This window comes from Novosphingobium sp. ERW19 (genome assembly GCF_012641315.1).
Lineage (GTDB): Bacteria > Pseudomonadota > Alphaproteobacteria > Sphingomonadales > Sphingomonadaceae > Novosphingobium.
Genome location: NZ_JABAIC010000004.1, coordinates 446417 through 488896 on the forward strand (window position 1 = coordinate 446417; position 42480 = coordinate 488896).

The 42480-nt window shown below is 66.1% G+C and carries 44 protein-coding genes (1 of these 44 running past the window's edge); 14 read left to right on the plus strand and 30 right to left on the minus strand.

All coding sequences use genetic code 11. The features are described from left to right. The 3 genes in view from HGI46_RS10800 to HGI46_RS10810 are tightly spaced (at most 23 nt apart) and all read right to left on the minus strand, a layout consistent with a single transcriptional unit that may run on beyond the window. Positions 1-1399, minus strand: partial view of a ligase-associated DNA damage response DEXH box helicase gene (locus HGI46_RS10800; RefSeq protein WP_168904139.1) — the 5' portion only. The gene continues 1016 nt to the left of window position 1, outside the view; only the first 1399 of its 2415 coding nucleotides appear in the window; it begins with the start codon at positions 1397-1399; its stop codon lies off the left edge, out of view. A 23-nt stretch (positions 1400-1422) separates the two neighbouring features. Continuing rightward, positions 1423-3201 carry a hypothetical protein gene (locus HGI46_RS10805; RefSeq protein ID WP_168904140.1) on the minus strand — a complete coding sequence of 593 codons (1779 nt, stop codon included), beginning with the start codon at positions 3199-3201 and terminating at the stop codon, positions 1423-1425. 10 nt (positions 3202-3211) lie between these two features. Next, positions 3212-4930: a molecular chaperone HscC gene (locus tag HGI46_RS10810; RefSeq protein ID WP_168904141.1), complete on the minus strand. Its 1719-nt coding sequence runs from the start codon at positions 4928-4930 to the stop codon at positions 3212-3214. A gap of 176 nt (positions 4931-5106) precedes the next feature. Here HGI46_RS10810 and HGI46_RS10815 point away from each other — a divergent pair, with 176 nt between their 5' ends. Further along, positions 5107-5988 carry a BON domain-containing protein gene (locus HGI46_RS10815; protein WP_168904142.1) on the plus strand — a complete coding sequence of 294 codons (882 nt, stop codon included), beginning with the start codon at positions 5107-5109 and terminating at the stop codon, positions 5986-5988. On the opposite strand, the gene HGI46_RS10820 is transcribed toward HGI46_RS10815, so the two are convergent. Genes HGI46_RS10820 through HGI46_RS10830 form a run of 3 tightly spaced genes read right to left on the minus strand, consistent with a single transcriptional unit; the run spans position 5972 to position 8527 of the window. Beyond that, complete coding sequence (locus HGI46_RS10820; RefSeq protein WP_168904210.1) at positions 5972-7381, minus strand: phosphomannomutase/phosphoglucomutase; 1410 nt, start codon at positions 7379-7381, stop codon at positions 5972-5974. The two genes, HGI46_RS10815 and HGI46_RS10820, sit on opposite strands and share 17 nt — an antisense overlap. A 25-nt stretch (positions 7382-7406) precedes the next feature. Next, positions 7407-7697 (minus strand): molecular chaperone DnaJ, encoded by a 291-nt coding sequence (locus HGI46_RS10825; protein WP_118072899.1) that lies wholly within the window; start codon positions 7695-7697, stop codon positions 7407-7409. Next, positions 7697-8527 carry a division plane positioning ATPase MipZ gene (locus tag HGI46_RS10830; RefSeq protein ID WP_168904143.1) on the minus strand — a complete coding sequence of 277 codons (831 nt, stop codon included), beginning with the start codon at positions 8525-8527 and terminating at the stop codon, positions 7697-7699. Before HGI46_RS10830 ends, HGI46_RS10825 begins: the two co-directional genes overlap by 1 nt. A 99-nt stretch (positions 8528-8626) precedes the next feature. On the opposite strand from HGI46_RS10830, the gene panC reads away from it, so the two are divergent. Then, entirely contained in the window at positions 8627-9487 is an 861-nt protein-coding gene (panC, locus tag HGI46_RS10835) for a pantoate--beta-alanine ligase (RefSeq protein ID WP_168904144.1), read from the plus strand. Further along, entirely contained in the window at positions 9484-9828 is a 345-nt protein-coding gene (locus HGI46_RS10840) for a DUF2322 family protein (protein ID WP_240946690.1), read from the plus strand. Before panC ends, HGI46_RS10840 begins: the two co-directional genes overlap by 4 nt. 19 nt (positions 9829-9847) lie before the next feature. On the opposite strand, the gene HGI46_RS10845 is transcribed toward HGI46_RS10840, so the two are convergent. From HGI46_RS10845 to HGI46_RS10860, 4 genes are all read right to left on the minus strand, one after another. Then, complete coding sequence (locus HGI46_RS10845; protein ID WP_168904145.1) at positions 9848-11257, minus strand: methyl-accepting chemotaxis protein; 1410 nt, start codon at positions 11255-11257, stop codon at positions 9848-9850. A 151-nt stretch (positions 11258-11408) separates the two neighbouring features. Continuing rightward, complete coding sequence (locus HGI46_RS10850) at positions 11409-12257, minus strand: metallophosphoesterase (protein WP_118072901.1); 849 nt, start codon at positions 12255-12257, stop codon at positions 11409-11411. 34 nt (positions 12258-12291) lie between these two features. Then, on the minus strand, positions 12292-13155 hold the full coding sequence (locus HGI46_RS10855) for a diacylglycerol kinase family protein (protein ID WP_168904146.1): 864 nt from the start codon (positions 13153-13155) through the stop codon (positions 12292-12294). 46 nt (positions 13156-13201) lie between these two features. Further along, positions 13202-13468, minus strand: coding sequence for a hypothetical protein (locus HGI46_RS10860; RefSeq protein ID WP_168904147.1), 267 nt, complete (start codon positions 13466-13468; stop codon positions 13202-13204). 250 nt (positions 13469-13718) lie between these two features. On the opposite strand from HGI46_RS10860, the gene HGI46_RS10865 reads away from it, so the two are divergent. Then, entirely contained in the window at positions 13719-14042 is a 324-nt protein-coding gene (locus HGI46_RS10865; RefSeq protein WP_118072904.1) for a UrcA family protein, read from the plus strand. Positions 14043-14184: 142 nt separating this feature from the next. Here the strand turns inward: HGI46_RS10865 and HGI46_RS10870 are convergent, their stop codons facing one another. Further along, positions 14185-14679 carry a helix-turn-helix domain-containing protein gene (locus tag HGI46_RS10870; RefSeq protein WP_168904211.1) on the minus strand — a complete coding sequence of 165 codons (495 nt, stop codon included), beginning with the start codon at positions 14677-14679 and terminating at the stop codon, positions 14185-14187. A 156-nt stretch (positions 14680-14835) separates the two neighbouring features. On the opposite strand from HGI46_RS10870, the gene HGI46_RS10875 reads away from it, so the two are divergent. From HGI46_RS10875 to HGI46_RS10895, 5 genes are all read left to right on the plus strand, one after another. Beyond that, positions 14836-15192 (plus strand): hypothetical protein, encoded by a 357-nt coding sequence (locus HGI46_RS10875; protein WP_240344860.1) that lies wholly within the window; start codon positions 14836-14838, stop codon positions 15190-15192. A 130-nt stretch (positions 15193-15322) separates the two neighbouring features. Beyond that, complete coding sequence (locus HGI46_RS10880) at positions 15323-16030, plus strand: hypothetical protein (RefSeq protein WP_168904148.1); 708 nt, start codon at positions 15323-15325, stop codon at positions 16028-16030. A gap of 45 nt (positions 16031-16075) precedes the next feature. Beyond that, positions 16076-16474, plus strand: a complete 399-nt coding sequence (gene msrB / locus HGI46_RS10885; protein WP_118072907.1) for a peptide-methionine (R)-S-oxide reductase MsrB — start codon at positions 16076-16078, stop codon at positions 16472-16474. Between the two features lie 144 nt (positions 16475-16618). After that, a complete protein-coding gene (locus HGI46_RS10890; RefSeq protein WP_168904149.1) occupies positions 16619-18751 on the plus strand; it encodes a PBP1A family penicillin-binding protein in 2133 nt (710 codons plus the stop codon). An 89-nt stretch (positions 18752-18840) separates the two neighbouring features. Next, the gene (locus HGI46_RS10895; RefSeq protein ID WP_168904150.1) at positions 18841-19083 is read left to right on the plus strand and encodes a hypothetical protein; all 243 of its coding nucleotides are present in this window, start codon (positions 18841-18843) and stop codon (positions 19081-19083) included. Positions 19084-19150: 67 nt separating this feature from the next. On the opposite strand, the gene HGI46_RS10900 is transcribed toward HGI46_RS10895, so the two are convergent. From HGI46_RS10900 to bamE, 5 genes are read right to left on the minus strand one after another with little or no spacing between them, the layout of a single operon-like run. Then, positions 19151-19351, minus strand: a complete 201-nt coding sequence (locus tag HGI46_RS10900) for a DUF1737 domain-containing protein (RefSeq protein ID WP_168904151.1) — start codon at positions 19349-19351, stop codon at positions 19151-19153. An 8-nt stretch (positions 19352-19359) separates the two neighbouring features. Then, entirely contained in the window at positions 19360-19830 is a 471-nt protein-coding gene (locus tag HGI46_RS10905) for a GNAT family N-acetyltransferase (RefSeq protein WP_346766709.1), read from the minus strand. A 16-nt stretch (positions 19831-19846) separates the two neighbouring features. Then, complete coding sequence (gene hslU, locus HGI46_RS10910) at positions 19847-21148, minus strand: ATP-dependent protease ATPase subunit HslU (RefSeq protein ID WP_168904153.1); 1302 nt, start codon at positions 21146-21148, stop codon at positions 19847-19849. Beyond that, on the minus strand, positions 21148-21705 hold the full coding sequence (gene hslV, locus HGI46_RS10915) for an ATP-dependent protease subunit HslV (protein WP_084278476.1): 558 nt from the start codon (positions 21703-21705) through the stop codon (positions 21148-21150). The genes hslU and hslV overlap by 1 nt, the downstream gene beginning before the upstream one ends. Positions 21706-21750: 45 nt before the next feature. After that, positions 21751-22245 carry an outer membrane protein assembly factor BamE gene (gene bamE, locus HGI46_RS10920; protein WP_118072913.1) on the minus strand — a complete coding sequence of 165 codons (495 nt, stop codon included), beginning with the start codon at positions 22243-22245 and terminating at the stop codon, positions 21751-21753. A 190-nt stretch (positions 22246-22435) separates the two neighbouring features. On the opposite strand from bamE, the gene HGI46_RS10925 reads away from it, so the two are divergent. The 3 genes from HGI46_RS10925 to HGI46_RS10935 are packed head-to-tail and all read left to right on the plus strand — an operon-like array spanning position 22436 to position 24916. After that, complete coding sequence (locus HGI46_RS10925) at positions 22436-22954, plus strand: ubiquinol-cytochrome C chaperone family protein (RefSeq protein ID WP_118072914.1); 519 nt, start codon at positions 22436-22438, stop codon at positions 22952-22954. A 41-nt stretch (positions 22955-22995) separates the two neighbouring features. Beyond that, positions 22996-23466 carry a DUF177 domain-containing protein gene (locus HGI46_RS10930; protein ID WP_346766710.1) on the plus strand — a complete coding sequence of 157 codons (471 nt, stop codon included), beginning with the start codon at positions 22996-22998 and terminating at the stop codon, positions 23464-23466. 4 nt (positions 23467-23470) lie between these two features. Continuing rightward, positions 23471-24916: an MATE family efflux transporter gene (locus HGI46_RS10935; protein ID WP_206065650.1), complete on the plus strand. Its 1446-nt coding sequence runs from the start codon at positions 23471-23473 to the stop codon at positions 24914-24916. Between the two features lie 286 nt (positions 24917-25202). Here HGI46_RS10935 and HGI46_RS10940 read toward each other — a convergent pair whose 3' ends face one another. The 5 genes from HGI46_RS10940 to HGI46_RS10960 all read right to left on the minus strand — a co-directional run bounded on the left by HGI46_RS10940 (position 25203) and on the right by HGI46_RS10960 (position 31278). Further along, entirely contained in the window at positions 25203-26897 is a 1695-nt protein-coding gene (locus tag HGI46_RS10940) for an ATP-binding protein (protein WP_240946691.1), read from the minus strand. A gap of 108 nt (positions 26898-27005) precedes the next feature. Then, positions 27006-27761, minus strand: a complete 756-nt coding sequence (locus HGI46_RS10945) for a TIGR02186 family protein (protein ID WP_168904155.1) — start codon at positions 27759-27761, stop codon at positions 27006-27008. Positions 27762-27769: 8 nt separating this feature from the next. Next, positions 27770-28684: a sulfite exporter TauE/SafE family protein gene (locus tag HGI46_RS10950; protein ID WP_168904156.1), complete on the minus strand. Its 915-nt coding sequence runs from the start codon at positions 28682-28684 to the stop codon at positions 27770-27772. Between the two features lie 75 nt (positions 28685-28759). Beyond that, complete coding sequence (locus tag HGI46_RS10955; RefSeq protein WP_168904157.1) at positions 28760-29530, minus strand: hypothetical protein; 771 nt, start codon at positions 29528-29530, stop codon at positions 28760-28762. A gap of 323 nt (positions 29531-29853) precedes the next feature. Next, entirely contained in the window at positions 29854-31278 is a 1425-nt protein-coding gene (locus tag HGI46_RS10960) for a glycosyl transferase family protein (protein WP_240946692.1), read from the minus strand. Positions 31279-31372: 94 nt separating this feature from the next. Here HGI46_RS10960 and nhaA point away from each other — a divergent pair, with 94 nt between their 5' ends. Together nhaA and HGI46_RS10970 are read left to right on the plus strand one after the other, a co-directional pair. Next, positions 31373-32545 carry a Na+/H+ antiporter NhaA gene (gene nhaA, locus HGI46_RS10965; RefSeq protein WP_168904159.1) on the plus strand — a complete coding sequence of 391 codons (1173 nt, stop codon included), beginning with the start codon at positions 31373-31375 and terminating at the stop codon, positions 32543-32545. A gap of 100 nt (positions 32546-32645) precedes the next feature. Next, positions 32646-33101 carry a DNA starvation/stationary phase protection protein gene (locus HGI46_RS10970; protein ID WP_118072917.1) on the plus strand — a complete coding sequence of 152 codons (456 nt, stop codon included), beginning with the start codon at positions 32646-32648 and terminating at the stop codon, positions 33099-33101. A gap of 17 nt (positions 33102-33118) precedes the next feature. On the opposite strand, the gene gspN is transcribed toward HGI46_RS10970, so the two are convergent. From gspN to HGI46_RS11015, 9 genes are all read right to left on the minus strand, one after another. Continuing rightward, entirely contained in the window at positions 33119-33829 is a 711-nt protein-coding gene (gspN, locus tag HGI46_RS10975; RefSeq protein ID WP_168904160.1) for a type II secretion system protein N, read from the minus strand. Beyond that, positions 33826-34302, minus strand: a complete 477-nt coding sequence (gene gspM, locus HGI46_RS10980) for a type II secretion system protein GspM (protein WP_168904161.1) — start codon at positions 34300-34302, stop codon at positions 33826-33828. The genes gspN and gspM overlap by 4 nt, the downstream gene beginning before the upstream one ends. Then, positions 34302-35405 carry a type II secretion system protein GspL gene (gene gspL / locus HGI46_RS10985; RefSeq protein ID WP_168904162.1) on the minus strand — a complete coding sequence of 368 codons (1104 nt, stop codon included), beginning with the start codon at positions 35403-35405 and terminating at the stop codon, positions 34302-34304. The genes gspM and gspL overlap by 1 nt, the downstream gene beginning before the upstream one ends. A 10-nt stretch (positions 35406-35415) precedes the next feature. Next, complete coding sequence (gene gspG / locus HGI46_RS10990; RefSeq protein ID WP_118074622.1) at positions 35416-35883, minus strand: type II secretion system major pseudopilin GspG; 468 nt, start codon at positions 35881-35883, stop codon at positions 35416-35418. Positions 35884-35888: 5 nt separating this feature from the next. Beyond that, positions 35889-37118, minus strand: a complete 1230-nt coding sequence (gene gspF / locus HGI46_RS10995) for a type II secretion system inner membrane protein GspF (protein ID WP_168904163.1) — start codon at positions 37116-37118, stop codon at positions 35889-35891. Beyond that, positions 37118-38605 carry a type II secretion system ATPase GspE gene (gene gspE / locus HGI46_RS11000; RefSeq protein ID WP_346766711.1) on the minus strand — a complete coding sequence of 496 codons (1488 nt, stop codon included), beginning with the start codon at positions 38603-38605 and terminating at the stop codon, positions 37118-37120. The genes gspF and gspE overlap by 1 nt, the downstream gene beginning before the upstream one ends. A gap of 54 nt (positions 38606-38659) precedes the next feature. Next, entirely contained in the window at positions 38660-40906 is a 2247-nt protein-coding gene (gene gspD / locus HGI46_RS11005; RefSeq protein ID WP_168904165.1) for a type II secretion system secretin GspD, read from the minus strand. Then, the gene (locus tag HGI46_RS11010; RefSeq protein ID WP_118072924.1) at positions 40903-41661 is read right to left on the minus strand and encodes a type II secretion system protein N; all 759 of its coding nucleotides are present in this window, start codon (positions 41659-41661) and stop codon (positions 40903-40905) included. The genes gspD and HGI46_RS11010 overlap by 4 nt, the downstream gene beginning before the upstream one ends. Before the next feature lie 251 nt (positions 41662-41912). After that, on the minus strand, positions 41913-42332 hold the full coding sequence (locus HGI46_RS11015) for a DUF983 domain-containing protein (protein ID WP_168904166.1): 420 nt from the start codon (positions 42330-42332) through the stop codon (positions 41913-41915). Positions 42333-42480 lie beyond the last annotated feature (148 nt).

Here is a 42480-nt window from a genome sequence, read left to right on the forward strand (position 1 = left end):
GTTCGGGGTGAGTCAGCCGCCACGTCCCCTGCCTGTCGCGCACGATGCGCTTGAAGCGGTCGTAGGCGCGCAGGGCGTAGCCGCCGGTCGCCACGAATTCGAGCACGCGCTGCCACTGCTCGTTGTCGACCCAGCGGTAGGGATGGGCCGATTGCACTTCGGCCAGCAGCGCCGCTTCATCGAACGGCCCCGCACAGGCGCAAGCCATGACATGCTGCGCCAATACGTCGAGCCCGCCGGGACGAAAGTCCTCGCCATCGCGCCGCCCTTCGTGGACCGCTTCCTGCGCGGCGAAGGCTTCGAGAAATTCAAAGCGGTTGCCGGGCGCGAGGAGGGCGCGGCTGGGGCAATCGAGCCGGTGGTTCGCGCGGCCGATCCGCTGGAGCAGGCGCGACGAACCCTTGGGCGCGCCCATCTGCACGACCAGATCGACATCGCCCCAGTCCACGCCGAGATCGAGGCTGGCGGTGCAGACCAACGCGCGCAATTCGCCCCGCGCCATCGCCCCTTCGACCTTGCGCCGCGCTTCCTTGGACAGCGAGCCGTGGTGGATGCCGATGGGCAGGTGATCGTCGTTGATGTCCCACAGCAGCTGGAAGATGTATTCAGCCAGAAACCGCGTGTTGGTGAAGATCAGCGTGGTCTGGTTGCGCTTGATCTCTTCGTAAAGCTGCGGCACGGCCCAGGCTGCGGCGTGCCCGCCCCAAGGCACGCGTTCGTCTTCGGGGTTCATGATCGAAAGCTCGGGCTTGGCCCCCGCCTCGCCCTCGACCAGCCGCACGGAAGCAGCAGCGCCATCGGGAGCGAGCCATGCGCAGAAGTCCTGCGGATCGGCCACCGTCGCCGAAAGCGCCGCGCGCCGCATCTCGGGCGCTATGGCCTGCAGCCGCGCCAGCGACAGCGCCAGAAGATCGCCGCGCTTGCCGGTGGCAAAGGCGTGGACCTCGTCGACAATCACGCGCCTGAGCCCTGCAAACATCGTCGCCGCTTCCGGATAGCTCAGCAGCAGGGACAGGGATTCGGGGGTCGTCAGCAGCACGTGCGGCGGCTTGGCGCGCTGCCGCGCCTTGCGATCCGACGGCGTATCCCCGCTGCGGGTTTCCACCCGGATCGGCAGCCCGATGTCCTCGATGGGGGTGAGCAGGTTGCGCTGCACGTCATGCGCCAGCGCTTTCAGCGGCGAGACATAGAGCGTGTGCAGGCCGTCGCCCGGTGGATCATCGCCTGCGAAATCCTGCAGTGTGGGCAGGAACCCCGCCAGCGTCTTGCCCGCGCCGGTATCGGCCACCAGCAGCGCATGATCGCCTGCGCGCGCCGCGTCTAGCATCTCGCTCTGATGCCGCCGCACCCGCCAACCGCGGCTTTCGAACCAGTCTGTTATCGAGGGAGCGAGTGTCATCGCACCTTTAGATAGGCACCGCCTCACAGAACCGAAAGGATCGCCTCTCGCTCCTTCGGCGCCTTCCAGCCGAGCGCCGCGTCGATCAGGCCGATGGTCACCGCGCACTGGTCCGCGTCGGAGCCCTTGCCGCCCATGGCCTGCCGCACGCGCTTGTCGGGAATGCCGGTCTCGGTGATCACCTTGCCGATCAGTTCGCCGGGCACGCTCGCCGTCCCCGGAGCGATGCGCTGCGGTGGACCAAGCTGGCGGGCGTCGAGCATCTTCACCGCAAGGGTGCGTTCGCGTTCCAGCACCGTGGGCGGCACCACGACGGCTGGAGGCATCCGCCGGTTGCGCAGGAATGCCATGCAGGCGTCCGCCCCGGTCTTGCGCGCCGCGCGCAGCAAGTCGGCGCGAATGCGCTGCACGTCGGTCAGCAAGCTCCCTTTTTCGACCAGCGCGGTCGCATACATCCGCTCGCGCACCAGATCCTGCACTTTCGAGGCGTAGGCCGCATCGCTGCTGCCATCGGCCCGGGCAATGGTGCGGTTGGCGCTGAACAGCGCGGCGAGATCGGGCTGAAGCGATTGCAGCCCGTCGAAGGTGATCTCCGGCCCGAACACGGTGGAAACCGCGCGGCTGATGATTTCCTTCTCCTGCGCGCTCTGGCTGATCGAAATCTCGGGCACCGACGGGGGTTCGGTCGAACTGTCGTTGCTGCTGAATACGACGCGCAGGATCTGTATGCCGAAGATCACCGCCAGGACGATCAGCCGTCCGCTGCTAAACCAGCCCTGGCCGACATCGCTGCTCGCCTTCTTCTCCCATAGCGCCACGCGCCACGGATCGAAGTAGTGCTCCACTTCGGGAAAGTTCTTGCGCACCCCATCGAGCAATTGATCGACTTGGGCGCGCTTGACGAACCAGCCCTTGCGGCTGCCTTGCTGCGCCGGTGTGGTCAATTCGTTCCACGCCTTGTGCAGCGGGTGCTTGGGGTCCTGCACCTTTTCGCGGAAACGCAGGCCGCGCAGGCGGGCGTTGAGGAAGGCAATGGCGGGGCGTTCCGAAACCTGTCCGCGCTCGCTTTCCCAACCGAACAGCGCTGCAGCGGGTTCCAGCAGCGGCGCCGAGCGTGGCCAGCTGCGGGTAAGGATGCCGGCCAGCCAGTTGTCGATTTCGTCGAACGCGGTCACGCTGACGCTTTCGGCATTGCGCAGCACCGCCTTGAGGTGGCCCAGCGCCATGGCCTCTTCCCAGCCTTCGAGCGGGGGGAGCGTTTCCTCGTCGTCGTCGACCGTATCAGGCAGCAGCAGTCGATAGAGCGCCTGTTCGTGCGCCCATGCCGGCATGACCGCGTCCGAGGTCGGCTCGAGCCCCAGCAGCACGGGGCGTTCGAACGGGTCGCGCTTGACCGCAATGGCCTGTTCGGCCGGGGCCTGCGCGGCGACGAACCCGGGCGTGACGTCAAGCTTCGGGGCCGCCTCGCCCAACTTGCGCGTCAGGCTTGGATCAACCTCGCCCTGCACTGCAGGGGCCGCGTAAGCCCACCTTGATTGTTCGGCTTCGGGAGCGGCCTCTTCAATCTGTTCGAGAGGTGTCACGCCGGCGAAGGGATCGAACTCTTCCTCCTGCGCTGGCGGTGCCGCCTGCATCCTGGCCCAGCGCAGCGCTGCATCGCGCGCCTCGCGCAGCCGGGCATAGCCGGCGACGTCCTTGTCGACGTCCATCGCCTTCAGCTTCTCGGCATAGGCGCGCCGGATCGCTGCCACGTCTGGCGTCTTTGCGATCCCGAGGACCTTCCAGGCCTGAGTTGGTGTCATGGGATCGCGGTCAAAGCGGCGGGTTGGCTTCGAGCATGTCGAGCAGCTCGGCCAGGGCGACCGAGGCGTCGGCAATGCGGCGCGGGTCCTGGCTGTCGAGCGCGGCGACGAACAGGCGCGTGCGGTCGCCGATCACGGCGCGGACGTCGCCGAGGAATTCCTCGTAGCAGCGCTCAGCCCGCGCCAGCAGCGCCTGGTTGCCCGCTTCCTCGCGCGGGTGGTGCTTCAGCGCGGCCAGCGCCTGGCGCCGGGCATCGAGGTCCTTCGCGGCCTTGCGGTCTTCCTCGTCGATGATGAGGAGGTTGTGCCTGGCTCCGGTCAGCGGCACTTCCACGTCTACCTCGAGCAGGCCCGAGCTGTCGTAGGAGAAGCGCACGTCGATCGAGACTTCGCCCGCAGGCCGCGGCGGGACCGGCACCTTGATCTGGCCGAGGTGGACATTGCCTGAAACCTCGCGCGCCTCGCCCTGGTAGATCTTCACCTCGATCTGCTTCTGGTTGTCGCCCATCGTGCTGTACAGCCCCGAGCGGCTGACCGGGACCGGGGTGTTGCGTTCGATGATCGGCGAGAACAGGCCCTGCTGGAGCGTCCCGCGCGCTGAATGCTCGGCCGTTTCGATGCCCAGCGTGAACGGGCAGACGTCAGTGATGCGGATCTCCTCAAGCCCGCCGTCGCGCGCGATCAGCCCGCCCTGAATGGCCGCGCCGAGTGCGACGGCATGGTCTGGATGGACCGAGGAATTGGGGAAGCGCCCGAACAGGCGCGTGATGGCCTTGCGCACCACCGGCATGCGCGTGGCCCCGCCGACAAGCACGACCTCGCTCAAGGATGCGGCATCGATCTGGCTGTCGCGCAGCGCCCGCACGACCGGGTCGCGCAACCGGCGGATCAGGCCTTCGGCCTGGGCCTCGAATTCGCTGGTGGTGATTGTCGTGGATAGCCTCTGGTCCGCGACGGTGACGGCAAATTCGGCTTCCTGACCCTCGCTCAAGGTGCGCTTGGCGCGTTCGGCGGCCTGCAGCAGCAGGGCCTGCGCGCGCGGCTCGTCCAGCTTGGCCAGCAATCCATCGGGATCGAGCCGTCCGCGCACCGCGGTCGCCAGGGCTGTGTTGAAATCGTCGCCGCCCAGCCGGTTGTCGCCTGCCGAGGCGCGCACTTCGACGATGCCTTCGAACATCTCGACGATCGACACGTCGAAGGTGCCGCCGCCAAGGTCGAACACCAGAAACGGCTCGCGCTCGGCCTTGTCCTGCAGCCCGAAGGCGAGCGCGGCGGCGGTCGGCTCGTTGATCAGGCGGCGCACGGTGAGGCCCGCCAGTTCACCGGCGCGGCGGGTCGCCTTGCGCTGGCGGTCATTGAAGTAGGCCGGCACGGTGATGACGGCTTCGGTCGGGCGAGTGCCGGTGTGGGCGGCCACATCGTCGCGCAGAGCCATGAGCACGAGCGCGGACAGGTCCTCGGCAGAGAACTCCTTCTTGCCCAGCCGCACCTTGCGGTCGGTGCCCATGAAGCGCTTGAAGCTGGTCGCGGTGGCACCATCCTTCAGGCCCATCCGCTCCAGCGCGGCGGCGCCGACCAGCGTCGTGCCATCGGGCAGGACCGAGACTGCAGAAGGGGTGAGCAGCGCCCCGAGAGCATTGGGCACGAGCTTTGCCTCGCCGCCATTCTCGCCTGCCTGCCACATGGCCACCGCACTGTTGGTGGTTCCCAGATCGATCCCGATGAGCATTCGTCTTCCTGCAGATATCAAGCGGCGTGATGCGACAGGCCCCGCGCGCTTGGCAAGCGCAAAGCGTGTTCCTTGGCAGTCACGATGGGGTGGACGGCGAATGCGCCGGAACGAGGAGGCAATGCGGGCGCCCGGCCGTTCTGGTTACATGACAACGCCTTGAAAGGAGAAAGGCCATGGGCCAACGCATGGATTGGAATTCGCGCGACCGCTGGCAGGACGAAGAGCGACGCCAGTCGCGCGACTATTCCGGCGAGTTCGCCCCGGAATTCGATCGCGATCGCTATGACCGCAGCAACCGCAGCCGAGACCAGTGGGGCCGCTCCGGCTCGACCGGGGCGTCAACGCCGTTGGGCGATCCGCCGTCCGGATGGATGGATCAGGACATGCGCGGCGATCGGCGCACCCACGACTGGGAAGTGGGCGACCGGCACTATACCGGCCAGGGCCGCGCCCCGCAGGGCCGCTCGCGCTGGCGTGATACCGCCACCGGCAATGCCGCAAACACGGGCGACTATTTCACGTCTGAAGACTATGGCGAAGGCCGTCGCGCCTGGGGCGGTCCTGCCGGATACGGCGCCTATGCCACCGGCTCTGCCGGGGGGTACCCGTCGTCCTACGGCTACAGGGGTCGCGGCGGTTACGGCGACCACGATCCCCGCGGCTTTTTCGACCGTGCTGTCGATGAAGTGCGTGGCTGGTTCGGTGGCGATGGCGACCGCGATGACGGCCGGCGCGAAAGCCATCGCGGGAAGGGCCCGGGCGACTACACGCGCTCGGACGAACGCATCCGCGAGGACGCCAACGATCGCCTGACCGATGACCACCACATCGATGCGCGCCAGATCACGGTCATGGTCACCGAAGGCGAAGTCACGCTTGCCGGCACAGTGGGCAGCCGCGCCGAAAAGCGCCGCGCGGAAGACGTCGTCGAGGACATCGGCGGGGTGAAGCATGTGCAGAACAACCTGCGCGTGAAGACCGGCAGCGGCCTTGAAGGCCAGGGCGGCACGCTCGGTTGGGGCAACGGCGACCGTTCGGTTACGCCGGACGCCTGATCCCCACCGCAGCAAGGCGGGCGTCGACTTCGGCTATGAGCCGGTCGAGCCCGCCTTGGTCTGCCGACTCGGCGCGGACCACCAGCACGTCCTCGGTGTTGGATGACCGCAGCAACCACCAGCCATCGGTTGTGTCGACGCGAACGCCGTCCGTGTCGTTCACGGCAGCTCCATCCGCACGAAGACCATGCAGCACCTCGGCGACAGCTGCTGCCTTGCGTTCGCGCGGTACGGCAAAGCGCAATTCGGGCGTCGCCACCATTTCGGGCATGCCATCGCGCATCTGCGTTACCGACTTGCCGAGCGTGACGGTTGCCGCGATCAGCCGGACGGCGGCATAGAGTGCGTCGTCAAAACCGAAGTAACGGTCGGCAAAGAACATGTGACCGCTCATTTCCCCGGCCAGCGGGGCAAGTGTCTCCTTCATTTTGGACTTGATCGGCGAATGCCCGGTTTTCCACATCAGCGGCGTTCCGCCGAGTTCCGCAATCCGCGCAAACAGCGTTGAGCTGGCCTTCACATCGGCGATAATCGTGGATTTCGGGCGCTCTCGCAGCACTTCCTCGGCATAGATCGCCAGAAGCTGGTCGGCCCAGAGCACGCGGCCGCGGCCGTCGACCGCGCCGATCCGGTCCCCATCCCCGTCGAATGCTAGTCCGAAGTCGAGGCTTCCCGCCGCGACAGCGCGGCGAAGATCGGTGAGATTGGCTTCCACAGTCGGATCAGGATGATGGTTGGGAAAATGGCCGTCCACGCTCGTATGAAGAAGGACATGCCGTCCGGGCAGTCGGGCGGTCAACGCCTCGATCAGGGGGCCGGCAGCGCCGTTGCCCGCGTCCCAGCCAATGGCGAGGCCATGCAGCACATCCAGGCCGATGCCATCCAGCGCGCCGATCAGGCAATCGACGTAAGCGGCGGAAACGTCGGCGTCCTCGATGCGTCCGTTTCCGGAAGTCCACGCGCCTTCCTCGGCGATCCGCCTGAGATCGACTATGTCGCTGCCGAAGAACGCCGCCCCTTCAAGTACCATCTTGAAGCCATTGTGATTGGCGGGATTGTGGCTGCCGGTTACCTGAACGCCGCCCTGCACCTCTGGGGCTAACCCGCCCGAACCGGGCGTTGCCGCGAAATAGAGCATCGGGCTCGGTCCCAGCCCGATCCGGACCACGTCAACGCCGCTTGCAGTCAGCCCTTCGACCAGCGCATGTTCCAGCACCGGCGTGCTGATGCGCCCGTCGCAGCCCACCGCCACCCGGCTGCCGCCGCGCGATCGCACCACCGAGCCAAAGCTGCGGCCGACGGCGCGGGCGTCGTCCGCGCTCAAGGTTTCGCCAAAGACGCCGCGAATATCGTATTCGCGCAGGATCGAAGGGTGGAAGCGGTGCGCCGTCATCCCGTTGCTGGCCTCGCCGACCCGATCAGGTCCCGCGCCGGTCGGCCAGCCGCGCCAGCAGCAGATCGCGCGCGGCATTGGCTTCATGCACGGCTTCGTTGCTGCCGCCGCGATCGGGGTGGACCTTCTGGAGCAGCCGCCGGTGCGCCTCGATCACTTCGTCATAACCCGCCTGCGGCCCGATGCCGAGAAGGTTGCGCGCCCGCGCCTCGTTGGCGGCGCGCGGGTCTCCTTGCAGAAGCTCCCACGGCCAGCGCCCTGCCAGCAGCTTGCACGCAAGGCTGGCCAGGATCGCAAGCGTGAGCAGCTTGATCATCAGGCAGCGCTTTCCAGCTTGGTCTCAGGTGCGGCCTTGCCCGGCATCGGCAGGTTGAGGCCCGAAACCAGCGTGCGCAGTTCCTGCCGCGCGACGAGGTGGCTGGTGCCCAGCTCGCCAAGATGGCCCTTGTCGAGCAGGGTCAGTCCGCTCGGGAACAGTTCGCGATAGATCACGCGCTCCGAAAGGCCGCTGGCCACGCGGAAGCCGACGCGCTTGGACAGTTCGGTCAGCGCCTGGTCGATACGGCGCTGGTTGCGCGCTTCGGTATAGCCGGTGCGGTTGCGCACCACGACCCAGTCCATTTCCCGGCGCGCATCCTTGATCGTGGCCATCGCCCGCTTCTTGCGCGCTTCCCAGATCAGTTCGGCATAGAACGACAGGCGGCGCACCTTGAAGGTTTCTGCGTCCACCTGGCCGATCAGATCGAAGTCGACGAAGCTGTCGTTGAGCGGGGTGACCAGCGAATCCGCGCGCGTCGCCACGTGGCGGGCCAGCACATCGTCGCGGCCGGGGGTGTCGAAGATGATGAAGTCGTGGGTTTGCGAAAGCCGCTCGGTCAGCGCGTCGAGCTCCTCGATGCTGTCCCCGCCATAGACCTCGAAAGTCGCGGTCGGCAGCGTGATCTCGCGCCGGCGCATCGTTTCGGCGCGGTTCTCGAAATAGCGGTGCATCGTGCGCTGGCGGGCATCGAGGTCGATCGTCGCCACGCGCGCGCCCTGGTAGGCGAGGGCCACGGCGACGTGGACCGCAGTTGTCGACTTGCCGGTGCCGCCCTTTTCGTTGGCGAAGACGATGCGATGCGGGCCAAGGGACGAGGCGCTGGACAAGGCTGGTAACTCACGTGGTTGATACGCTGCACGGGCTTGCGAGAGGCGTCCGCCGCCCGTATCGCCCGTGCCATCTGACTTAGTGGAGTGGCTGCCAAGGTGCAAACGATCAACCGGCTGGAAGACCTGCGCAATGCGGTCGACGCGCTCAAAATCGGGGGAAAAACCGTGGCGTTCGTCCCTACCATGGGCGCGTTGCACGAAGGCCATCTCACCCTGGTGCGCGAAGCCAAGGCACGCGCAAGCCACGTCGTTGCCTCGATTTTCGTCAATCCGCGCCAGTTCGGCCCGAACGAGGACCTCGATGCCTACCCGCGCCGGCTCGCCGCCGATGCCGCGCTGCTCGAAGCCGAAGGCGTCGCCGTGCTGTGGGCGCCCACGGTCGATCAGATGTACCCGCAAGGCTATGCCACCAACATCTCGGTTTCGGGCGTGAGCGAGGTTGCCTGCGGCGCCGCGCGGCCCGGCCATTTCGATGGCGTCGCCACCGTGGTGTGCAAGCTGTTCAACCAGGTCCGCCCGGACTTTGCGCTGTTCGGGGAAAAGGACTGGCAGCAGCTGGCGATCATCCGCCGCATGGCGCGCGACCTCGATCTGACCCAGCCCCACGTCTCGAACATCATCGGCGTCGAAACCGTGCGCGAGCCAAGCGGCCTCGCCCTGAGCAGCCGCAACCAGTACCTGACCGAACAGGAGCGTGAACAGGCCGCAGGGCTATCTGCTGCCATGCGCCGCGCCATCGCGGCGATCGAGGGCGGCGCGCCGGTGCCGCAGGCGCTCGCCGGGCTGAACGCTGAAGTGCTCGCCGCCGGGTTCACGTCAATCGACTACGCAGACTTGCGCGATGCGGCGACGCTCGAGGCGATCGACAGCTATGCCGGGCAAAGCGCCCGCCTGCTCGTTGCCGCCCGCATCGGCGCGGCGCGCCTTATCGACAACATGGGAGTGGGCCAGCAATGACCTTGGCAATGACGCCGATTACACCGACCGCCTCGTTCAAGGACAACCTCGCCCTGCTGCCCGCCATCGACGGCATCGCGCGCCTCGATCTGATCGACGCGGCGGGCACGGTCGTGGCGACGATTCCCAACGAAGCAGGCAAGCAAGGCTCGCTCAAGGTCTACAACTACCTGCAGCTCTGCTTCGGCAAGCTCGATGCTGCGGCATCTGCCCATGCCCTTGAGGTCTTCGCCGAACACACGCCCGACGCCCGGGCTCGCCCCGGCGCGCATCCTAACATCGACCGGCTGATCGACGTGATCGAAAAGGGGACTGCGCTGCAGATCAGGGCTGTCCCCTGAACTTGCAGCCGACAGGTCGTCAGAATTCCGACCAGTCGTTCTCCGGTTCAAGTTTCAGGGCAGCATTGCCGGTACTGCGGTAGGGGGATGCCGCAAGCGGGGCGGCGTGCAACGAGGGGGCCGGCGCTGCGGGGCGGATCGCGGCGACATTGTCCTGCCCCCCGGCGAACCGCTGCACCACCTCGGTCAGCTCGGCAGCCTCGCGCGACAGCGAACGGGCCGCAGCCGTCGACTCTTCGACCATCGCCGCATTCTGCTGCGTCACCCGGTCGACGTCTGCGACGGTCTGGTTCACGGTGTCCAGACTGTTCGCCTGCTCGCGGGCCGTGGCCGCGATCTGCGAGACCAGGTCGTTGATCTCGCTCACGCGATTGACGATGCCGACCAGAACCGATCCGGTCTGGCTGACAAGGCTCACGCCCGAAGTCACCTGTTCGCCGGATTTCGAGATCAGCGCGCGGATCTCCTGCGCCGCATCGGCCGACCGTTGCGCCAATGCACGGACTTCCGTGGCGACCACGGCAAAGCCTTTGCCGGCATCGCCCGCGCGGGCCGCCTCGACGCCGGCGTTGAGCGCCAGCAAGTTGGTCTGGAAGGCGATGCCATCGATCAGGCCGACGATCTGGGCGATCTGGTCTGCGGAAACCGCGATGGCCGACATCGCTTCGACGGCCTTATCGACGACGCTTCCGGCTTCGATCGCCTCGCCCTGCGCCTGCGCGATCGCGTCCCGCGCTTCGTGGGCCGACTGCGCCATGGCGTTCACGCCCTGAGTGACCAGGTTGAGCGATGCCGATGTCTGCTCGATGCTGGCCGCTTGCTGTTCGTTGCGACGGGCGAGGTCGTTCGATGCCGCGTTGATCTCATCCGAGCCGCTCATCACGCTGAGGGCGGCTTGATGAACGCTGCTGATGGCCTTGCCCAGTGCGTCCACAGCCCGATTGAAATCGCTGCGCAAGTCGTCGTAGCCCCCCGGAAGCGGGTCACGAATCTGGCAGTCAAGGCGGTTGTCGGCCAGCTCGCTCAGCGATGACTTGAGCGTTCTGACGACAATTTCCTGTGCCGCCCGGGCCTTGCGGATCTCTATGGCGTTCTCGCTGAAGGTGGCCATGGCCTTGGTCATCCGTCCCACGCAGTCGCGGTAATTGGTGTACCAGATCTCGCTTTCGGTATCGCCTGCGGCCAGGGCTTCCATGCGCACGACGGTGTTCACATAGGGGGCGCATATGCGCTCCCGTGCGATCTCCGTCGTCACCATGATCGCCACTAGTGATGCCAGGCCCAGGCCGAGGCACGCCCAGACCGGCGCCATGTCGAAGGCGGCGAGCGCAGTGCCGGTCAGTCCGACAACCGACAGCAGGGTATATGCGACCAGCAGGGCGCGAAATTTCAGGCGGATCGGCGCCTTTTGTTCAAACCACTCAAGCATTGCGACACCGACTCCCGCCTGAAGGGATCAGCAGCGCGACAAGAACGGATGCGACAATCCCTGACCTGACCGCATCTAGCGGCCGATCGCCAAACAATGCCCAAAAGTGCATACGAGCGTTTACTCAGGACAGTGCCTGAGAAGTGTTCGTTCAATGAACCGGCGGATCGTTCGCCGGTATGGCGGCGACCGGCGCCACCGGTTCGCCCTGGGTCCGGGGCGGGAGCGCATTTTCGGGCACGTCGTCGATCAGCATGTCGCGGGTGGGCACGTGTTCGAGGTTGCGCACGCGGACAGTGATATTGTCGCCATCCAGCGTCAGTTCGTTGAAGCTGGGTGGGGTGGAGCGGACGCGCTGGCTGAGCGTGCCCGCGCCGATCATCCGCACCGGCCCGTTGGCGGTGGGGTGGATCAGGTCAAACGCATCGTGGACGTGGCCTGACAGCACGGCGAGCACGTTGCGCCGGGCCAGTTCGGCCAGCGCATGGTTGCCGCCGCGGGTCAGCGCCTTGCCACGCGTGCCCGCCTCGACCAGCGGGTGATGGCAGGCAACGATGGCGCGGGTGCCCGCTGGCAGGGCGTCGATCGCGGCAAGGGTCTGTGCCAGCGCGGCCTTGCCGACCGTGCCTTTCGACCAGTTCAGGCGGAGCTGCGCGCGTGCGGTTGTCTTCAGCGGCACGATCTTCGCGCCGGGGATGGGCAGCTCCCGCTCCAGCACGCCTTCGATCGAGCGGAAGCGGCGGTAGGGATCGACGAAGCGTTCGATCAGGTTGAAGTAGGGCAGGTCGTGGTTGCCCACTTCGACCGTGACCGGCACGTCCAAAGCCTTGATCCAGTGGCAGGCGGCGGTGAATTCGCGGTGCCGGGCCCGCATCGTCAGATCGCCGGTGATCGCCACGGCATCGGGCTTCTCGCGCGCGATGCATTGCGCCACCCAATCGAGGGCGCGCCGGTCTTCGAGGCCGAAATGGATATCGCTGATGTGAAACAGGCGGGTCATGGCGCTGGGGTGATCGTCGCTGGGCCCGCTGCGGTCAAGCGCCGGGTGTGTTGCCAGGCGTGATAGTCGAGAGGAAGTCGAGCGCGAATTCCTCGCAGGCAACCTCTTCGCGCATGCTGCCTTTGCGCCGTTCGCCGTCGATCATCATGGCGATCGGGCCGTCGCTTTCCAGCGTTGCCAACGAACATTGGCCGAGTTCGTCATGCGGGCCCTGCCGGAAATCGCGCTTCACCAGCATGGCAAAGCCTTGCGCGGCGAACTCGCCCCAGTCGGAAAAGTCGTATCCGTCCACTTCCATGCTGTCCCCTTCGAGCGGGGCCATGCGCACGGCGCGGTAGCCTTCGGGCCGCGCGGCGGTTGCGGGTGCGGCGAGGCGAACGCCCGGTCCTTCGCGGGTTTCGCGCAGGGCCGTTGTGAAAGTCTCGGCAATGGTGGGCAGGTCGAGATCGCGCACGCTTTCGCGCACGTCGGCCCACATCGCGCCGGGGCCGGCCAGCAGTTCGATCAGGGCGACGCCTTGCGAAGTGCGCAGCGCCTGTCGCCGCACGCGTCGCGCCGTGCCGAGCTTGCCGGTCACTTCCTCTGCCGGAACGTCGCCGTGGAGAGACTTCGACAGGAGGTTCTGCGTGCCGCCGGGAAGGACGAGCAAGCCACCGCCCCAGCCTTCGAGCGCGGAAGCGGAGGCATTGATCGTGCCGTCGCCGGTGAAGACGGCAAGCGTCGCGATCCCCTCTGCTTCAAGCTGCGCGCGCGTCGGCAGGTCCTCGTCGGGAAAGCGGATGACCCGCGTCGGCGCGCACCCGGCGGCCGAGAGCGAGGCGACGAGATCGTCGACCGCTGCATCGCTGTTGCTGCCGCTTGCGGCGTTCGTCACGAGCCAGAGAGGAGAGAGCGTCATCACCGGCAGAACCGGTAGCAGGCGCGGCGGTTCCGCAGCGGCTGCTCTAAACGCGGTCTGTCAGGATCAGCCAGGCCGAGAAGCTGTTGAGCATGGAATAGATGACGTAGGCGATCGGGCCGCTGACCACGCCTTCGGAGGCAAACAGCAGCGCCCCCAGCAGCAGCAGGAATTCCAGCATCAGCGTGAAGCGGCCGCCAAGGGCGTGAACCATCCACGGCAGCCGGGCCAGCAGGGGGTGCCCGCTATCCAGCATGGCGCGGTGCAGCGCGAAGTTGCCGATGCCCAGAAGGAAAGTGATCAGAATCGCCATGGACTGGACGAGACCTTTAGGGAATCGCCGCAGGATTGTCACACCTGCAGTTCGTGGAGTGGACATTGCGTTTCGTCGGACGGGCTAAACACTTGTCGTTCGTAACGGAAAGCTGGTCGAGACGCGCAAGATTTCATCGACGACCGGGCGTAGCGAAAATGCATGCGGTGCACCGGAAGAGCCGGACCAGCCGCTGAAACGCCCCCCCAAGGCCGGTCCCCAGCCGGCACCCGTGTCGAAGGAAGTTGCCATGTTTGCCAAGACCCTGTTCTCCGCCGGCCTCCTCGGCCTCGCCCTTTCCGCCAGCCAGCCTGCCTTCGCCGGCACGCGCCTCGTTGGCTACTCCGATCTCGATCTTACCACCAAGCAGGGCGAGGCCCAGCTCAACGCCCGCCTTCGTCATGCCGCCAAGGACATCTGTGGCCTGAACAAGGCGGACCTGCCGACCAGCGAATGGGAAGCGGCACGCGATTGTTTTGCCCGATCGATGGCCGATGCCCGCCGCGCCAAGGCCGAAGTGAAGGCCACTGCGCTGGCCGCCAAGAATTCCAAGACTGATCTTGCTGTCCGCTGATCCCGGCAGCTTGCAAACCCGGCGGATCCAGTCCCCCACCGGGTCAAACTCAAGGGACCGTCGCTAGTCCGGCGGTCCTTTTTTCTCTTGGCCTTTTTTCTCTTGGCCCTTTTTCCTGAAGTCCCTCTTTTCTGAAGACCCTTCAGCCAACCTCGCGAAATGCGGCAGGCTTTGGCTCGGCTTCGATCTCGCCCCGATCGCGCCAGGTCAGGTCGTCAGGAGTGAGCTTGCGGCCATCGTGCGAAAGAATGCCGATTGCCGCAATCGGCCTGCCGTCGCGATTGTCGCACAGGACCGGATTGGCGGGCACGCCAAGTTCCCACTTCTCGCCCCACTGGCGCAGGGCCAGCATTGCGGGGAGGAGGTCCAGACCCTTCGGCGTCAGGCGGTATTCGATGCGACGGCGATCATCGGCGCAGTGTTCGCGCTTGAGTATGCCGGCCTCGACCAGCCTTGACAGGCGGTTCGACAGGATGTTCCGGGCGATGCCCAGCGCTTCGAGGAAATCCTCGAAGTGGCGCACCCCGTTGAAGGCGGCGCGCAGGATCATGAACGACCAGCGTTCCCCCATCGCTTCGAGGGCAAGGGGAAGGCCGCACTGGGCAATTTCACCCAAGGGTTCGCGCAGTTTGTCCATATCGTCTTCTGCATAACCCATCTGCGGCACCTGTTTAAGTTTCTAGTTGCAACCTGAAACCTATATTGATAGGTAGCGATTCGCAACGGAAATAGCATCCTCTCCAGAACCCCGCAATTTCCGACGCCCTTAACAAGGTAATTCAGGGGAAGAACGATGATCTCAGCAAATTCCAGCAGCGCCATGCGCCAGCTCCTCCCGGCAGTCCTTGCACTGGTCGGCACCACCTTCAGCTTTGCGGTCACCGCCAACACGGCCCGCGCCAACACCGGCGGCGCGTTCTATTCGGCCACGCTGACCCGTCCGATGGACGGCATGCAGAAGGTCATCCAGAAGGGCGTGCTGTGGAAGTGCGAAGGCGCCGAATGCTCCGCCCCGCGCGACACCTCGCGCCCGGTGATCGTCTGCGCCCGCCTCGCCCAGAAGGTCGGCCCCGTCGCCCGCTTCGCCACCCCGCAGGGTGACTTGGCGGCCGAGGACCTCGCCCGCTGCAACGAGGCCGCGGCCGGATAAGTCCAGTACCAGTCTCCAGCGCGCACTCCCTCTCGATACCCTGCCGAGTGCGCAATCCCTGACCGTGAAGGTCACATGGGCCGTGAACAGCACGTCTGTTCGCGGCCCCTTTTTTCGCTATGCTCCTGCCATGCCTTTGCCCCTCAGAGTTACCGCCCTGCTCGCCAGAGTTGCCCTTCTGCCCCTGACAGTTGGATTTGTGCCGGCACAGGCCGGGGCACAGGCCTTGGCCGCGCCGCAGCTCACCGCCCAAGGCCGCGACGATCTGCGCTGTGCGGCTGCCTTTGCCATTGTTGCACTCGAACAATCGGGGGGGGATGCGCTGGAAGGCTGGCCGCCGCTGGCGTTGCGCGGCAAGACCTTCTTCGCTGACACGGGCGAACGCGCAATGAAGGAAGGTGCCCTGACCCGTGAGCAGGTGCGCGACCTGATCGCCGTGCAGGTTCAGGCGCTGCAGACTGCGCCCGATCCCGACAAGGCGCTGTCGGCGCTCGCGAAGCCTTGCCTTGCCCGGCTTGACGCCACCGTGCCGCCGCTGGTCGCGCCGACGCTGAAGCAATGCGCCGCGATCCTCGGCCTCGCCTACAGTGAGGTCCATGCCCGCGAAGGGATGAGCACTTCGGCGCAGGACCTCAAGACGCTGGAATCCGTGCTTTCATCGCGCGAGCGCGAGGCGATCATCGCCGCCGGTGGCAGTGGCGACGATGCAGACCGCACGCTGGCCGAAGCGCGCGAGGCGATGACGGCCGAGGCGGCAGACGGCAAGGGCGGGGTCGACAAGTACGACATCGCGCGCTGCTATGAATTCGCCAAGCCGCAGGAAAAATCGCACTATTGAGCCGGGCGGCGGGGCTTCCCATATTGGCGGCAAAGGAGATCCCCGATGCCTGACAAGATGAACCTGACCGACGCCGAATGGCGCGAGCGTCTTTCGCCCGAGCAGTACCAGATCCTGCGCCAGGGCGGCACCGAGCGTGCGTTCACCGGGGCTTACGAGAAGAACAAGGCACCCGGCGAGTACCATTGTGCCGGCTGCGGCGCGCCGCTGTTCACGTCCGACACCAAGTACGACAGCGGTTCGGGCTGGCCGAGCTTCTATGCCCCGGTCGAAGCCGAGGCGGTCGAGGAGATCGTCGATCGCTCGCACGGCATGGTCCGCACCGAGGTGCGCTGCGCCCGCTGCGACGGGCACCTTGGCCACGTGTTTCCCGATGGTCCGAACCCCACCGGCTTGCGCTATTGCATGAACAGCGCCTCGCTCGACTTCACCCCGAAGGACTGAGTTGAACCGACGGCATTGGCCGTTCGCCGATTTTGCGGTTAACCCTGCGTTACAACTGCCCTATGCAAAGGGCTGCAGATTTGCGTGGACGGCCTGCGCCGATGCCGGAACGAGGCCGAGAATGAGGGAAGCGGTACAAGACTGATGGCCAGACGGGACATTCCCCGCCGCCCCGAGGGCGGCAGGTCGGAGCCGCAACCCAAGAGCAGATCGATGCTGGGCCGATGGGCCCGGCGGCTTCTTGCGTGGGGTGCCGGATTTGCGCTGCTCGGCACGATCGGGCTGGTGGTGGCGGTTGCCGTCACGGTGCGCTCGCTGCCCGGCTATGGCGAACTGAAATCGAGCCAGACCGGCCAGATGATCGTGGTGCGTGCCGCCGACGGGTCCGAGATCGTGACCCTGGGGCCGAGCTACGGCAAATGGATCCCCTACGAGCGCATCCCGCAGGACATGAAGGATGCGATGATCTCGGTCGAGGACCGGCGCTATCGCAGCCATTGGGGCGTGGACCCGATCGGCATCGTCCGCTCGCTGATGGTGCGCGTGGAAAGCGGCACGTGGCGGCAGGGCGGATCGACGATCACGCAGCAGCTTGCCCGCAACATCTTCCTCAACAACACCAAGACCTTCGGCCGCAAGGCGCGCGAATGGGTGCTGGCGCTGGCGCTCGAACAGAAGTTCTCGAAGGACCAGATCCTCGAGCTCTACCTCAACAAGGTCTACTTCGGCGGCGGTGCCTATGGCATTGACAGCGCGGCCCGGAAATTCTTCGGCCATTCGGGCGAGGAAATCACGCTGCCCGAGGCGGCGATCATTGCCGGACTGGTCAAGGCCCCGTCACGCTATTCGCCCACGGCCGATGCCGATGCCGCCGTGGGCCGCGCCGGCGTGGTTCTGCAGACGATGCAGAGCGCGGGCGTGCTGACCGCGCAGGAAGCGCAGAGCGTGGACCTCAAGGCCGTGAAGATGGTCTCGGACAGCGCAGGCCAGAACTCCGCGCGCTATTTCACCGACTGGGCGCTGCCGCAGCTCGACCTGATCCTGCCCGAGAACGACAAGCCGATCGAAGTGTGGACCACGCTCGATCCGATCGCGCAGAAGGCGGCGACCAGTGCCGTGGCGGGATTTGCACCGAAGGGCGCACAGGGCGCACTGGTCTCGCTTGATCGCGACGGCGCGGTCCTCGCCATGGTCGGCGGCACGGACTATGTGAGCTCGAACTACAACCGTGCGGTCAATGCGGTGCGCCAGCCCGGTTCGGCGTGGAAGCTGTTCGTCTACCTTTCGGCACTCGAGGCCGGTTACACGCCGGATGACCGCGTGGTCGACGAGCCGGTGACGATCGATGGCTGGACGCCGCGCAACGATGGCAACCGCTATGCCGGCGAGATCGACCTCCGCACCGCCTTTGCCTATTCCAAGAACACGGTTGCGGCGCAGCTTGGCAATGAAGTGGGCTTCGGCACCGTGGCCAACATGGCGCGCCGCTTTGGCATCACCACGCCGATCAACACCCTGCCTTCGATGGTCCTGGGATCGTCCGAAGCGCGCGTGATCGACATGGTGCGCGCGTTCGCCTCGGTTCAGGCCAAGGGCATGTCGGTAACGCCCTACGGCATCCGCAAGGTGACGACGACCGACGGCGAAGTGCTCTACACCCACCGCACGGAAACCGCGCAGCAGCTCGTCCCGCCCTATGTCGCTGCCGCGATGACCGACCTGATGCAGACCGCAGTCAACATCGGCACGGGCCGCGCTGCGCAGATCGGCAGGCCGGTTGCCGGCAAGACCGGCACGACCTCGTCGAACAAGGACGGCTGGTTCCTCGGCTTTTCGAGCGGGATCACCACCGGGGTGTGGATGGGCCGCGATGATGCCAAGGCCGTGCCCGGCCTGCAGGGCGGCGCCGCACCGGCGCGGGCCTTCGCCGCCTACATGAAGGTCGCGACGCGCAAGCGCCCGGTCGAACAGTTCGACACCGAGCTCAAGCTGCCGGAATGGCAGCTCGAACCCGATGACGAGGCGATGCAGGGCAATCCCGACGACTACTTCTATGTCGACGAGCAGGGCAACCTGGTCGATCCCTCGCGCCGGCGTGGCGACGAGGGTGCGATTGACCCCAATGCACCGCCCGAGGGGGTGCCGCCGGAGGTGCCGCAGGCAGCGAACGATGATTTCCTCAACCGCGCCACCGGCCGCCGCGATGGCAACGACCCGGCAGCGGCAGGCGCGCGCCCGCGTCCGACCAATACTCCGCGCCCGGTTCAGGTGCCCTGAGCTATTCGGGCCTGAACCTTTCCGGGCTTGGCGCGTTTGCCTGATTGAGAAGGAAGGCCGCGAGCCTTCCGCCAATCAGGAGACGAGTAATGAGCCTGCTGCAATGGGCCGTCGCAGGAGCGGCGGGATATGCGATCTGGCGCGTGGCGCAAAAGAACCGCGACGAACAGGCACCGGCCGCTTTCGCGCAGGGCGAAGATGCTGGCGGGAATTTCGCCAAAGTGCGCAGTGCCGGGACCGAGGGCATGCGATCGGACCCCAAGCGCTGGGACAAGGTCGACCAGGCCTCGGACGAGAGCTTTCCGGCGAGCGATCCGCCGGCAACGTATTGATCGGTAATCCATCGTCTTACGGGCAGCGGTCGGGCATAACCCCGGCCGTTGCTGCGTGAGCGGAGCCTTACTTGAGCACGTCTGCCTCGTGCCACACCACGGCCTGCGCCACCTTGATGCAGTCCATGCCGCCGTCATAGGTCATCGACGGCGAGCCATAGAGCCGCCACCCTTGCGCCAAGGCCTCGGACACACGCTCGCAAAAGGCGCGGTCGTCCTTGCCGGTGAGCAGGCGGTATACGGGGCGGTCTTCGGGCGTGTTGTACATGCGGGTCCTCAGCAATCTACCTGCCAACAGAACAGCGCGCCGTCCTCCTCGTCAAGCCGCTCGCCGGTCCTTACAAAGCCGCCCCGCTCCAGCACGCGCTGCGAGGCGATGTTGTCAGTGCGCGTTTCTGCGTAAAGCGCTTTGACGCGATCGTCCGATTGCGCCCAACCGACCAAGGCCGCCACTGCTGCCGAAGCGTGGCCGCGCCCTTGCGAGCCCGGCGCCACGCCGTAACCGATCTGCAGCCGTCCCTCGTCGAGCACGGACGTGACGGACATCAGGCCGACGAGTTCGTCACCTGCCACGATCAGCCACGCCGAGGGTGTGAACAGCGCGCTGACAGCCTCGGCCAGCCCAGCCAGCATCGCGAGCACTTCCGGTTCGGCCACCGGCGTGTCCGGCAAGGCAACCTCCGGCTCTGGCGGCTGCCCGTCAAGCAGAAGCGCGAAATGCGTCTGCGTAGCCGGGACGAGCCGCACGTTCACTGTCCGACGGTCACAGGATGTACTTCGAAAGGTCCGCATTGCCGGCAAGGTTTGCGAGCTTTTCGGCGACGTAGGCCTCGTCCACCGTCACCGTCTCGCCGGTGCGGTCTTCGGCATCGAAGCTTACCTCCTCAAGCAGCTTTTCCATCACCGTCTGCAGGCGGCGGGCGCCGATGTTCTCGACGCTTTCGTTCACCTGCGCCGCGGTGCGGGCAATGGCGCGGATGGACTCGGGCGTGAAATCGAGCGTGACGTTCTCCGTGGCGATCAGCGCGCGGTACTGTTCGACGAGATTGGCGCGCGTTTCCGAAAGAATGCGCACGAAATCGTCCTCGGACAGTGCCTTGAGCTCTACACGAATCGGCAGGCGGCCCTGCAGTTCGGGCAGCATGTCGCTGGGCTTGGCCACGTGGAACGCGCCCGAGGCAATGAACAGCACGTGGTCCGTCTTCATCGGGCCATACTTGGTGGCAACCGTCGTGCCCTCGATCAGCGGCAGCAGGTCGCGCTGGACGCCCTCGCGGCTGACCGAACCGCCGCGCACGTCCGAAACCGCGATCTTGTCGATCTCGTCGAGGAAGACGATGCCGTTGGTTTCGGCATTGCGGATCGCCTCGCGCGCGACGTCGTCCTGGTCCATGCGCTTTTCGGCTTCTTCATCGACCAGCTTGTCCCAGGCATCGGCCACGCGCATCTTGCGGCGCTTGAGGTTCTGCTTGCCGAACGCCTTGCCCATCATGTCCGACAGGTTGATCATGCCGATGCCGCCGGGCATTCCGGGAATCTCCATCGGCGCGGATGGTGCGTCCTCGACCTCGATCTCGACTTCGACGTCGTTCATCGAGCCATCGGCCAGCCTTGCCTTGAAGCTTTCGCGCGTGGCTTCGCTGGCGCCATCGCCGACCAGCGCCTTGAGCAGGCGGTCCATTGCCGCCTTGCTCGCGGCATCGCGCACGGCCTCGCGGCGGCGTTCCTTCTCGAGCCGGATCGCCTCTTCGACCAGATCGCGGGCAATCTGTTCCACGTCGCGGCCGACATAGCCGACCTCGGTGAACTTGGTCGCCTCGACCTTCACGAACGGGGCATCGGCCAGCTTGGCGAGGCGGCGGCTGATCTCGGTCTTGCCGCAGCCCGTCGGCCCGATCATCAGGATGTTCTTCGGCGAAACCTCGTCGCGCAGGTCTGCCGACAGGCGCTGGCGGCGCCAGCGATTGCGCAGGGCCACGGCGACAGCCTTCTTGGCATCGGTCTGGCCGACGATGTGTTCGTCCAGCGCGCGGACAATGGCTTTGGGGGTAAGGGAATCGAGCATCAGATTTCCTCGACCGTCACGCGGTCGTTGGTGAAGACGCAGACTTCGGCGGCCACCTGCATGGCGCGGCGGGCGATCTTTTCGGCATCGTCTTCGTAGTCGGTCAGGGCGCGCGCGGCGGCGAGGGCATAGTTGCCGCCCGAGCCGATCGCGGCAATTCCCGCTTCGGGTTCGAGCACGTCGCCATTGCCGGTGAGGATCAGCATGGTCTCGGCATCGGCGACGATCATCAGCGCTTCGAGATTGCGCAGGTACTTGTCGGTCCGCCAGTCCTTGGCGAGCTCAACCGCGGCGCGCATGAGCTGTCCGCGATGCTGTTCGAGCTTGCGCTCGAGCCGTTCGAACAGGGTGAAGGCGTCGGCAGTGGCGCCTGCAAAACCAGCGATGACCTTGCCGTCCCCGATCCGGCGGACCTTGCGGGCGTTCGGCTTCATCACCGTGTTGCCCATGGAAACCTGACCGTCACCCGCAATGACGGTGCGGCCGTTCTTCTTCACCCCGATGATGGTGGTGCCGTGCCACTGGATAAGGCCGTGGCTCGCCCTGCTGTCGTCCATCGCCGCGATATGAGGAGCGCGGCGGCGAATTCAAGCGCCGGAGCCTCAGCTGCCGTTGGGACCGGTGCCGGTGGGCGCACCGCCGCCCGCGCCGCCGGGGATGGCGCCAACCGCGCCGATGTTGCCGAACAGGTCCTGGAAGAAGCTGCGGTCACGCCCGAGGGTCGGCGTCTTGTCGCTTTCAGGCGAAAGGCGGACGACCTTCTCCATGCCCTGGCGGGCCAGCGTGCTGACATTGCCGCGCGCGTCGAAATCGACGACGATGACGCTCTGGTCCGAGGTTTGCGGACGGGTGAACGGGCGCTGCCGGGTGTTCTGGGCAACGTAGTACCAGGTCTGGCGGCCAAACTGGCTGGTGAAGGTCGGGCGGCCCAGCGTGCGTTCGACGGAGAGCTTGTTGTCGACGCCGGGCTGGACCGAAGCGACCAGCGCTTCGTCGATGATATAGCCGCGATGGTCCTTGATGCTGGCGCAGCCGGACGCGGCTACGCCGAGGGCGAGCACCGCCGCACCCTGCACCATCAGCCGCATGTTCCGCATTCGCAAACTCCGCTCTTCACTTATCGCCGTCATGCCCGTTTGCATCGGGAATGCACAGCCTATATCGCCGAGACCAATTGGGCGACCCTTAGGGTCCAATCTGGAATACCGCAATGCCGCCCGCAAGCAGCCTGCTGGACGGCCGAGATTTAATCGCCCCTGAACGGGCGGAACGCCAAGGAATGCCGAGATGTCGCTTCTTACCAAGCTGTTCGGACGCAAGCAGGACGATCGTGCCGTGGCGCGGCCCTTGTGGCACCGCACGGTGGAGATCGCGCGCGAGAAGGAGTGGTACCGGGATTGCGGCGTGGCCGACACGGTGGGCGGGCGATTCGACATGATCACGCTGATCCTGTCGGTCGTGCTGATCCGCATGGAGCGCGACGCGGAACTCGTCGAGCCTTCGGTGCGGCTGACCGAACTGTTCGTTGAGGACATGGACGGCCAGCTGCGCGAAAGTGGCGTGGGCGACGTGATCGTGGGCAAGCGGGTCGGCCAGCTGATGAGCGTGCTGGGCGGGCGCCTGGGTGCCTATCGCGAGGCGCTGGCATCGCGGGACGAGGCGCTGATGGCCGAGGCGATCAGTCGCAACGTGACCCTGCACGACGGCATCGATCCGCTGCTGCTGACGCGGCGCGTGCGCGCTTTCGCCGCCGGGCTGGACCTCGTGCCGGCATTCCGCGTTCTCGATGCGGAGATCGGAAAATGACCATGAATCCGGAGTTTTCGCGCATCATTGACATCCGACAGGTGAACGATGAACCCATCGTGCTTGAGCCGACCGAGGCGGAGCGCAAGCGTCTTGCTGCGCGTTTCCAACTCTCGGAGGTGAAAGCCATGCAAGCGACCATCTCGTTGCGGCAGGAGGGCAACTCCGTGGAGGCCAAGGGCCATCTCGACGCCTCCATCATGCAGGCCTGCGCCATCTCGGGCGAGGACTTCCCGGTGACGATCAGCGAACCCATCGCGCTGCGCTTCGTCCCCCCCGGCGCGGCCCACGATCCCGACGAGGAAATCGAGATCACCGCCGACGATTGCGACGAGATCGAATTCGAGGGCACCAGCTTCGATCTGGGCGAGGCCGTGGCGCAGAGCCTGGCGCTGGCGATCGATCCGTTTGCCGAAGGGCCGGATGCCGACAGGGCGCGCGCCGAGCACAATCTCGGCGGCGACGTTGCCAGCGGTCCGTTCGCTGCGCTTGCGGCGCTCAAGAAGGACTGATCGGTTGGCTGGACCCCCGGGGCGCGGTCGGGACCTGACGAGCGGGCCGATCCTCAAGACGCTGGTGCTGTTCTCGGCACCGACGCTGGCATCCAACATCCTGCAATCCCTCAACGGCTCGATCAATTCGGTCTGGGTGGGGCGAATGCTGGGCGAGGGCGCGCTGGCGGCAACGGCCAATGCCAACGTGGTGATGTTCCTTGTCTTTGCCGCAGCGTTCGGCTTCGGCATGGCGGCTACGGTCAAGATCGGGCAGGCTTTCGGCGCGCGCGACGTGCTGGCGGCGCGGCGGACGTTCGGCTCGGCGGTGGGCTTCTGCGTGCTGCTTTCGCTGCTGGTGGGCACGCTGGGCTGGGTCTTCGCGCCCGAACTGCTGACGGCGATGGCCGCGCCGGGTGAGACTTATGCCTATGCGCTGACTTACCTGCGGGTGATCTTCATCGCCATGCCGGCCTCGATGATCACGGTGATGCTGGGCATGGGCCTGCGCGGCGGAGGCGATGCGGCAACGCCGCTGAAGTTCATGGTGCTGTCGTCGGTGCTCGACGTCTGCCTCAACCCGCTGCTGATCGGGGGTTTCGGGCCGATCCCGGCCATGGGCATCGCCGGAGCCGCGCTGGCGACGGCGATTGCCTCGTTCGTGTCGATGGCGGGCATCGTCGCCTACGTTTACGTCAAGGACCTGCCGCTGCGGCTGAAGGGGCCGGAGCTGAAATGGCTGTGGCCGCGCCGGGACGAGCTGGGCTATATCCTGACCAAGGGCCTGCCGATGGGCGCGCAGATGCTGGTGATTTCGGCTGCAGGCATCATCGTGATCGGGTTGGTCAATCGCGAGGGGCTGCTGGTCAGCGCGGCCTATGGCGCCGCCCTGCAGCTGTGGACCTACCTGCAGATGCCGGCGATGGCAATTTCCGCCGCGGTCAGCGCGATGGCCGCGCAGGCAATCGGCGCGGGCCTCGACGAGCGGCTCCACCGCATCTCGCGGGCGGGCGTCATGCTGAACCTGACGATTACCGGTGCGCTGTGTGCGCTGATCCTGCTGTTCGACCGACCCGCGCTGGAACTGTTCCTTGGCGCGGCCAGCCCGGCGGTGGACGAGGCGCGCCATATCCAGTTCCTGGCCAGCTGGAGCTATATCCTGTTCGGGATCACGATGGTGCTGTTCGGCACGATGCGTGCGGGCGGGGTGGTGTGGACCCCGCTGATCATCCTGTCGATCGCCATGTATCCTGTGCGGCTGGGCTTCTATTACGCCTTCTACCCGAGCCTTGGCGCGGACGCCCTGTGGCTGGCATTCCCGGTCAGTTCAGCGGTTGCAGTGGCGCTTTCCGTCTACGCCTATCGCCAGCCACAGTGGCGAGATCGCGCTCGCGCCGTGCCTGACGAGGAGTGCGAGGAGGAAACCCACGCCGACGCGGACCCTGCCGGACGCATGGCACCGAGCATCTAGGCGGCGTGGACAAATTCCACAACGCCACGGTTGTCCTGTAAAAGGCCTTGGCGAGGCGCGAGGGCGCAGGAAGAGTGGGCCTCTTTCAAGGCCAAGCAACACTGCCAAGGCCTTTTACAGGGCAACCCCTGCGGGGCTGGACCAAAAACCGCCATTTCGGCGTCGGCTCGTCGCACAATATTCCCGATATTGCGCTTCCTCGCCTCCTTGAACTGGCGGTTTTTGCCTCCAGCCGTGGCGCTGTGGAATTTGTCCACGCCGCCTAGGGTTCCGACCCGAGGTCTCGTCAGCGGCTTTGTGCGCGCCAGCGCTGGACCGTGCGTTCGACCGCGCGGTCTTCGCCGCCGGTCTTGCTCCACAGGTCGTAGAACGAGGGGTCATTCGAGGCAGGGCGCTTGATCGCCTCGAGCTCGTCGAACGAGACGCGCATGGGGATAGAGACGCCTTCGCCCGAGATGATGCATTCGCGATTGCGCAGCGCCGGGATGGTATCGACGAAACCGCGTGCGCCTTCGGGCATCGCCGCCTTGACGAAGGCCTGGTCACGCTCGTTGTTGAGGCGCATGGCGATGATCGTGCCGCACTGCGACAGCACGCCTTCGGCAAGGTCTGACGGGCGCTGGGTAATCAGGCCCAGCGAGACGCCGTACTTGCGGCCTTCCTTGGCGATGCGCGAGAGGATGCGGCCGACCGAAGAGCCGTCCGAGTTCTTCTCGCTCGGCACGTAGCGATGGGCCTCTTCGCAGACCAGCAGCACGGGCCGTGTCTCTTCGTCGCGCGCCCAGATCGCGTAGTCGAACACGAGGCGGCTCAACACGGCGACGACGGTGGACGTGATTTCGGAAGGAACGCCCGAAACGTCGATGATCGAGATCGGCTTGCCATTGGCGGGCATGCGGAAGATCTTCGAGATGAACTCGGCCATGGTGTCGCCCACCAGCATGCCAGAGAACATGAACTGGTAGCGCGGGTCGCTGCGGATTTCCTCGATCTTGGTCTTGAGACGCATGTAGGGAATCGAGTTGGTGCCCTTGTCGAGGCGGCCCATCTCGTTCTGCAGGATGATCATCAGGTCCGACAGCAGATAGGGAATCGGCGAATCGACCGTGATCTTGCCGATCTGTTCGGCGAGGCGGTTCTTCATGCGCGCGGCAAGCAGGCACTTGGCGAGGATATCCTCGTCAATCTGGCGATCGGTGCCCGAGGACGTGACGAGGATCTCGCAGTGTTCCTCGAAGTTCATCAGCCAGTAGGGCATCTGCAGGTTCGACACGTCGAGCAGCTGGCCGGTGACGCGGAATGCGCTGGAATATTCGCCGTGCGGGTCGATCATCACGATGTGGCCCGAGGGCGCCATCTCGCAGATGCGGTGGAGGATCAGTGCGGCGGCGGTGGACTTGCCGGTGCCGGTCGAGCCGAGCAGGGCAAAGTGCTTGCCGAGCAGCGCATCGACATAGAGGCCGGCGCGAATGTCGCGCGTGGGAAACACGGTGCCGATCGAGATGTTGGTGCGGCCATCGCTGGCATAGATCTGGCGCAGGTCGTTGCTGGTGGCGGGATAGACCAGTGCGCCAGGGACAGGATAGCGGGTAACACCGCGACGGAAGCCGTAGATCTTGCCGGTCAGGCGCTCTTCCTCGCCTTCGCCGAGGAAGTCGATCTGGGCGACCACGCCACCATCGACGGAGGTATCCTGCCGCTGCGTGCGCACGCTGGCGAGCAGCCAGGAGTTGCCGACGCGGATCTTGATCTGGCTTCCGACCTTGCCGGACAGCGAGACCGAGGGATCGAGATCAGACGAGCACTGCTCGAGGCGGGCGAGATCAAGGGCGATGGCCGAGCTGGAACCGGCTACGTCGCGCACGAAGCCGATAGGCTGGCGCGCGTTTTCCGACCCGAGAGCGTGCTGGGGTGCCGCAAAGATGGCCGATGTCGATTCGGCCTCTTCCAGGTTGGCGGCAGGCGCCATGAATCCCTGCATCCCCATTTCGGACATCTGCACAAAACCCTCTGGCCATTGTCGGCTGTTGGCCTGAGACTATCCGTTTCGGGTTAAGATCGGCTAAACCAACGAAAGGCAGTAGCCGTGTCAGCTGCGGGCAAAGAGCCTGCCGGCGATCCAGCCCATGGCAACCGAGACAATGACCGCAAACAGGCCATAGAGCCATCCGTTGCGATCGGCCGCGACAGCGACGAAGCGTTCGAATCCTTCCTTCTTCACCTCGATCCGGGTGATCGCCGATGCCACGACTTTGCCCCCACGAATGGCGAAGGTTTCGGCGGTATAGGTGCCGGTCTGGACGCTGGAGGGCAGGCTGATCCGGGCCTGGTAGAGCACTTGCCCGCTGATCTTCACGCTGCCCTGATCCTCACGGTAGAGGCCCTGCCGCCGCATCAGATCGACCAGGCCCTCGGAGAAGCGCTGCTGTTCGCGCGGTTCGATCACGCCAATCGGCGAAAGCTGCAGCCACTTGAGACCGAGCTCGTAGATCGCCGCGGTCTTGTCATCCACGATCTTCGCGATCGGGCGGGAGGAGGCGACGGCGAAGTAGCTGGGTGCCGAGCGGAATTCGAGCGAATCGGCATTGATCCACATGCCCGCGATCTTCTGCTTTTCGCGCAGGACGATGGACTGCACCGGGCCTTCGAGCACCACGACGATATCGTAATCCTGCGCGGCGCGGCTGCCTTCGGGGCTGAGGATCGCGCCGAACAGGAGCAGGTCGGCCCCGGTAAAGCCCTGGCGGACCTGGATCTCGTGCTGCGAGATTTCGGGCACCAAGATCGGATCGCGCGCACCCAGCAGGAGCAGGCATGCGGCAAGAGCGGCGCTGCGAGGCGGCACGCGGCCCCTCACAGCGGAACCACCGTGTAGATCTCGTCCGGGCGATAGCCGAGCCCGAGTGCCATGCGCAGAGCAACCGCAAGGACGATCACCGCAAGGATGAGGCGGAGCTGTTCGGGCTTTACCTTCTGGGCAAAGTGGGTGCCGATCTGGGCACCGGTGACCGAACCGACCAGCAGCAGTCCGGCCAGCACGATGTCGACCGCGCGCGTGGTCAGCGCGTGCATCATCGTGGTGACCATGGTGACGAACAGGATCTGGAACAGCGAGGTGCCGACCACCACGTTCACGCCCATGCCGAGGATGTACAGCATCGCCGGCACGAGGATGAAGCCGCCGCCGATACCCATGAGCATGGTGAGAATGCCGGTGGCGACGCCCAGCAACAGCGGTGCCAATGGCGAGATATAGAGGCCGGAGCGGTAGAAGCGCCACCGCAGTGGCAGGCTGGCGACGAGAGGATGGTGGCGGCGCTTGCGGGCAGCCAGCGGCTGGCCGGTCTTTTGCGCGCGCAGGGTGGTGATGCTTTCGTGCGCCATCAACCCGCCGATGCCGCCAAGCATCAGCACGTAGAGGATGTTGATGACCGTATCGATCTGGCCGAGCGCCTGCAGCAGGCGGAACAACAGTGAGCCAAGCCCGGTGCCGATCACGCCGCCTGCCACCAGCACCGCGCCGATATGATAATCGATGCCGCCGCGCCGCGCCTGGGCAAAGGCGCCGGAAACGCTGGCGCCGGTTACCTGGCTGGCAGCCGAGGCTGCGGCAACGGTGGGGGGGACGCCGTAGAAGATCAGCAGTGGCGTGGTCAAAAAACCGCCGCCGACGCCGAACATGCCCGAAAGCAGCCCGGTCAGCGCGCCGAGGCCGACGATGACCAGCCCGTTGACCGACAGGTTCGCGATGGGGAGATAGACGTCCATTGCCGGGTCAACGCTAGGCCGGGCGGTGCGTGCCAGCAACCCCGCGAAACCGGTTTGCGGCCAAAAAACTGTGGCTCAGAAAGCGGAGGTAACCGTCATGGTCGGACCGCTGCCGGGCCGGGCGTTTCCGGCGATGCGCAAGCGCCAGTCGAGCGCGACGCGGGTCGGTCCGAACAGGCGTCCACCTTCGAGCCTGAACGCGACGCGGGGGCCCACATCGAGCCGCACTGCACCTTCCTGCCCGCCTGACCACATGCCGACCCCGGCGCGCAGATCGCCATTGCGCGAGACGATGCCCCGGACAGGATGATCGAGCAGCGCCTGCGCATCGAAGAAGGCGGTGGCGGCCTTGCCCCCGGCGTACCCTGCCTGCCCGTAAGCCTCGAGCCGGAAGCCGCGGGGCAGGCGCTGCCACGGCAGTTCGGTGATGAGAGTGGCGACGGGGCGCACTTGCATCGGCGAGCGGCTGGTATCCTGCAAGCGGGCTTCGACGAGGGCGCGGACAGGGAGACGGCGGACCGGGCGGATGCCAAGGCCGAGCGCGACTTCCTTGTCCTTGCCGGGGGCGTTTATGGCAAGTGAGGTGCGCAGATAGCCGTAGGAATCCTGCGGCTCGCCCTTGCCGAAACGGTAGCGGACGATGGCTCCCGCCTGGCTGGCACCATAGGACGCGGCACCGGGGGCTTGCGCCGCCGAACCGCTGCCCGCGCGCATCAGCAACCAGTTCTCGCCGCTCCAGCGCGGATCGTCCTTGGCGACGAGAGGCTCGTAGAACTCCTGCGGATCGGCGCTTTGGCTGGGGGTGGAGGCGATGGGAGGGATCAGGGCGGCGTTGCGGGGCGGCAACGGTGCCAGTGGAGGCAGAAGAAATGGAACAGGCGCAGGGGCTGGGATAGGTGGCCATGGTGTTGATGTGGCAGCCGGTGGGGCGGAAGTTCGCTGCGGGGCAAGGCTCGAGATGTGCGGATGGGGGCGGCGAAGGGGCAAGGGGATTATCTGACGGGCGAGCGAGGGCTGGTGGCGCAAGGGCGGCACGCTTGCCGGGGGAGCGGGCGGTCCGTTCCGGGGGTAATCCTGCAGTGTCAGGGCGCGTCCGGTGATCCAGCCGACAAGCACGAGGGCGAGCGCAAGCAGGGGCTGGCCCCGCCGCCTCGCCGCAGGACCTGCGCTCATGCCGCAACCGGCAAAGGCCGCTGCTGCGCTTCCTCGTCAAGCTTGGGGGCTTGGGCGACGTGGACGTGGTGGACCGTGTGCTCCCAACGCAGGACGCCGCCTGCCAGCACCCGGACGTAGGCAGTGACGGCGCGACGCGCGGCGAGCATGGCGATGACGTTGCCCACCGGAAACCGGAACACGGCGCGCAAGGCTTCCGCCCGGCCATACTCGCGGCCAGTGAACAGCGCGCGCATGACCAGACGCCAGATCAGGCTGGCGAGATTGAATGCCAACAGGCCTTTGAGCAGCGGGCCGTCGTCTACCGGGACAGCGAGCCCCGATGATTTGGCGATCAGGACCACCGGCCACAACATGATCAGCAGGTAGGCGGCGGCAAGGACGAGCGCGACCAGCGGCCCGCGACGATCGCGCAGGCGCATCCAGATATCGCCGGGCGCGCACTTCCAGCCCAGCCGGTCCCAGCCCTGGAAGGCGATGCCGTGGACCCAGCGCGTCTTCTGCCGCACCGATGCGACGAGGTTTGCCGGAAAGAACTCGCGCGTGGCGACGAGCGCGCCCGAACTGTCGCGCACGCGCAGGAAGACAGACCGCCCGCCGGTCTGATGGACGAGCAGGCCGCATTCGTAATCTTCGGTCAGACATTCGGCAGCGAAGGGCTCGGTACTGGAGCGGGCGACGAGGATGCGGTCAATCGCGCGGCGCGAAAAGGCGCAGCCCACGCCTGCCGAGGGGAGGGCGGCGCCGATGTGGTGCCGGACCACCATGTCGCGCGCATGGGCCTCGGCAAATTCGTCGCAGTAATGGCCGGCGATCCAGGGGCTTGCACACTGCGGTTCGGGGCGAACCGGCAGTTGCACGAAATCCGCATGGTCGAGCGCGCTGTCCATCAGCGTGAGAGCGGCGGGATGGACCATATCCTCGGCATCGTGAAGGATGAGCGCGCGCACGCGCAGGTCACTGCGCCGCTCGTCCTCGCAGATTGCACGATAGATGCGATTGAGGCAGTCGGCCTTCGTCGTCGGGCCGTCACGATCATGGATGACGACCCGCAGGCGAGGGTCGGGCGCGAGCGAGACGAGTACGGAAATGGTGGCCAGGTCATTGCGATAGCAGCCGACGTAGAGGCGTAAATTGCTTTGCGGCCAGCTTTGTAGGGTATGGCGCACCATCGGCCCGATCACCCGCGATTCCAGCCATGCGGGAACCAGAACGACGGCCAGACCATTGAGTTCGGCATTGCAGGGGTGCGAGAGGCGCGGGGTGCGCAGCTTGCCGCTCAGTCGCAGGCGAAGCCAGGCGAGGTCCACGGCCAGTTCGTCGATCGCAAAGATCGCAAACCAGATTGCGGCAAACAGCAGCAATTCGTGCTCGACAACCGCGAGCCATTGCAACGCGGGATAGGTCGGCCATGGTGACAAGAGCTTGCCCCTGTTTGACGTGCCAGAGCCCCGTCGGCACAAGGGGAATGCTAGGCCCAAGGCCTGAGTTTCGTGAACATGGGATGATTCGAAAATGGCAGGAAATTCAGGGCTCAGGGGCGCTCTGCACAAGTTGACACACAACGAAGCAGCACCGGGCATCGTCCTGATGGTCTGTGCAGCGATTGCCCTTGTCCTGGCCAATTCACCCTTGGCCGACCCATGGCACGAGCTGTTCCACCACACGCTGCCGTGGACGCCCGTGCCCAAGCTCGACACGTTGCATCTGTGGATCAACGATGCCTTGATGGCGGTGTTCTTCTTCGTCGTCGGGCTGGAGATCAAGCGCGAGATTCTTGACGGCGAACTCTCAAGCCCGAGCCGCCGCCGCCTGCCGGTCATCGCGGCTGTGGCCGGGATGGCAGTGCCGGCGCTGATCTACATGGGCATAGCCGGGAGCGATCCGGCGCTCCATCGTGGCTGGGCGATCCCTTCGGCCACCGACATCGCCTTTGCCATCGGTGTGCTGGCGCTGGCGGGCAAGGGCCTGCCATCGTCCTTGCGCCTGTTCCTGCTGACCGTGGCGATCGTCGACGATCTTGGCGCGGTCCTGGTCATCGCGTTCTTCTACACGACCGGGCTGGATCTCATGTGGCTGGGCATTGCCGCCGCCATTTTCCTGACCTTGGTGGTGGTGAACCGCGCCGGGGTCAGCTCGCTGATCCCCTATATCCTCGGGGCTGTGGCGCTGTGGTATGCCGTGCTGCATTCCGGCGTCCATGCGACTATTGCCGGAGTGCTCGCCGCGTTGACCGTGCCGCTGGCGCTCAACCGGGAGCATGACAGCCCCCTCCTGCGGCTCGAACATGCATTGGTTGCGCCCAACGGCTTCCTGATCGTGCCGCTGTTCGGCCTTGCCAATGCCGGCGTTGCGCTGGGTTCGATCGACGGGGGGCCACTGGCCCTGCCAATCGCGATTGCCGCGGGCCTGCTGATCGGCAAGCAGGTGGGTATCCTTGGCAGCATCGTGGCGGCGGAAAAGCTGGGTATCGCCAAGCGTCCGGCCGGGGCCAGCATCCGCCAGTTGTGGGGTCTGTCCCTGCTGTGCGGGATTGGCTTCACGATGAGCCTGTTCATCGCCAGCCTTGCTTTCCCGCAAAGCCCGCTGCTGGTCGAAGAGGCGAAGCTGGGGATTCTGGGCGGATCGATAATCTCCGCACTGGCCGGGCTGTTCCTGCTGAAAGGGAGCGCAAAGGGACAGATGTGATTGATGCCGTCGATCAATGTTGCCGTATTATTGCATGAAACCTTTCAGTCGGTCTGGCGTATAAGAGGCTCAATCCACCCGGACACGAAAGGGGAATGTCATGCCCGGCGACAATGCAAAGAAGGCCCTGATCGACAGCATGAACGGTCTGCTGGCCGATTATTTCACGCTCTATCTGAAGACCAAGAATTATCATTGGCACGTGGCTGGCCCGCAGTTCCGCGAACTTCACCTGCTGTTCGACGAGCAGGCCGCCGAACTTTTCGCGCTGACCGACGTGATTGCCGAGCGCGTGCGCAAGAATGGCGGCGATACGCTGACCGGCATCGGCGCGATTGCGGGCAAGGCTTCGATCAAGGACGACGATCGCAGCAAGGTGGACGCCATGGACATGGTCAAGGCCCTGCGCGACGATAACGTGGCGCTGATCAAGGCCATCCGCGCGGTCAAGGAAGCCGCCACCGAAGCCGGTGACAACGCCACCGAAGGCATGGCCGACGACTGGACCGATCAGGCCGAACAGCGCGCCTGGTTCCTGACGCAGACGCTCGCGTAAGGTTCAGCGCACAGCTTTCAGAACGTTCCGCCCGTCACGATGCCGACACCGTCGGGACGGGTATCGAACCCTGAGGACTTGAGCGCTTCGGCAGTTTCCTGGGGCAGGCCTGCAAGCGCAAGGTCTGCCTGCCAGCGCCCGTCGGCGCCGAGTTTAAGCGTCAGGCGTTCCATGCCCTGCGCACCGCGCATCGGTACGACCAACGCGCCGCTTTCGCAGCGGGCCTGGCCCGAGACAACCAGCGCATCGGGCAGGAGCGGGCCAAGCGAGGCAAGCGTCAGGCTTAGCGTGCCTTGCGCCTCGGCGCACTTGCCATCGACCATGACCGCCGAGAAATCGCCAAACCCGAGCGACGTTACCGGCAGTCCGCCGAGGCCATCGGGCAGAAGCACCGAGCCGTTTGCGCCAGTCAGGCGCGAGGGGCCGATCTGCGCGGAAAAGCCTTCGCGCGAGATGGCGAACTGCGGGCGGCCAATCAGCAGCGGCAGCGGCTGGAGGCTGGCATCGACAGTGCCAAGCGGCAGGGGCCCGGCGTTGAGATCGGCAATCCGCCCGCTCCAGACACTGCCTTCGACGCTGCGCGCGGTGATCGTTTCGGGCAGGGCCATGCCCAGCACCAGCCGCAGCGGGAGCAGGACGAGCAGGGCAACTGCGAACAGCACGCCGAGCGCCAGCCAGCCACGACGGCCCATGGCGGCGCCACGGATGAAGATCCAGCGCCCGATCACGATGATGCCTTTCGCACGGTAACGTTGATCGAAACCGTGCCGTCGGGCGCAGGCGTCAGGGTTATCTGTTCCACAGCAAGTCCCTGACCGCCGAGCGCATCGAGCCAGGCGAGCGCGGCAGACGGGCGCGCGGTCGGGATGACCAGAACGGCCATGTCGGACCCGCGCCGTTCGTTCGACTGCACCACGAAACCGGCTTCCTGCGCGCTTGCTCCGGCGATCTGTTCGACCGGACCGGCCAGCGCGGCGGTGCGGTCAGCGGGCGCGCGCTTGAGCGCGGCGATCCCAAGCGTGACCCTGCCAGCCCGCTCGGTCGCTTCGCGATGGCGGGTGGCGGCTGCGTCGAGCGCGTTGCCGACCGGCAGGACGATGCCGTAGACCAGCAAGATCACTGCGGCGAGCGCGCCGCCGATGCTGACCAGAACGCGTTCGCGCCGGGTGAGGCCGATATACCAGGTGGAGACTTGCCGCATCACGGTGCCCTCACCGTTATGGCGGCGACGGTGGCGCCGGTCGGGTCAGGGGCAAGGGCAGGCGGCACGGTAACCTTCCAGCCATTGTTCTGCAGCGTGATCAGCACGGCGTTGACATCCTCTGCGCGCGGCGCGGCAGCAGTGAAGCGCAAGGTGCCATCGGCGCCGTAGCCAAGATCACGCAACTTCACGCCGGGCACGGGGCGCATGGCATCAAGCACGGCAGCAACGGGCGCGGCAAAGCTGGCACCGCCTTCGCCGCGCTTGGCCAGTTCTGCGGCGAGCAGGCGTTCGGCCGTGTCGAGATCCATTGCGGCAGGAAAGCGCTTCTGCGCAAGGTCGAGGGCGCGGGCTTCCTCGGCGCTGCTGTCGAGATTCCACTTCACGATCCACACCACCATCAGCAGCAGGGCAAGCAGTGCGGCCACTGCGGCCATGCGGGCCAGGCCGAGCCAGTTGGCGGTGCGGAACACCGAGACGCGGCGCGGAGCATAGGCGCCTTGCCGCAGGTTCAGCGGCGGGGCGGCATGAACCTGGGCGAGTCGCTCGGCCAGGGCATCATCGTCGAGCGCGGTCTGGTCCAGACATTCGCCCAGCGTTTCGACCAGTGCCTCTTCTGCCGCAAATGCGGCTGCCGGGCTCCGCGCGAGCAACTGTTCGCCCAGAGCGCCAAGGACCAGAGCGCCGTCCTGCCGGGGGAGAACGAGGGCCGCCGGAACGATGGCCTGCGGATCGATCCCGGCCGTTGCCAAGGTGGCCAGCCAATGGTCCATCTCCGAAGCGGACAGGCGGCTGGAGAGCAGGCGTCCATCCACAGCGGCGACTGCGACGTGGCGCTCTGCGGCAAGGCCGCCTTGCGCCAGCGCGAGACGTTCGGCCGCAAGCGCCTGCGCCACCGGCATCGCCGGCAGGGGCTTGTCCACGACGGGGGCAAGGGCGCTGGGTACAAGCACGGTGACCGAGGAGTGGACCGGCAGGTCGGCCGAGTATTCTTCAGGCCCCACGCCAGCTTCGCCGACCCGGCGCCAGCGCCAGGGATCGCCCGGCCCGGGCGGCAGGATCAGGATCAATCCGTCAGCAGAAGGGGAGCCGGTGGTGGCCATCTGCGCCGCGTCAGTTCTGTCCGGCGTAGATGTCGGCGTTGAGATCGCTGCCGCCCGGCTGGCCATCGGCGCCAAGGGAGAAGATCTCGAACGGCCTGCCGTCGCGGCCCGGAGTTTGGTACTGGTAGGGGTGGCCCCAGGGATCGGTCGGCACCTCCTTCACATAGCCGCCGGAGCGATAGTTTTGCGGCTGGGCAAGGTTGGCGGGCGGGGATTTGAGGGCGTTCAGACCCTCGGCAAGACCGGGATAGCTGGCCATGTCGAGGCGGTACATTTCCATGCCCTGTTCGAGCGTGGCGATATCGCTGCGCGCCTTGACCACCATCGCCTTGTCCTGGCTGGGAAGGACGTTGATGAGCACCACGGTGGCGAGCAGGCCGATGATGAAGATGACTACCATCAGTTCGACAAGGCTGAAGCCGTTGCGGCGGCGCTCATCAGCGGTCTCGGGGGTCGGCTCGGGCGTAACTTCGGTCATGGTCATCACAGTCCGGTGAGGTTCTGGAGCTGCAGGATCGGCAGCAGGATGGCGAGGATGATGAGCGCGACAGCCGTGCCCATTACCACGATGATCGCGGGTTCGAGCAGGGCCATGGCGGCGGCGGTGAACGCCTCGAACTCGCGCTCGAGATAGTCGGCGGCGCGTTCGAGCATGGTGCCGAGCTGGCCCGCTGCCTCCCCGCTGGCGGCAAGGTAGACCAGCAGTGGCGGGAAGGTGCCCGCCTCGCGCAGGGCGGTGGAGAGCGAGCCGCCAGCGCGGACCTTCTCGCTGATCTGGGCGAGAGATTGCGCCTGCACTGCGTTCGAGACAGTGCGCGTTGACAGGCGCAGGCCATCGACCAGCGGCAGGCGTGCCTCGATCATCGTGGCCAGCGTGCGGGCAAGGCTGGCGGCGTGGACATCACGGATGAGCTTGCCGATAAAGGGCAGGCGCAGCAGCGCGGCATCGAAGCGCAGCTTGAATGCGGGCTGGCGCAAGGCGCGGACGAAGCCGACGACTGCCAGCGCGATCAGGGCAAGCAGCGCCCACCACCAAGTGCTGAGAAACTGCGAGATGCCGATGACCACGCGGGTCAGCACCGGCAGCTGGCGGCTGGCATTGTCGAACTGTTCGACCACGCGGGGGACGACCGAGATCATCAGGCCGGTGACGACCGCTATGGCGACAAACGACAGCACGATGGGGTAGGCCAGCGCGGCGATGATCTTGCCGCGCACCTGCGCCTGCCGCTCCAGCATGTCGGCCAGCCGGTCGGCGATGGCAGGCAGGCTGCCGGAGTTCTCGCCAGCTGCGATCATCGCGCGGTAGATGGGCGGAAAGCTCGGCTCTTCGCGGCGCATGGCCTCGGCCAGCGGCAGGCCTTCGACGATCCCGGCGTGGACGCTTGAAAGGATCGCCTGCGCCTTGGGCTTTTCGGTCTGCCGGGCGATTGTGCGCAAGGTTTCCTCGAGCGGGCTGACGACCATCAGCGAGGAGAGCTGGCGGGTGAACAGGGCGAGCTGCTTGGCCGAAAGCTTCGTGGCGAACAGCCCAAGGCCGGAGGTGCTGGTGGCGGCACGACGGGCGGACGCAGCGGCATCGGCCTGCACGCTGACCACGAACCATTCGCGCGCGACGAGTTTTTCCCGCGCCGACGCTTCACTGGCCGCTTCGATCGCGCCGCGGCGTTCGTCCCCCTTGGGATCGATGGCGTGATAGGCAAAACGCGCCATCAGCCGTCCCGCCGCATGATTCGCGCCGCTTCCTCAGGCGACGTGGTGCCATCCTTGACCATGCGCCGCACGGCCTTGGCCAAGGTTGGCGAATCGGCAAAGGCATGGCGGGCGATGGCCGCTTCGTCGGCATTATCGTGGATCATCTGGCGGACGGTGTCGTCCACCCGCAGTGCCTCGAACACGCCGACGCGGCCCTGATAGCCGGTCTGGCTGCATTCACCGCAGCCCTTGGCGGAACAGACCGTCCGTCCCGGCTTCATGCCCAGCACCTCGGCCATGCCGGGATCGAGCGCGCGCTCCTCGCGGCAATGCGGGCAGAGGCGGCGGACCAGGCGCTGGGCGATGACCGCGCGCAAGGTGGAGGCGAGCAGAAATGGCTCCACGCCCATGTCGCGCATGCGGGTGACGGCACCGGCGGCATCGTTGGTGTGGACCGTCGACAGCACGAGGTGGCCGGTGAGAGAGGCCTGCACGGCGATGTCGGCAGTTTCACGGTCACGGATTTCACCGACCATGACCACGTCAGGGTCCTGGCGCAGGATCGCGCGCAGACCGGCGGCGAACGTGAGGCCGACCTTGGAATTGACCTGCGTCTGGCCCACGCCATCCACAGCGTATTCCACAGGGTCTTCCACAGTCAGGATATTGCGCTGGCCATCGTTCAGCCCGCGCAGCGCGGCATAGAGCGTGGTCGTCTTGCCCGACCCCGTCGGCCCGGTGACGAGAACGATGCCGTTGGGTTCGGCAAGGGCGCGGCGCAGCGTGTCCTCGGCCCTGGCATCAAGGCCAAGGTGGACGAGATCGAGCCCGGCGTTCTCCTTGTCGAGCAGGCGCATCACCACACGCTCGCCCGCACGGTTGGGCAGGGTGGAGACGCGCACGTCGACCAGCTTGCCGCCAAGGCTGAGCGAGATGCGTCCGTCCTGCGGAACGCGGCGTTCGGCAATGTCGAGCCGCGCCATGACCTTGATGCGGCTGACCAGCACCGGGGCGACATGCGGGGGCATGCGCAGCTTCTCGGTCAGCACACCATCGACGCGCATGCGCACGACGAGCGCGGTTTCATAGGGTTCGATATGGATGTCGGACACGCCCTGGCGCAGGCTTTCGGCGATCAGGCCATTGATCAGGCGGATCGCGGGGGCATCGTCGGCGCTGTCGAGCAGGTCCTCGGCAGTGGGCAGGCCAAGCGCGAGCGGATCGAGCCCGTCACCCGCGATGCCCATGTCGCCCGCCACGGCGGCGGCTGCGCCATCCATGGCGTAGGCATCGGCAAGCAGCTTCTCGAATTCCGGCGGCGATACGCGCCGGACGCGGAGTGGCAAGCCGAAGCTGCCGCGAATCTCGAGCAGGCTCAGCGGGTCCGCGCCTTCACGCAGCGCGACGGTGACATGTTCGGCATGGACGGCTTCGATAAGTGCGCCGTGATCGCGGGCAAAGGCATAGGGGACCGCTGGCACCGGCGCAGGCGCGACGATGGTCACCGCCTCGACCAGCGGCTCCCCGGTGTCTGCGATGGCGCTCACGCTTTCCATGCTTCAGTTCTGTGCGCTGCTCGGCGGAAGTTCGGTCTGATCAAGCGGTACCGGCGTGGCGCGCGGGCGAATGAGCGTGTCACCCGGAGCGACCACCGCAACTTGCGCAGACGGTGCGGCCGGCAGCGTTGCGCCCATGTAGTCGACGATCAGTTCGTCGATGGTCGGCTCCTGCTTGGCGTTGAAATCGATCTGCGCCTGACGGACCACGCCATAGCGGCGCGCGGCCAGTGCGGCGCGGTCGGCGGCGTTGCGCAGGATCGTCGGGCGGATGAAGACCATGAGGTTGGTCTTGACCCTGCTGCGCCCGCGCGACTTGAACAGTTCGCCCACCACCGGGATGTCGCCAAGCAGCGGCACCTTCTGCAGCGTGCGCTGTTCGTTGTCGTCGAGCAAGCCGCCCAATGCGACGATTTCGCGGTCGCCCACGGTCACGGTCGTCTTGATCTCGCGCTTGTTGATGATCAGCTCGTCCGACTTGCTGGAAACGGTGCCCGCGATCGAACTGACTTCCTGGCGCAGATCGAGGCGGACCATGTTCCCGGCGTTGATCTGGGGCGTCACATCAAGCTCGATGCCGACATTCTGGCGCTGCACAGTGCGGAAGGTGTCGCTGAAATTGCCGCTCGACAGCGCCTCGCCCGTCGTGATCGGCACGTCCTGGCCGAACAGGATCGAGGCGGGGACATTGTTGTTGGTGGTGATGTGCGGGGTCGACAGGATGTTCGAGTTCTTGTCGGTCTGCACCGCATTGATCAGCGCGCCGAGGTAGGTGTCCTTCGACAGCTCTGTCAGGAAGCCGGTGTAGGCGCCGCTGGCCGAGAGTGCCTTTGTGGCCGCGTTCTGACGCAGCAGGTCTCCCGCCGTGCTGTTGGTCGTGGTGGTGACAGTGGCGCCGTTGACCACGGTGGTCGTCTGGTTGAGGTTGTCGGCCAGCAGCCCGCCCGCGATATCGATGATGTTGGGCGAGGAGTTGGAGAAGTTGGTGACGGCAAAGGGCTTGTCCTTGCCGCCGAACAGCAGCTGGACGCCGAGTTCCTTCGCCACGTTGTTCGAAATCTCGACGATGATCGCTTCGACCAGCACCTGCTCCTGCGGCACGTCGAGCTGGCGGATCACTTCGCCGATGCGGCGCTGGTCATCGGCTGGCGCGGCGATGATGATCGCGTTGGCGCCGGGATAGCGCGTGATCGTGGCCGTGCCGCGTCCATTGGCAAGCTTGATCGGACCATTGCCGAGCCCGCCCGCGGTGGCGCCGATCGGGCTGGTCTGGCTGCCGCCGGTGGCAGCTGCCTGCCCGGTCGAGCCTTGCGTGCCTGCGTTCGACGTCTGGCTGCCGCCGACGCCGCCGAGCGAAACGGGCGCGGCGCTGGCCGAAGCCACTTCGCCACCTCCCTGACCGCCCAGCAGGCGCTCGAGCACCGGCACCAGCGCTGCCGAATCTGCATAGTCCAGCCAGACGACCTTGATCTCGCCCCCGGTCGCAGCTTTCGCGTCAAGCTGGCGGGCCATTGCCGCAAGCTTTGCCAGCGTGGCCGGTTCGCCGCGCATCAGCACGGCGTTCGAGCTGTCCACCGCGACGACCGTGGCCAGCGCGCGGGCGCCTTCGCCGCCGGCCGGGACCAGCTGGCTCAATGCCGTGGCGATCTCGCGCGCGCCGGCATGGTCGAGGATCACGGTCTGCGTGGCGGCGTTGTCGCGGTCGATATCGGCCAGCAGCGCGCGGATGCGGCGCATGTTGTCGGCATAATCGACGACCACAAGCGAATTTCCCGCCTTGTTGGCGGTGATCGCGCCTTCCTTGCTGATCAGCGGGCGCAGGGTCTCCACCGCTTGCGCAGCGTCGATGGCGCGCAGGCGGATGACTTCGGTGACCATCTGGCTGAGCGCGGCACCACGGCTGCCGATGCGCGAGGGGTTGCTGGCCGCGCCCTCGGCGGGCTGGATGCGGAACGCGCCATTGCCGGTCGGCACGGCGACGAGACCATTGGCGCGCAGGGTGGAGAGGAACACCTCGAAGTATTCCGAGCGGCTGAGCGGACGGTCGGAAACGACGCTGATCTTGGCCTGCACCCGGCTGTCGACGATGAAGGTGCGGCCTGTCACTTCGGCGGCATCGGCGACAAAGGCGCGGATGTCCGCTTCGCGCACGTTGAGGGTGTATTGCGCCAGCGCGGCCTGCGGCACGGCAAGGGCGAGCGCGGCGGCTCCGAGGAGCATCTTGGGGCTAAGGAGCTTGCGCAAGGTCATGGGGCCAATGTGATAGCAAGAGGAAGCTGGCGATCCCCGCGACGGACGGTGACCGCGACTGAAGTGCCGGCGCGGATGGCACCGGAAAGCGCAGCGGCTTCGGCCGCGCTGGTGATCGGCTTGCCATCGACAGCGGTGATGACATCGCCGGGCTGGAAGCCTGCAGCCCGGAAAGCTGCCCCGTCACCCGACGAGAGGACTTCGACACCGACGACCTTTCCGCTTTCGGCGCGCGGCCCGAAGTTGACCCCGCTGCGCAAGGCGGCAACGCTGACCCCGCCGCCGGGTGCGGCTGCCGCCGGTGCTGCCACCGGGTTTGCCGCGACAACGCCCTGTGCGCTGGGCGCCGGGCCGGACTGGTCGAGATAGAGCAGTTCCTTTGCGCCATTGCGCGCCAGTTCGACGTGATCGAATGCGACTGCCGCCAGCGTGACGCCGGGCTGCACTTCGGCGCCAACGCGATAGACCTGCTGCAGGCCGTCTCCTCCGGCAATGATCGCCGTGCCGCCGCCACCGGGCGTCGCGCGCGTGGCGAACAGTGTCAGCGCGAGCGAGGTTACCGCGCCCGACTGCTCTGCCTGTGCCGAAGCGGCGGGCGTGCGGTTGAACGGATCGACCGTGGCGAACAGTGCTGCGCGGGCCGTGGGCGACATGATGCGAACGCCGCGTGGCGCCCAATCGCCCAGCGGCGAGACCGGGGTGACGATGGCCCAGAACAGCGCTGCGGCAAGCCCCGCGATGAGGCTGGCGAGCATCCACCACAGTATGTCATGCAGGGGCGGCAAGGCGGGTCGCAACCCGGCGATGACCAGCCTCCTTTGCCCGAATCCCACGCCAGCGTTCCCCTTCCGAAGCAGCAGGAATAACCGCAAGGCTGCGATTCACAAATGCTTCCGGTTACTTGGTCCGACAGATGCCAAGCAGTGCAATGCTACGGGAGTGTGACAAAGGCGTGGCAAACTCGCCAGTTTGGAAAAGGCGTCGCTGCTCCGGAGCGCTGCACTCTCTATTCGGATTCGCGCTCTCGTGCGTTGAGCTTGCTCCACAGGTTTTCCGTGCCCGCCTCGATCGCCTTGTTCACGTATTGCGAGGCGACCAGCCAGCCCTTGAACGGGCGGAGCGTGGCAAGGCAACCGATGGCCAGGATCGGCACGGACGTGAGCACGTGCACCCACCACGGCGGCGCGTAGGCAACTTCAAGCCAGACCGCGAAGAACGTGAGCGGGAAGGCGGTGATGCACAGCGCGAAGAAGGCCGGGCCGTCATCGGCATTGGCGAACTGGTAGTCGAGCCCGCATTCCGGGCAGGTCTTCTGCAGCTTCAGCCAGCCCGCGAACATCGGCCCCTTGCCGCACTTCGGGCACAGTCCCTTCCAGCCACACCGCAGGATCCAGTCAAACTTGGGATTGTCGGTGAAGATGGCCATGAACAAATGCCTGTCGTTGTGCGAACGAGGTCCCCCTTAGGCGGCGTGGACAAATTCCACAACGCCACGGTTGCCCTGTAAAAGGCCTTGGCGAGGCGCGAGGGCGCAGGAAGAGTGGGTCTCTTTCAAGGCCGAGCAACGCTGCCAA

Coding starts and splice junctions, on each gene's coding strand:
- HGI46_RS10850 (WP_118072901.1), bottom strand. CDS start 12,257: ATGACCCGCCTGTTTCACATCAGCGATATCCATTTCGGCCTCGAAGAC.
- HGI46_RS10860 (WP_168904147.1), bottom strand. CDS start 13,468: ATGGCGATTCTGATCACTTTCCTTCTGGGCATCGGCAACTTCGCGCTG.
- HGI46_RS10845 (WP_168904145.1), bottom strand. CDS start 11,257: ATGCTTGAGTGGTTTGAACAAAAGGCGCCGATCCGCCTGAAATTTCGC.
- hslU (WP_168904153.1), bottom strand. CDS start 21,148: ATGCTCGATTCCCTTACCCCCAAAGCCATTGTCCGCGCGCTGGACGAA.
- HGI46_RS10875 (WP_240344860.1), top strand. CDS start 14,836: ATGATCTCAGCAAATTCCAGCAGCGCCATGCGCCAGCTCCTCCCGGCA.
- HGI46_RS11010 (WP_118072924.1), bottom strand. CDS start 41,661: ATGCTCGCCAGCCTCATCGCGGGGCTTGCCGCAGCGCTGTTCTGGGCC.
- gspF (WP_168904163.1), bottom strand. CDS start 37,118: ATGGCGCGTTTTGCCTATCACGCCATCGATCCCAAGGGGGACGAACGC.
- HGI46_RS11015 (WP_168904166.1), bottom strand. CDS start 42,332: ATGGCCATCTTCACCGACAATCCCAAGTTTGACTGGATCCTGCGGTGT.
- HGI46_RS10940 (WP_240946691.1), bottom strand. CDS start 26,897: ATGCAGGGATTCATGGCGCCTGCCGCCAACCTGGAAGAGGCCGAATCG.
- HGI46_RS10805 (WP_168904140.1), bottom strand. CDS start 3,201: ATGACACCAACTCAGGCCTGGAAGGTCCTCGGGATCGCAAAGACGCCA.
- HGI46_RS10895 (WP_168904150.1), top strand. CDS start 18,841: ATGAGCCTGCTGCAATGGGCCGTCGCAGGAGCGGCGGGATATGCGATC.
- nhaA (WP_168904159.1), top strand. CDS start 31,373: ATGGCAGGAAATTCAGGGCTCAGGGGCGCTCTGCACAAGTTGACACAC.
- HGI46_RS10865 (WP_118072904.1), top strand. CDS start 13,719: ATGTTTGCCAAGACCCTGTTCTCCGCCGGCCTCCTCGGCCTCGCCCTT.
- gspG (WP_118074622.1), bottom strand. CDS start 35,883: ATGACCGAAGTTACGCCCGAGCCGACCCCCGAGACCGCTGATGAGCGC.
- bamE (WP_118072913.1), bottom strand. CDS start 22,245: ATGCGGAACATGCGGCTGATGGTGCAGGGTGCGGCGGTGCTCGCCCTC.
- HGI46_RS10925 (WP_118072914.1), top strand. CDS start 22,436: ATGTCGCTTCTTACCAAGCTGTTCGGACGCAAGCAGGACGATCGTGCC.
- msrB (WP_118072907.1), top strand. CDS start 16,076: ATGCCTGACAAGATGAACCTGACCGACGCCGAATGGCGCGAGCGTCTT.
- HGI46_RS10855 (WP_168904146.1), bottom strand. CDS start 13,155: ATGACGCTCTCTCCTCTCTGGCTCGTGACGAACGCCGCAAGCGGCAGC.
- HGI46_RS10840 (WP_240946690.1), top strand. CDS start 9,484: ATGACCTTGGCAATGACGCCGATTACACCGACCGCCTCGTTCAAGGAC.
- HGI46_RS10870 (WP_168904211.1), bottom strand. CDS start 14,679: ATGGACAAACTGCGCGAACCCTTGGGTGAAATTGCCCAGTGCGGCCTT.
- hslV (WP_084278476.1), bottom strand. CDS start 21,705: ATGGACGACAGCAGGGCGAGCCACGGCCTTATCCAGTGGCACGGCACC.
- HGI46_RS10825 (WP_118072899.1), bottom strand. CDS start 7,697: ATGATCAAGCTGCTCACGCTTGCGATCCTGGCCAGCCTTGCGTGCAAG.
- HGI46_RS10970 (WP_118072917.1), top strand. CDS start 32,646: ATGCCCGGCGACAATGCAAAGAAGGCCCTGATCGACAGCATGAACGGT.
- HGI46_RS10820 (WP_168904210.1), bottom strand. CDS start 7,381: ATGACGGCGCACCGCTTCCACCCTTCGATCCTGCGCGAATACGATATT.
- gspL (WP_168904162.1), bottom strand. CDS start 35,405: ATGGCCACCACCGGCTCCCCTTCTGCTGACGGATTGATCCTGATCCTG.
- HGI46_RS10950 (WP_168904156.1), bottom strand. CDS start 28,684: ATGGACGTCTATCTCCCCATCGCGAACCTGTCGGTCAACGGGCTGGTC.
- HGI46_RS10900 (WP_168904151.1), bottom strand. CDS start 19,351: ATGTACAACACGCCCGAAGACCGCCCCGTATACCGCCTGCTCACCGGC.
- gspD (WP_168904165.1), bottom strand. CDS start 40,906: ATGACCTTGCGCAAGCTCCTTAGCCCCAAGATGCTCCTCGGAGCCGCC.
- gspM (WP_168904161.1), bottom strand. CDS start 34,302: ATGCGGCAAGTCTCCACCTGGTATATCGGCCTCACCCGGCGCGAACGC.
- HGI46_RS10815 (WP_168904142.1), top strand. CDS start 5,107: ATGGGCCAACGCATGGATTGGAATTCGCGCGACCGCTGGCAGGACGAA.
- HGI46_RS10880 (WP_168904148.1), top strand. CDS start 15,323: ATGCCTTTGCCCCTCAGAGTTACCGCCCTGCTCGCCAGAGTTGCCCTT.
- HGI46_RS10890 (WP_168904149.1), top strand. CDS start 16,619: ATGGCCAGACGGGACATTCCCCGCCGCCCCGAGGGCGGCAGGTCGGAG.
- HGI46_RS10810 (WP_168904141.1), bottom strand. CDS start 4,930: ATGCTCATCGGGATCGATCTGGGAACCACCAACAGTGCGGTGGCCATG.